This is a genomic window from Albibacterium bauzanense (assembly GCF_004339765.1).
Classification (GTDB): domain Bacteria; phylum Bacteroidota; class Bacteroidia; order Sphingobacteriales; family Sphingobacteriaceae; genus Albibacterium; species Albibacterium bauzanense.
Window position 1 is genome coordinate 461,374 of the sequence record NZ_SMGO01000003.1, and the last position, 57,671, is coordinate 519,044.

A 57,671-nucleotide genomic window follows, 5' to 3' on the forward strand; every position below is an offset into this window, starting at 1 on the left:
TGCTTTTATCAAAATACCAATATCACATTAGCATTCAGTTCCGGATTGCATTGGCGGACATTTTAAAGTACCATAACTACAATACACACAGCAATCGCCTTGTAATGGATTTAATCTTATCTTACAGTTTTCACATTCATAAAAATATTGGCAAGCATCCGTCGGCATTGTTTCTTCTTTTTTGTGTCCGCATTTGGGGCAGGTAATAGTTGATTGTAATATGACTTCCATTTTATTTCTCTTTTTTTGCGGTTACTGAATATCCTGTTTTGTTAATTGCTTTTTCAATTTCAGCTATGTTTGTTTTTGAGTTGTCAAATTCTACAATTGCGTTTCGGCTATTGTATGAAACAGTTGATTTGAATATTCCTGACAGTTTATTTACTTCGTGATCAACGTATTCTTCGCAACTTGCACAAGTCATTCCGCTAATAGTAAATTCCGCTTTTTGAATATTATATTTGTCCACCAATATGATTTGCTTTTCTATCTTTGGATAAAAAATTCTCGAATAGAACGGAAAGGCAAGCATAACGATTGCAAATGTTGTAACAATTCCTAAAAACATTTTTGACCGGATGAATTTAGGTTTTTCTTCCGTCTCACAGTTGCAGTCAATTTGCTTTTGAGGTTTTAATTTTTGATACCAAGCAAAACTAAGCATCAAAATTGTTAGACCTATAAAGTAAAGCCTGAATGGTTCAAGCCAAGAAAAGGATGAAGCAAGTACACTTGTCCCTGCTATGAGAGCCAAAACAGGTGTAATACAACACAGTGAAGCTGCAATTGCCGTCAAAAGTCCCGCTCCAACTAGTTTATTGTCGGTTTTCATATTGTTTCTAAAATTTTGTTTTCATGAAGTATTTTGAAAAATGGTTCCAGCATTTTTTCATACTCTTCAGTCAATGAGTAAAAAATGGTTTGTGCCTCTCTTTCGCTTGCAATGAGCTTTCGGTCTTTAAGTTTTCGCAAGTGTTGAGAAACTGCTGAAATTGTCATACCAAGAATGTCACTAACATCACAAACACAAAGTCGCTTTTCTTCATAAAGAAGAAATAGAATTTTCAATCTTACATTGTTTCCCGCCAATTCAAGCCCGTTCGATAAATAGTCAAATGAGCCACTGAGTTCCGACACTCGCTCTTTACAACGTTTGATTTGTTTAATGTCTGCCTGTTGTCTTATGCAAGAAGTATTATCCATAATGCAAAGATAGTTAATCTGCTTATTTAAGCAATTGCTTAAATAAAAAACATCAAAATATTTATTTATCAGAGGTATGATACTTATTTCCATATGCTATGGAATATTAGTCTGAGAACAAATCCTGCGATAAGTAGTCCAATGCCCACTAAGATAACTTCTATTGGTAACGAAACTGACATTATTATACATCCGATAAATCCGAGCACAGGGATTGCCCTTCCGTATATCTGGTCTTTACGGGGTTGCCGGAGAGCTGCAATATTGGTAATGCTGTAATAGAGCAAAATGGTAAAAGACGCTGCTCTGACAATGAATTCAAATGATCCAGTTACCGTAATTAATAAAATAATAAACCCCGTGATTATTATTCCAAGATGTGGAACCCTATACCGACTGTGAACGGTTTGAAATACAGGAGGAAGATCATTTCTTCTCCCCATTGCAAGCATCATTCTGCTGATACCCAAGATCTGACTAAGCAATACTCCCAACATGGCTGTTGACGCTCCAATCGTTATAATTGGTTTGATTGCAGGTGTAGTCAAAGCTACTGCGACTACTTGTAAAGGTGATTGACTATCTGCCATTCTTTTTGCACCAACAACACCTATGGCAATAACAGATACGGCAGCATACAGGACAATTGCCAAGAGAATGGTGATAATAATGGCTCTCGGAATTGTTTTCTTTGGTTCATATATTTCTTCTCCCAACGTTGCAATTCTTGCATAACCGGTAAAGGCAAAAAATAACAATGCCGAAGCTTCTGCAATACCCGAAACACCAAAGGGAGCGAATGGTTTAAAATTAGTCACTTCCATGGCTGTTACACCGCTAAAAATCAAATACAGCAGTGAAAGAAGTGTGAATGCCACAATTACAAGATTAAGTATTCCGACTTTTTTTATGCCGAAATAATTGACAATAGTTAGAAATATAACTGCAACTACAGAAATAATCTGAGGTGAAGCTACAGGCAAGAGTTGATGAAAATAACTTCCAAAACCAATGGCAACAAATCCTGCTGCTGATAACTTGCTTATTAAGAACATCCAACCTGCTGAAAATCCGAAGGAAGGTGTAAGCAAACGATATCCATATTCATACGTCCCGCCCGAATGAGGATATATTGCAGCCAGTTGTGCAGAGCTTAACCCGTTGAAGGCCGCAATAGTGCCTGCAATTATAAGTGCAATAATAAATGAAGGACCCGAAACTCCTGCTGCGATGCCCGTTACTACAAAAATTCCTGCGCCAATTATTGCACCCAGCCCAACTCCTACAGCATCTCTTAAGGTGAGAGCACGGACAAGTTCATTGTTTTTCTTCATTTCTTTTGAATGTGTTTATCTATTGAATAATTGCCACTACCAAAATATAATATCATAAATAGCAGCATAGTCATTGAGAAATCTGTCCGATACTCGTGCGCAAATACCCAAAATCCTTTCTCCGCAAGTGTTGGGATTTTGGTCATAACAAAAGCTACTCCCATAATAATCAGCAATGGTATTGTTGCCAGCCTGGAAAGCAGCCCTATGAGCAATAAAATACCACAGAGTATCTCTGTTATACCTACTAACGATGCCCAAAACTCGGGATGTTGAAATCCTATTTTTGTAAAACGCCCAACCCCGACAGCTTCAGGAACTATAAATTTTTGCAACCCTTCTGAAAGAAAGATTAACCCTATTATCAATCTTGGAATGATAAGAGGGAGAGGTTTTGTTTTAGTTATCATACTTTTCGTTTTGTTGTTTGATATTTTGATTGCTGTATGGTGGCGTGGAAGGAATTGTAATCACATTAAATTCGTGTTTAATTGCCTTATGGCAGTTATTACAGGTATTGGTCAGATTGATATATCCTTCTTTAAAAACTACGCTCATTTTTTTTGTTGAATGGCTGTGCGAATATTATTTAATGCGGGGTCTATCATTGACAACGACTGAATTTCCGGACAGTCAACACAATATTTTATTATATCATCCAAACTTTCTTGGATTTCGTTTATTTCAAGTCTGCCAATTTCCAATTTTGATTGATGCCCGCAAACCACAATTTATTATGATGACCTGGATATTGCTCATAAATTCTCCAAATCCCTGCTTGTAGCTATTATCCAATTTAGATTGCAGGCTGTCTATTTGGTTACGTATAAACTAATCATTACTACTATGTTGGCTACAACCGCATATTTCTAAAAAAATGGGTGCAATTATAATGTATTTCATGCCCTATAATTTTAAAAAACCGAAAAACTATATAGCAAAATTCGTACAATATTTCTAGTTCTATATGGTATATTTGAAAATACTACGGTAGCCTTTAATGTTTTCGGAATAGATGTGGTGTTAAGCCAGTATGGCGTTTAAAGTATTTTACAAGGTGGGAAGCATCATTGAAGTGTAGATTATAAGCGATTTCAGAAATGCTGTTATCAGTATATATCAGTTGTCTTTTAGCCTCACTGATTATGTGTTCTGAAATAACTTCTGCGGCAGATTGGTTGAGGGATTTCCTACACATGGCATTTAGGTTTTGCGGTGTGGTGTTCAGTTTTTCAGCATAGTACGCAACTTTATTTCTTAATTCATCTGTCTGATTGAGTAGCTCTCTGAATAATAAAACGGTATTATTAGTTTTATTCTTACTGACGGTTAAAGGTTTAGCAGTTCTAATAATCTTAACCAATAATGCTTTCAATATACCTTCTGTAACAATAAAATCATTCTCCCCGATAAGCAATCGAAATAAGGTTTCAATAGTATTATTTTCCTTTAAATGAAGACAATTTAATGCACTTACTTGCGATAAAATCCTTTTCAGTTCGACATCTAATGACTCTTCAACAAAACCTTTCTTCAAGAGCAATACATAACCTTCAGGTACAGCAGTCATATTCCAATGATGTACCTGCTCTTTGCGGACAAAAAATATTGTCGGGGCTTTTATAGAAAATCGGGTATAATCAATCGTATGCGTACCATTTCCGTGCAACAAATATATAATCTCAAAATAATTATTGTGCTTATGTGGTTCGGTTTTCAGGATTTCTTTTCTGAATGGCGAAACTTTGATAAGCTCCGTCATTTCAATTTTATTTTTTATTGCTATGAATTTTTTCAACTTATATTTTTCTTTTAAAACTGCAAAACACAAAGTTCTGAATGGTATCAAAAGGTGTTCTGTGGTCTATAGTAAAGCATCCTATTTTTTCAAAATATTCCTGAAAGTGATTTACCATTGAATTTTCAGAATACTGTTTGGTTTCAATACCACTACATTTTTTCGGACCTTGTTCTGAAAAAGTTCCAATTACCAAAATTCCAGTTGGTTTAATATACTGTTTAACTGTATTGACGTAGCTTTCAATTTCGCTGTCCTTTGTCATAAAATGAAAAGCTGCCCTGTCGTGCCAAAAGTCATATTGTTCTGTAGGTTCGAATGTAGCGGCATCTGCAACTACCCATTTTACGCTGTTTGACTTTTCGTTAAGTCGATGCTTCGCTTTATTAAGTGCTGTTTCCGAAATGTCCAAAACTGTGACGTCCTGATAACCCAAGTCGAGCAAGTGGTCAACAAGAAAACTATCTCCTCCACCAATATCAATGATTTTGGCAGTTTTTGGCACATCGAATTGCTTAATAAACGCTAATGATGTTTCAGGGGTGGGTTGATACCAGCTTACTTCTTCCAATGATTTGGTTTGGTATATTTTTTCCCAATGATTTTTTGTACCGGATAATGACATCGCTTTTAATTTTCAACTCTCTATAATATACAAATTTAACGCTAGTTTTTTTAATGCGTATAATGTTATCGTCGATATTTTGGGTACGAATTTACGGTTATACCACTCTATAACACTTGGATTTGATGAGGAAGAAACGGCTTAGAAAACTGCTAAGAATGGAATACCTAAATATATCAAAACGCTTTTGGATACGCTTGCATTGAAATTGGCCGATCTTAATTTACTCGGCAATACATTGATGAACAGCCAAACCAAGAAGCTGTACCCAAATACCTGAAAGATACTGTTTAGGGCAATCAATAAAGCCGCATATTTTCTGTTACCTTTGAATAAATCATTCTATACGATGACCATTGTTATATATCTTGTCAAACCCATCTTTCGCCAATGGTGGGTACTTTATAGCCAAAGGAATATTTGTAGTACCTACAGACAATTCATTCATCAAACTGGAAATATAAGGGTTGAAACGCCATAACCACGTTCTATGATTGCCTTATTGTGGCTACCTCACCCAACTTGACATTTTTGACATTCAAACCGAGTTTATTCATCTCATTCTGCTCCACCATAATACAGTGGTTGCAAACCATATTTTTAATGAATAGTGTCGCCACAAGTTAATTTCAATAGGTACACAAAACTACAAATATTATGCATTGACAGAGGAACAGAATGGCTTTTGTACAAAATTGTAATGTATATAAAAGTTAATTTTTATATACCTAATAAAATATCCCCAAGTTGGTTACTTGGGGGATATTTTATTTTAAACATTAAGAAGCTCATCGTCCATTTTGCTACATACTTCAATCGATAAAACCTCATAAATATAGACATATAGCATTCTTATGTCTATATCAAGAAACTAAGCAGCATCTGCCATTTCTCCGCATGCTTGGGCACACTTCCTACAAGCCTCAGCACATTCACGGCAATGTTCCATACCCATTTGAGCGTGCTTCTCGCATTCTTCTGCACAGGCTTTACAGATATCTGCGCAAACATGGCAGATATGAGAGCTGAAACTGCTTCCGAGACTCATCAAATCTGCAGCTGATTTACAAATAGAAGCACATTCCAGATCCAGCTGGATACATCTTCTCAGGTCCTGAACCTTTTCTTCCTTTAAACATTCTGCAGCACAATGGCTGCAAGCTATTGCACATGCGTAGCATGCCTCAATGCAATTCTGATACTGTTGATGTGACATAATTGTTGTTTTAATAATTAACATTTAGTTAATAGACATTACTGTTGTTATTGTTCTAAAGCCAATTTTGAAGTTTGACATTATTTATGACCTCTTGCTAAGAGCCAGTCTTGTAATTCTGAAATTTCCTTTTCCTGTTCATCTATGATCTTCACTGCCATTTGCTTCATACTTTCCTCGTGACCATCCAAAAGCACAAGCCTTGAGTTTTCAATTGCACTCTGATGATGCTGAATCATAAGTATAGCGAAATCATGATCAGTATCCCCGTTGATGACCTGCAAATCCGATTCCTTACTGCTTTTCTCCATAACGGTCATAATCATCTGATCGAACTCTGGATTATTAAGATGGGGCGAATGAGTCTGAAGGAAAGCATCCAGCTGAGTAATCTCTGCTTGTTGAGTTTCAATAATGGTTTGGGCCATTGCTTTTAACTGCTCATCTTTACCGTTCTTCAGCTCAAGGTTGGCCATGTCTATGGCTCCCAGATGATGTGTTCTCATCATCATAGCAAAATCATTATCCGGGTCTTTAGTCATCTCCATAGTCATCATTTTATCCATCATTTGATGCTTTAGGGCCATCATCTGGCTTTCGTCATGATCCTGAATTATAATAGTGCCCTTATCATCCTTTGAACAGGAACTAGTTGATATTAGAAGCGCAATGGCGGCTATAACTTTAATGATGTGTTTCATGAGTTCTGATATAAGATTTGTTAATTATTCTGCATGTCCACGACCTTCGGATATGACCTGATAGAAACTTCTCCCGCCAAGCGGATTTTTCCCATATAATGTGTCAAGGCGATTTTCAGCTCCCAATGGCTTGCTGTAAACGACCGAGCAGTAGTACAACGTTTTAATTTTCTTAACAATTCTAAACTCATATAGTTTACACTCTCTATAACTAAGCGTAATGAAAATTACGTTGCGAAATATTAAAAATGAGCCAGCCGGGTTTTAAAAATCAATGAACGTCATCATATGCAAATGCCTCAGCGCTGATCGACCGTTTCGAGCACTTCGCCTGTTTAGAAATCTCAACTAAGGGCACAAAAGCACTTCCCAAAAGATTTTCAAACCGCACAACAATTCAACATCATGAAAAGAAGACACAGCAGAAGTATTGTCGTCATAAGTTTCCTACAAATGGTTGAAATATTTACGGTTCATTAATCTTTTGCTTTCGCAGTATCCGCTGTAGTTCTAATAGCAGGTATCATAAATTATTTCAGAAACAATCAGAAAATCAAGCTGAGTAAAATACATATTGGTGACCACAAAGTTGAATTCGAAACGTTTTAAAACCGATGGTAACTTCAATTCATCTTTTGAAAGCGCCGTAAAGAAATAGAATCAATCTTATTTCTTACTAAATTCTTTTGCAACGGTATAGTCTAGCCGTTGGGTTTTAAATCAATAAAAGTTTTAAAACACCCATTTTAGACTAATAGCCTGATTTGTTCCGTGGTAAAAACAATGTATTCCATTTCATCGTTGCCCAATGAAGAGATTATACCATCATATCCTGCTTCTTTTAAGGAATGGTGACTTTCTTCGGAATTCAACGCATCATATAGGTCGTCTATCTCACCAAGAGAAATATTTTCATCAAGTTGAATTAATGCGTCTTCTTCTGAAAGCACTTCACCTGTCAAAATTTCCCAAATAAGTGGGGCTTGATTTCGCTCCGAAAAGATCCCATGTACAGTTAGGTCAATTGCTTTTTTAATAACAATATTTGCTTTGATAATCCTCTTACCAAATAGTGTGGCATATTCTTTCTTTTCGGTAAAGAAAAATCCATGGATACTATTAGGGAATCCCGTATTACTGCCTTTCTTAGTTTCATCAAAGCGGTCAAATATTGCATCTGTTCCGTGATAAACTATTTTTGAGATCTGGGGTAGTGCTCTAAGATTGCTCATGACTTTTTGTTAAGCAATCAACTTGAATGGAGTAAACCATCAAGGGCATGAGGCAACGAATGTTTATATACCCTTGATGGTTATACGGAACGAAAGTAAATTTGCGATAAAACAAAAAATGAGCAATCTGGCTCTTAAAGATCATCTGGTTTGAAACCGATCCGTTTTCTCGGTGGTTTGGATTGGTTCGGCTTTTCCAACAGTTCGTCGAGGTATTTAAAAACGATCTCCATGTTTTTATCCTGATTGTCAAGCTTGTTTTTGATTTTCTCTACTTCTAGTCTTATTTCTGTATTGTCGGCTAATACTTGGCGTATGTGGGTAAAGACCCGTATAATTTGAATGTTGACTTGGATTGCCCTGGAACTGTTGAGTACACTTGACAACATTGCAACTCCCTGTTCTGTAAAAACCATCGGAGCATACTTTATATTCCCGCCCTGTTTCAAGGTGCCATTTTGGCTCCTTGAATTTCGGGATTCTTCAGGAGTCGACTCGAACATGAAATCTTCGGGAAAACGCTCTATGTTTCGCCTTACCTGTCGTTTGAGCTGTTTGGTTTCAACTTCATAGAGTGCCGCTAAATCGGAATCAAACATCACTTTTTGATCCCTGATATAATAAATCTTGCTGATGACAATGTCATCCGGTATTTTTAATTCTGTATTTTCCATCACTTAAATATGATTAGTCTTTCAAAACTTTCAATGCAATCTGTTCGTTTTCCTCCAGCCGATTTCTCAGGTTGGCCATATCCTGACTGACCTTCTGCTCAACAACTTTGGCATAAATTTGCGTAGTGCGGATGGTGGTGTGTCCTAACATCTTGCTTACTGTTTCAATGGGAACGCCATTGGAAAGAGTAACCGAGGTGGCGAAGGTGTGTCTCGCCAAATGAAACGTTAAATGCTTCTTGATACCACATAAATCGGCCACTTCTTTTAGATAGCTGTTTAGCTTTTGGTTTGAAATTACTGGAAACATGGTACCATGTGCAATTGCACGGGGATTATCTTTGTATTTTTCGATAATGGCCTCGGCCTTTGGAAGGATAGGGACATTAACTGACGTGTCGGTTTTTTCACGCATTGTTTTGATCCAACGATTACCATCGGTCCCCAGCAGAATATTATCAGGTGTCAACTGCATCACGTCTATATAGGCGATGCCGGTGTAGCAGCTGAAAACAAAAAGGTCTTTTGCATATTGAATTCGCTGTACCGAGAATACTTTTTTCTCAATTCTAGACAGTTCATCGCTGGTTAAAAAGTCGCGCTCCACTTTTTGCATCCTTAGCTTGTAAAGTTCGAAAGGGTTCTTTTCCATCCAGCCGAGCTTCACACCTAAGCGCACCATCTTACGGAACCGTTCCAAATGCTTCATGACGCCGTTATTTGCCATTCCCTTATGGTGATCGGTCGGTTCATAGGTTCGCAAAAAGTACTCGAATTGAGTTATAAATTTGTAATCCAGTTCGGAGAGGTAGATGTCTGGCTTCTTGAATTGCTGTAGCACAAATTCATTAAGGTATTTTACGGTCGTAAAATAGTTTTTTAGTGTTCCATAGGCTAGCACTTCTTTCATATGCAGGTTATGATATTCCATCAGCGATTGCAGTGTATTTTCCTGCTCTACTTCTCCCAAATACATATTCTTGATTGCCTCGGGGGTGATTAGTTTCTTAGACATGACCATCTCCTGGTAATATCCCGACAGGACACCTCTTACCTGCTCAAGAAATCCATTTAGAATTTTGAGGTCTGTGTTCTTTGCTTTTGGAAGTCCCCTTGAAGAATTCCAATCGGACACTTTCACTTTTTTCTTGAGGGACATCTCAATTCTGGCTCCGTTTACTGCAATCCTTACATAAATCGGGGCGATTCCGTTTTTTTCTTTGTTCATCCGAAGAATGAAATGAACACCGAACGTGTTTGCTGATCTCATACACTATTTTTTAAAGTTTAACATAGACTGATATGAACTATTACGTCCAGACAGGTCACCAGAAAAGCCAAAAAAGTAATTCTTTCTGATCTATATGAGTCTAAATATTATTGATGTATATTTCTATATATCAATAAGTTAAACCCTTTCTGGTGACCCAATTTAATAAAATAAAAGAGGTCACCTGATAGTTCTCAGAAGGTATGGATTGAAACGAATTAATATGAACTGTTTAAAAGCAAAAAAGCCTCTAAATCGTATGATTTAGAGGCTTTTGGATCCAGATGAACTGGTTTCCGTCGGGGTGGCAGGATTCGAACCTACGACCTCCACATCCCAAATGTGGCGCGATACCGGGCTACGCTACACCCCGAATTCCCTAGCGGGTGTGCAAATGTAAGAAGTAAATTTGAATTAGCAAATAATTATAATATTTATTTCAAAATACTTCATAAAGTGCCTTATTCATTCAAATTCCTAATATATCAGCAAAATACCGTCCTGAAAACAATTCCCATTTCAGCCTAAAAACCAATAGAAAGCGCTCCATTTATTTCACCTTAAAATAAACTCAACTCCATACCCCTATCAATCAACCACTTCATAAAAAACAAGCACCTCGTAACTTCCAACAAAACAAACAATGTAACATCATTGTGCCAATAACATTTTCAATTTTAATCTTAATCAACAACCTTTAATCTTATTTTAGAAACAAAATATCACAACCAAAACACCTATTAAAATGAAAAAGATCACAATTGTATTATTTCTTGCTTTAAGCTTTGGCTTAACAACTTCAGTTCTCGCACAAGGAGGACGTGCTCCTGCCCCAGCTTTAATGGATTTAACTACCGCTAAAGCGTTGGTAGATGCAGCTACTACAGAAGCCAGAGCAAACAACGCAAATGTTGCTATAGCAGTTGTAGATGCCAATGGCGACCTTGTAAACTTCAATCGAATGGATGGTGCCTCAGCGCAAGCAGTTACCAGCTCTCAAGGCAAAGCCCGTGCAGCAATCTTATTCGGTTTACCAACAAAAGCAGCAGCTGATGCTGTAGCCGCCGGCACACCTTTAAGTGCAAAGCTTACACCATCAGGAGCAGGCGCTTTCCCGGTAACAGTTCAACAAGGCGGACTTCCAATCATTAAGGATGGAAAAGTAATTGGAGGGATTGGTGTTGGTGGAGCCTCACCTGCAAGCGACGAAATGTTCGCTCAAAAAGGTATAGACTCAATAAAATAAAAACATAAAAATAAAGGGAGAAATCTCATCGAAGCACTCCCTTTATTCATAATCATCAAATTGAATCAGTATCGGGTAATTAAACCAATACCGGGTAATCGGTATACCCCTTCGCATCTGCAGTATACAAACTTGTATAATCTGGTTCATTTAATTCCGCTCCCACAGCTATCCGTTTATCAAGATCCGGATTAGCTAAAAAGGATCTTCCAAAAGCAACTATATCTGCAAAACCATTATCTAATGCAGCCTCTGCGCTTGATGGTGTAAATCCATTACACTGAATAATGGTACCTTTAAAGGAAGAACGAATAGCATCCAATGTATCTTGGGGCATTTGTGCACCAAAGCCTATATGAACGTAAGCAATGCCAATCTCGTCAAGTTCGCGAGCTAAATAAGCATACGTTTCATGAGCTTCATCATAGGGTTGCAAATCGCCTAAAGTTGAATAAGGAGAAAAACGAATACCTACCTTCTCTTTTCCAATCGCAGCTACTACACTTTTTGCAATCTCTATCGCGAATTTCGCTCGCCCTTCTACACTACCTCCAAATTCGTCAGTACGTGTATTTACATTCGGATTTAAAAACTGCTCAATCAGATAACCATTTGCACCATGAAGTTCAACGCCATCGAAACCTGCTTCAATAGCATTTTTCGCTGCCTTTACATATCCTGCCATCACCTCTCTCACTCCTTCTGTCGTTAAAGCAACCGGTTCTGAATGATCTTGCATTCCCGAAGTATCTGTAAATATCTCACCAGCAGCCTTAATTGCAGATGGACCAACCAAATCAACTCCAGCCGGCAAATTATCTTTATGGCCAATACGGCCACTATGCATTAACTGTAAAAATATTTTGGTGCCATTCTTATGTACAGCTTCGGTTACTTTTTTCCAACCTTCTATTTGAGCTTGAGAAAAAACACCAGGTATACGGGCATAACCCAACCCTTCGGGTGCCGGTGCTGTCCCTTCTGTAATAATTAATCCTGCCCCACTACGTTGCGAGTAATATTCGGCCATTAATGCATTCGGTATATTATCGATTGCTCTGCTACGAGTCATAGGTGCCATCACCAAATGGTTCTTAAGGCTCAATCCGCCTTTTGTGTATGGTTTTAAAATCTTATTCATATCATTGTATTTATTAAGACAAATATCTGTCTAATCATAAGATTAAAACGATGACATATGTCAAATAATTAGTCCTATCCGACAATAAGACATCTATTTGACAGTACGGTAACTTCCAGATTTTATATCTAATTTTGATAATCTAAAATCAACCTAGTGAGGCAAATTCTTTTAATTGATGATGAAGAGAAACTTCGTACCCTTATGGCCAAAATTATAGGCTTAGAAGGATTTGAAGTAACTCAGGCGGAAGATGCAAATTCAGCTCAAAAGAAACTTACTCAAAAAGACTTCGATGTCATTATTTGCGACGTTAAATTACCAGACGCCAATGGTGTAGAGCTCATTAAAGAAATCAAAGACAAACAACCACTATCCGAAGTAATACTTCTCACTGCCTATGGCAATATTAGTGATGGTGTTCAAGCAATAAAAAATGGCGCATTCGATTATTTGGTAAAAGGCGATGATAATAATAAAATCGTTCCCTTGTTACATAAAGCAATGGATAAAGTACAACTTGCAAAACGAGTATATCAACTCGAAAAACAGGTTGGTAAGAGATATTCATTCGACAATATTATTGGTAAATCAACAGGAATTCTAAATGCTATTGAATTAGGAAAAAAGGTAGCACAAACAGATACCTCCGTTTTATTGCTCGGCGAAACAGGTACAGGGAAAGAAGTCTTTGCACAAGCTATCCATAATGCAAGTAAAAGAACCAACAAACCATTTATCGCATTAAACTGCTCGGCATTTAATAGAGAGTTATTAGAAACCGAACTATTCGGTCATATAGCCGGTGCATTCACAGGAGCTATTAAAGACAAGAAAGGATTGTTCGAAGAAGCTCATACCGGAACAATATTCTTAGACGAAATTGGCGAGATGGCAATAGAGCTACAGGCGAAATTATTAAGAGTACTGGAAGCTGGAGAATTCATTAAAGTCGGCACAAGCCTCCCAACAAAAGTAAATGTAAGGGTAATAGCTGCTACAAACCGCAACCTTGAACAAGAAATTGAAACCGGACATTTCAGAAGCGATTTATTTTATCGCTTATCTGTATTTCAAATAACACTCCCTCCTCTCCGGGAAAGAATTTCAGATATTGAACTTTTAGCAAGCAATTTCACTCAGGAGTTTGCGTTGAAAATGAACAAAAAAATCAAATCGCTTGAACCTGATTATATCAAAGCCCTCCAACAAAATCAATGGAAAGGAAATATCAGGGAACTCAAAAACATCATTGAAAGAAGTGTAATCTTAAGCGATAAAGATATTTTAGATACAGATAGCCTGCCCTACGAATTACGCAGTATCCGATCTCAAGACGATAAATCTATTTCTGCCTTCTCAATGGCAGGAGTAGAAAAGCTGCATATTCAAAAAGTATTGAATTATACCCAAGGAAATAAAGCCGAAACAGCCAGACTACTCGGTATCGGAATTGCCACACTTTATCGTAAAATCGAAGAATATAAAATCGCGTAAACACGCACTACTTCCAAACTCACCATTCCATTTTGATAAACACCATATCAAAACGATAGGCTAATATTTCTACCTCAGCCATCCAAAACAATACAACATACTATTTATCAATTAATTACAATTATCTTTTTTATTTGGAACAGCATTAGCCTAATGCTTTCAAACAAAAATATAATCTCATGACCCCATTATTCATCATTGCAATCCTGGTATTCTGCTATATGTGCTATGTATTGCTTAAACCAGAAAAATTCTAATTAAAATGAATACAGAAATATTAGGCATCATTGCCATGTTCGTTATCACACTTCTACTCGCTCTTCCTTTAGGAAAGTACATAGCGCGCGTATATAACGGTGATCAAACACTTTTGGATCCTATTTTCAACCCATTAGAGCGACTATTCTTTAAAATAAGTGGGATTAATCCTTATCAAGAATGGAGTTGGCAAAAGAATATGATTGCTTTACTGGCCATCAACTTTGTTTGGTTCCTTTTGGGCATGTTTATTTTAATGAATATGAGCTGGCTCCCTCTAAATCCTGATCATAATCCAAGCCAGAGTGCCCATTTAGCTTTTAACACCACAATATCTTTCTTAGTAAACTGCAACCTACAGCACTATTCAGGTGAATCTGGCGTAAGCTACCTAGGGCAGCTTTATCTAATGTTTTTACAGTTTGCAAGTGCGGCAACAGGAATGGCAGCCGCTGTAACATTATTCAGAGCATTACGAAAAGGCACTCATAAAACTCTAGGAAACTTCTTCAATGACTATCTAAGATCCTGCACCCGTATTTTATTACCTCTCAGTTTTATTATGAGTATCCTCTTAATGTTTAGCGGCACACCCATGACCTTAGAAGGTAAACAACAAATGATATCACTACAAGGTGACACAACACAAGTGTCTACTGGTCCGGTCGCAGCCTTTGTTGCCATTAAGCATTTAGGAACAAACGGAGGAGGATTCTTTGGTGCAAACAGCGCTCATCCTCTTGAAAACCCCACCTATTTTACCAATATGTTAGAAATGATAGCCCAAATGCTCATTCCATTCGCTATGGTATTTGCTTTTGGTTATTTCATCCAACGTAAAAAACTATCATGGGTCATTTTTGGAGTAATGACCTTTGGCTTTCTCGCCCTTGCAATTCCAAACGTAATCATGGAATCGCAAGGAAATCCCATAATTACTCAAATGGGGATAAACAACGAACTCGGCAATATGGAAGGTAAAGAAATACGAATCGGAGCTCCTGCATCCGGCTACTGGAGCATTGCAACAACAGTTATATCTACTGGCTCTGTTAACTCTATGCATGATAGTTTTATGCCACTTTCCGGCATGAACCAACTACTTGCCATGATGACCAACTCCTTTTTTGGCGGAGTAGGCGTAGGAATACTCAACTATTTTATCTTCATCATTCTGGCAGTATTTATCAGCGGATTAATGGTGGGCAGAACACCCGAATTCTTAGGGAAAAAGATTGAAGCGCGAGAAATGAAAATAGCGATGATCATTGCTTTATTGCATCCTTTTCTAATTTTAGCAGGAACCGCAATGGCAAGCTCCTTTCCTCTATATACAGCCAGCACATTAAACAATCCTGGATTTCACGGATTTAGTGAAATGCTTTATGAATATACTTCTAGTGCTGCAAACAATGGCAGTGGCTTTGAAGGTTTAGGAGATAATACCCCCTGGTGGAATATCTCGACCGGGTTTGTATTAATATTCGGCAGATTTCTACCCATCATTGGCCCTGTAGCAATTGCAGGCATATTGGGGGCAAAAAAATACATTCCAGAAAGTGTCGGAACCTTACAAACCGATACAGCCACTTTTGGCTTTATGACCTTAGCAGTTATCGTTATTTTGGCAGCCCTAGCTTTCTTTCCTGTATTAACATTAGGCCCCATCGCAGAATTTTTCTCTATCCATTAATTAAAGAGCAATCATGAAATCTCAAAATAAATCATTGTTTCAGAAAGAATTAGTTAGCGAAGCACTCAAACAATCTTTCGTCAAATTAAATCCAAAAGTCATGTTTCGAAACCCTGTAATGTTCACTGTATGGGTCGGAACTGTAATTATGTTAGCTGTATGTATATGGATACTAACAGGTGAAAAATCACAAGGCTTTCTTTCCTATAATTTCGTCGTTTTCCTTGTATTATTCTTAACCCTCTTATTTGCAAACTTTGCAGAAGCTATTGCTGAAGCCAGAGGGAAAGCTCAAGCTAATTCACTCCGAAAAACACGAGAAGAAACACCTGCAAAGAAAGCAGAATGGATTGAAGGAAAACTTGTAAACAAAAATCAAACAATTCCTTCATCCCTATTGCAAAAAGGCGATTTCTTTATCTGTGAAGCTGGCGATATTATCCCCACTGATGGAGAAATCGTAGAAGGGCTCGCTACCATCGACGAAAGTGCCATTACAGGCGAAAGTGCTCCTGTTATTCGTGAATCCGGAGGAGATAAAAGTAGCGTAACAGGGGGCACAAAAGTACTATCCGACAAAATAATAGTAAAAGTAACGACAGAACCAGGTGAAAGTTTTTTGGATAAAATGATTGCATTGGTAGAAGGTGCAAGCCGTCAAAAAACACCCAATGAAATTGCTTTAACCATTCTATTAGCCGGGTTTACGCTCATCTTTATTATTGTATGTATTACCTTAAAGCCATTTAGTGATTATGCGAATGCACCCATCACCATTGCTGCTTTTATTGCATTATTCGTCTGCTTAATTCCAACAACAATCGGAGGCTTATTATCTGCCATTGGCATAGCAGGAATGGATCGTGCATTACGTGCCAATGTAATTACCAAAAGTGGAAAAGCAGTAGAAACTGCAGGTGATATCGATGTGCTTTTGCTTGATAAAACAGGTACCATTACCATTGGTAATCGAAAAGCTACTCACTTTTTTCCTGCAATAGGAATTGATGAAAAACAATTTATCAGTCGCGCTGTATTAAGCTCGATGGCTGATAATACTCCGGAAGGAAAATCCATTATTGAACTCTCTGGCATGAATCCAAAATTATTAGAAGTACATAATTCACAGTTTATCAAATTTACGGCCGAAACAAGAAGTTCCGGTATCAATCTCGAAGATGGTAGTAAAATCCGTAAAGGTGCTGCTGATGCTATCAAGCAATTGCATGAAAAAACGGGTGGAGTCTTTCCTCAGGAAATAACCAGGCAAGTAGAAGATATTTCACGAAATGGAGGAACACCATTAGTAGTCTATGAAAGTCTTTTACAAAAATCGATCGTATTAGGTGTTATTGAGCTGCAGGATATTATTAAGCCAGGTATTCAAGAACGTTTCGAACGACTTCGAAAAATGGGCATTAAAACAGTCATGGTAACAGGCGATAATCCGCTTACTGCAAAATACATAGCAGAAAAGGCTGGAGTAGATGATTTTATTGCTGAAGCTAAGCCTGAAGACAAAATGAATTACATCAAAAAAGAGCAGGCCGCAGGCCGTTTGGTTGCCATGATGGGAGATGGCACGAACGACGCCCCTGCCCTTGCTCAAGCCGATGTAGGTGTAGCAATGAACAGTGGAACGCAAGCTGCTAAAGAGGCTGGCAACATGGTTGATCTGGATAATGACCCTACCAAACTAATCGAAATAGTTGAAATTGGTAAACAGTTGCTCATGACCAGAGGAACGCTTACTACGTTTTCAATAGCCAATGATGTAGCAAAATATTTTGCCATCATACCGGCATTGTTTATTGCTGCTATTCCTGCATTACAAGCTCTCAACATCATGCAATTGCAAAGTCCGGAAAGTGCCATCCTATCAGCTATAATCTTTAATGCAATTATTATCCCTTTACTTATCCCATTGGCTTTAAAAGGAGTTGCATACAAACCTATCGGAGCAAGCGCTCTTCTCAGAAGAAACCTTTTTATTTATGGCCTAGGCGGAATCATAATTCCTTTTATCGGCATCAAATTAATTGACATACTGGTTAGCCAGTTTATATAAAAACCATTAACACTATTTTAAATCATCAAGAAATGAAAAAGTATCTTCTCCCGGCAATAAAACTAACATTACTGTCAATCATCCTATTATCGGGTATTTATACATTAATATCGCTTGGTATTGCTCAAGCAATGCCTGATAATGGGAAAGGACAAAAAATCACGCAAAACAATAAGATCTACTATGCCAATATTGGCCAATCCTTTACTAACGACCAATACTTTTGGTCTCGTCCATCGGCAGTAGCTTACAACGCAGCTGGCAGTAGCGGTAGTAATAAAGGCCCCACGAATCCAGAATATTTACAAACCGTTCAAGCAAGGATTGATACATTCTTAGTTCATAACCCAGGTATAGAAAAGTCGCAAATACCAGTAGATTTAGTTACCGCAAGTGGTAGCGGACTAGATCCTGATATCTCAATTGAGGCAGCTACAGTACAAATAAAACGCATTTCAAAGATCAGAAACATCCCTGAAAAAGAAATTAAGCAACTTATTGATAGAAATATAGAAAAACCACTCTTAGGATTATTCGGACCTGATAAGATCAACGTATTAAAATTAAATTTAGCTTTAGATATTCTAGACCAATCGCTATGATTTTAAAAAACCTATCTTAATGAGCGAGAGAGAAAACAATGTTCAGCAATTCCTCGATCTGATTAAAAAATCAAGGCGAGGAAAATTCAAGATCTATATCGGAATGAGCGCCGGTGTGGGTAAAACTTACCGAATGCTGCAAGAAGCAAAGGCATTGCTGAATAATGGGATCGATGTTAAAATAGGCTACATAGAAACACACAATAGAAAAGAAACTGCTGCACTATTAGAGGGCTTACCAGTCATTCCGCGACGCTCACTTTTTTACAAGGGTAAGGAGCTTCAAGAATTAGATATTCAAGCTGTAATTAACTTACGTCCGGAAGTGGTCATAATAGACGAACTTGCTCATACTAATATTGAGGGCAGTAAAAATGAAAAACGCTGGCAAGATGTTCTTGAAATTTTAGATGCTGGCATTAACGTTATCAGTGCTGTAAATATACAGCACATCGAAAGCTTAAATAATGAAATAAAGAACATTACCGGAGTAGAAGTAGCAGAACGCATACCTGATAAAGTTCTAAGTTTGGCTGATGAGGTTGTGAATATTGATCTTACCGTCGCTGAATTAATTGCTCGTTTAAGAGAAGGGAAAATCTATTCAGAAGATAAGATTCAAACTGCCTTAGCTAATTTTTTCAAAGGTGAACACATCTTACAATTACGTGAATTAGCACTTAAAGAAGTAGCCGATCAGGTGGTACGACAAGTTGAAACAATAACTCAAAAATCGCCCGGTATTAAACGAGAAAAATTTTTAGCTTGTATCGATAGCAATGAAACCAAAGCGAGAAACGTTATTCGTAAAACAGCCCGACTTGCAGGTTATTACAGTGGCGAATGGTTTGTTTTATATGTACAAACTCCAAAAGAGGGAGTAAATAAAATAGCATTAGATAAGCAACGTATGTTAATTAACAATTTTAAATTAGCTACTGAATTGGGAGGAACAGTTATACGTGTTCAAAATAAAAATGTAGCAACAGCAATTATTGAACAAGCTAAGAAAATGAAGATTACTACGGTTTGCATCGGAAAACCTCGTATAAGCTTAATGGGTGTAATTTTCTCTACCAATTTGTTTAACGGGTTGCTCAGACGCCTTTCTATGGTAGATATTGATTTAGTGATATTAACTTAATTTCGATGAAAACGAAACTAAAATTGATTCTTGGAGTTGGTTTACTCTTTTTGCTCATTATCTTATTAACAGCAGTAAGTACCTGGTATATCAATGCATTAAAAAGAGACACCAATAATATCCTCCTTGCTAACTACAATACACTAGAGTATTCAAGGAACATGATGTTGGCACTTGATGAAATGCCAAATAATCCTGAAGCAATTATCCAGTTCGAAACCAATCTTCATAAGCAAAGGAATAATGAAACCGAACCTCTAGAAAAAGAAACTACCGACAAAGTAGCTGAACATTTTATACAGGCAAAACAAAACCCAAATGATAGTACAATAAAACCTCAGATCAGGAAAGATATTTCCGAATTAATGAGGTTAAATATGATAGCTATACAAACCAAAAGCAGCATTGCTGCTCAAACTGCCCAAACCGCCATTATATGGATCGCATTTACCGGAACTTTCTGCTTTTTAGTTGCCTTTGTATTATTAATAAACCTGCCTGGCAGCATCGCTAACCCAATAAAAGAACTGACAGCAAGTATCAAGCAAATTGCTGCCCAAAAATACAGCCAACGCGTACATTTCGAAAGCCACAGTGAATTTGGAGAATTAGCAAGATCGTTTAATACCATGGCAGAAAAGCTGGAAGAGTATGCTGGCAGTAAGATTGCCGAATTATTAATGGAAAAGAAAAGGATTGATACGCTGATAAACAATATGCACGATCCTGTGATAGGCTTAGACGAAAACGGAAAGGTATTATTTACCAATAATGAAATGTTAAAAACCATTGGGTTAAAAAAGGAAGATATCATTGGAGAAAGTGTCCAGCAGATTTCTAAAACCAATGATCTAATGCGTATCTTAACTCAAGATCTAGTTAAGACAGAATACAGCGAACAGAAGAAAGAGCCCTTAAAGATCTATGTCGACAACAAAGAAAGTTATTTCGAAAAAGAGATCATTGGTATCAGCGTAACTCCAACCGGAGAAACTGAAAAAAAGCAAATAGGCTCTGTCATCATTTTAAAAAATGTAACTCCCTTTAAAGAATTAGATTTCGCCAAAACCAATTTCATAGCTACCGTTTCTCACGAACTAAAAACCCCGATTTCTTCTATACAGATGAGTACCCAACTATTAAAACATCTGGGTACCGGAGAGCTCAATAAAGAGCAATCACAACTTATTGAAAGTATCAATGAAGATAGCAGCAGATTACTAAAAATTACTGGCGAACTATTAAATATGACCCAGGTAGAAACTGGAAACATTCAATTGAATATTCAACCAAGCAGTGCTTATTCAATTTTGCAGTACGCTATTGACACAACAAAAACACAGGCTGATCAAAAACATATCAACTTATCAATTGATACAGATGCAAATATTCCTAACCTAAACATTGATTCGGAGAAAACAGCTTGGGTTTTAACCAATTTCATTACTAACGCAATTAGATACTCACCCGAATACAGTGAAATCATTCTATCTTTAAAAAAGAAAGAAAACAGAGTATATTACTCTGTTAAAGACTTTGGAAAAGGTATTGATGAAAAGTACAAAGAGAAAGTATTTAACCGCTATTTCCAGGTTCCCGGCAGCTCAAAAGCAGGAAGCGGATTAGGTCTGGCCATCAGTAAAGATTTCATTGAGGCACAAGGAGGAAACATTGGAGTTGAAACCGAGCAAGGATTAGGAAGCATCTTCTTTTTCTCTTTTCCCTTCATATCAAATAACATCATAACCTCTTCTTAAATTAGGACTGATTTACATACCTTGCTTTACCCATATAAATACATTGCTTTACATACTCGGGTAGTGCATGGGTTATCCCTTCGTTGAGTCTGCGCTTTTTAGCGTAAAACAACGCATATAAAATGCACCATATACTCATTAATTTTAGATAGATATAAAACAAGTCTCATCCTGATTTTATCCAATAATTTATTAGCTTTAATCCCTCAATCCTTAATCCATGAAATCAGATTATTCACAAAAAGCAACGAACGAAGAGATTAGAACAAGATTCGATAACGATGTTGAACGTTTTTCGAACCTTGAAACCGGACAACAGACTACCATTGATGCTCCTCTTACTATGGAGCTTTGCACAGAGGCAGCCAAATACATTAACCCGAATGCAACCGAATTGCTTGATATTGGTTGTGGTGCAGGGAATTACAGCTTAAAAATGCTAAGCAAAATTCCTGATCTGAATTGTACGCTGAATGATTTAAGCTTGCCGATGTTGGAAAAAGCAAAAGAAAGGGTATCTGCACAAACCAATGGCAAGGTAAACATTATACAAGATGATATGCGAAATCTTAATCTGCCAAACAATCATTTCGATATTGTATTGGCTGCTGCTACTTTGCATCATTTACGCACGGATGCAGATTGGGAACTCGTTTTTACTAAGATATACAATGCCTTAAAACCAGGCGGCAGTATCTGGATTTCAGATCTGATTACGCATGATTCCAAGCTAATTAATCGGCTTTTTCAAGATAAGTACAGGGCCTACCTTGAAACGCTGGGCGGCCCTGAATATGGGCAAAAAGTATTTGATTACATTGAATATGAAGACACTCCGCGTTCTTTAAACTATCAGCTTGCTTTATTAAAGAAAGTAGGATTTAAAGAAACCGAGATCTTACATAAAAACTCATATTTCGCAGCTTTCGGAGGAATTAAATAGTCTTATTTCTCATCTCCCATTTCATCAATTGCTAAGGCAGAATGTGCTACTGCAGCTCCTGCCCGCATTTCGGCAGCTATCCAGATAGCTTCCATAATTTCTTGTTGGGTAGCTCCTTTCCTTAAAGCTTGTTTTGTATGGCTGCGAATGCAATATGGGCATTGAGTTACATGCGCCACAGCAATTGCAATTAGCTGTTTTGTTTTTTCAGGAAGTGCTCCTTCTTGAAAAACTGTTTTGCTAAAATTACGCCAAGCATCCATAGATGCAGGAGCTAGTTCAGCTCTTTTTTCATTTGCTTTTAAAGATGGTGTTGGAAATAGTTCATTTTGACTCATGATGTTGTGATTTATATTTGCTTTGTGTTTTTCGATACAGACAATTTAATCATTATCATTTAAACCAATGTCAGAAAAAAAGATTCGTATATTGTTTTGACAAAACAAAGAGAATTACACTCTTAGCATGAAACAGCTACTCACTTATTTTCTATTATTATTTACTCTCCCTGCTTTTGCCCAGTTAAAAGTAAGTGCAGATCATCATTATTTACAGACAAATGATGGCAAGCCATTCTTCTGGCTTGGTGATACTGCCTGGGAATTATTTCACAGATTAAATCGCCAAGATGCAGATCTATATCTTGAGGACAGGGCCAATAAAGGCTTTACCATCATTCAAGCAGTTGTATTAGCTGAACTTGATGGTTTAAATACGCCAAATGCATACGGCGAAAAACCGTTAATCAATAATGACCCTACTCAACCAAATGAGGAGTACTTTAAACATGTGGATTACATTGTAAAAAAGGCTGAAAAACTGGGATTAATCGTTGGAATGTTGCCTTCTTGGGGCGATAAGTGGAATAAAGCCTGGGGAGTAGGTCCGGAAATCTTTACTCCTGAAAACGCCCGCATTTTTGGTGAATATTTAGGAAAACGCTATAAAAATAATTCTATCGTATGGATCATGGGTGGCGATAGAGATATTGTAGATCAGGAAGATCGAGATATTATTACAGCAATGGTTGAAGGTTTGAAGAAGGGTGATGAAGGAAAGCATCTATTTACCTTTCATCCGGCTGGCGGAAAAAGTTCTTCAAATTTCTTCAAGGATGCTCAATGGATCGACTTTCATATGTCTCAAACCGGTCATTCAAAAGAGTCAAAGAACTATCTGTTTAATATAAAGAACAGAACTTTAACTCCTGTGCGTCCGCATCTTGATGGTGAACCAAGATACGAAGATCATCCCAATCAGTTTAATCCCGTAAAATTTGGATGGATGGACGATTTCGATGCACGTCAAACAGCATATTGGAGTATGCTTTCAGGTGCTTTCGGACATACCTATGGCAATCATAATATCTGGCAGTTTTATACAGAAGACCGAGCTCCAGTTTCTTGGGCTAGAACCAATTGGAAAGTTGCGTTAAACCAACTAGGAGCTATTCAGGTTGGCTTTATGAGAAGGGTATTTGAGAAACGTAACTGGCAAAGATTAGTACCCGATCAAAGTATACTTCCTAAAGATAACATCGAGAACGAGGAGTATCAAATGGCTTCAATTTCTCAGGATGGAGACTTTCTTTTCGCTTATCTACCTTATGGAAATAAAGTTAAAATCAATACTGAGAAATTAACAGGAAAGCAGTTAAAAGGCTGGCTTTTCAATCCGCACGATGGCTATACGATCTCTTTAGGCAACTTTGAAAATACAGGCAGTAAAGAAATTGAACCACCTTCTATGGGGAGAGGAAGCGACTGGCTTGTTATCATTGATGATGCTGCAAAGAATTACCCAAATCCACAAATAATCAACTTATTATCGAAAATACATTAGCTTATTTTTTAATCCTTTTTTGTAGATTAGTTGTAATTAAAACCTAACTTATGAAAACGATAAAAATTTGTTACTGGATATTTACCATATTGCTGATTGCATTAATGCTGATGTCGGCTATTACAAGTTTCATGAAAAACCCTGACGGTGTAGCTTTAATGGAACATCTGGGCTACCCTTATCATTTGCTTAGCTTTTTAGGAGTCGCAAAAATATTAGGAATTATCGCCATCCTGATTCCTGGCTTCCCAAGGTTAAAAGAATGGGCGTATGCAGGTTTTACATTCGACTTAATAGGCGCTATCTATTCAGGTTTAGCTGCCGGCGATCCTCTTGGCCAATGGGCCTTTGTACTTATCGGACTTGTATTTTTATTCGGTTCTTATATTTTCTACCATAAGAAAATTAAATACGATAAAAGGTTTACACAACCTTAATCGTATTTCAAAGCCGGATAATTTAATAATCTTCGCCATAAGGCAAGCTGTCCAATGATGCTTGCTTCACGATATATGGTGAAGGATATCAGCTCATAGTAGGTCATTTTCATAAAACCCATATCCATTTCACTATTAAGCTTTTTATTATCGATCATAACAAGGGCTTCTCTGGCAATTGGACTGATCATTCTCCAATCTTTTAAATATTCAGCAAGAGTTGGATATTTTGCATCGTCCTGAATTCCCTTATTGTCTTTAAATAGCTCTTCGCCGGTTTGTTTTAATCCAGGATTGGTTTCCGATGTCATCATAAATCGCTGTTGAACCAATGACCCGACAAGCCATGCAATGTGATTTGCTTTGGTATTTAAACGCTTATAAGCATCCTCTTCAGATATTCCATCAATGGCTCGTTCAAAAAAGGTAGTCTGCATATCAAACAATGTCAGAAATCCTTCTACTCTACTGCTAGCTGTCTTCGTTTCCATAATTTTTATGATCTAATTTACACCCTTTAGAGCAACATACTCTTACTTAGGTTTGTTTAGTAAATTTACATCAATGAATAATTAAAGCAGCTGTATATTGCGACAATCTAAAGGGGGAATAACGCCAGTTGAGTGATAAGTATTTGGCTATATGATTCTGTAAACCATATGATGGTATAAACCACCCATAAAAGGTTTCTCTTCTACGATTTCGAAACCCATATTCTGATAAAGCTTTAGAGCCCGGTCATTGTTAACATCAACCAGCAAACCAACCTTTTTATGCCCAAGCTTTTTGGCCCAGTCAATACCGGCAACTATTAACAATTTACCTATTCCCTTTCCTTGTGCAGCTGGATCTACACTAATGGTATCGAGGTAAAATTCACCGGATTCAGTCTCCGGTTCCGGATTGAAATTTACCAAGCCAAAATGTTCTGCTAAATGATCGAAGAATGGCTTTCTATAGGTTTCTAGCTTTGCACCATCATAAGCACCTATATTTCCGACAACTCCTTCTTCGTTTTCGTAAACAAGGGTATTCTCAAAACTATATTGATTATCAGTCAACTGAAAAAAGTGCTCAAAAAGAGGGATCACTGGCTCAAGCTGATCGGAGTTACAAAACTTCATAGCCAGATCTCCCATAGCCTGAACAATTAACGTTGCTACTTTTTTACTATCAGATGGTAAGGCAGGACGAATCATAGTTAATAAAAAACGATGTAAAACTTGGGCAAATTAATGATTCAGTTTAATAGTTACCTGATCTTCAATAATATTTAAAGAAAAGAATTCGTTAATTTTATTGGGATTACAAGTAAATAGAAAATTACCATCGGATACTAGCTTAAAACAGCAGACAATTTATTAAAATTGAAACTTACAAATGGAACAAAGAATAAGTGTATTATCTATCGGAGCAGATGACATAACAGCAATGAGAAATTTCTATGAAGATATTCTAGGATGGAAACCTATAGCTCAAAATAAAGATATTGCTTTTTATAAAATGAACGGGTTCTTATTTAGCATTGCTAAACGAAGAGAATTAGCAGATTTTATAGGTGTTAATCCTGACGGAATTGGTTTTCGTGCAGTTACTTTTGGTTATAATGTCTCTACTGAAAATGAAGTAAGAGAACTTTACAAAAAGCTTAAAGCTAAAGGAGTTAAAGTGTTGAGTGAACCTACTGCACCACCTTTCGGTGGATTGTTCTTTTACTTCGAAGATATAGAAGGAAACATCCTTGAAATTGCCTACAATACATTTGTTCTTCTCGATGAAGAAAATAATGCTGTTGACCATAAACCAATTGACCATCTATAAGTTCAAAATTGAAGCAGATGAAACAACAAGACGGACTACATACGACCAACTATTTTGACACTCTTATTGAAGTTTCAGACGACTGCAAAGTAACGGCAGGGCAAATTCCGGCTTTAAAGAATGACAAGAAAACAATTGCATCAAGACAATTTGAATTGATTTCTAAAAATCCTTATAAATTCACTTCTGATGATGTTCTTTTTCAAGTTTATGCAGATAAGAATGATTTAACAGACAAGAAATATAAAACCGCAAGAGAGCAATTTTTCTCCAAAGGGCAACCTTGTTTCCGAGCTTCACCTCTAACAAAACAATTCGGCTGGGGACTTCATTCTGACTCAAATGGAAAAATTGCACTTTATGGGAGGGAAACAGAAGAATATCAACACTTAGCTGAAGATCCGAAAACAAAGAAAGTAAAAGCAATGCGAGAAAATAATATTTTCAGTATACAGCAGTAATTTTACTGTATTGCCTCAGCAACTTCTGTATTTGCTGTAAGAACATGTTGCATGCTTGTAAAACCTAGCTTTATAAGACCGGATTGTATTTCTGGTGCGCTCATAAATAAATTCCACAGCAAACCGCTCCGATGATTTTCGATCATTACAGGAATGGTACCTTGATCAATCGCTAAATAACGCTTTGGAAACCAATTTTCAGTTTCACTAAAAGCATCGTAAAAACCATACTTGCCCCAAAGCTTATCTCCAAAATCATAATATAGGTGACGAATAACCTCCATGCTATATTCTGGAGTATAGGGAATGGAAGATATTGCAGCCGTAGGAGTGATAACACCCAGATCATTTGTAGGACTGTGGGCCGAATATCCATCAACAGAATAGCTGGCTGTCAGCCCCCATGTATCTGCACCATATCCTTTAAAATTCTTAGGATTTTTAATACTATACTCTCTATCAATCAAAGCATGATTTCTATTTAAAGCCCAATAGTCAGCATACTGATCTTTCAATCCTCTCGGATCAAGAGCTAAATAAGAATATTGCGACCAAAAAAGCGGCCCTACGCTTCCCTCATGTCCATTATGTGCGAGTATTACTTTATATCCATACTGTTCTGCGCTTGATTTTATAGCTCCATTTCTTGCCCACCCTTCATGATATACAGCAGCAGGCACTCCATGTGTTGGCGACGAAGCTGCCAATATATAAGTGATTAAACATTCATCATATCCTCTAATAGGAAAATTCATGATCCACCCATAATTAGGGCTCCAATGCCAATAAAGAACATTCTGTTCTCCGTTACGATAAAAATTCCAATCAATTCCTTTCCAAAGCTCATCCGCTTTTTTAGCTAAACTCTGTTCTTCAATATTACCTTCATTAAAATATTGCCTAACGCATATTAAAGCTTGAGCCATAAATGCCGTTTCTACCAAATCACCTCCATTATCTCTTTCACCAAATGGCTTTACTTTTCCAGTCGGACCATACAACCAATGTGGCCATGCACCATGAAAACGATCGGCTTTCGCTAAATAATCTACAATTCTATTTAAGCGATTATAACCTTCAGAACGTGTAATAAATCCTCGCTCTATTCCTACCAAAATAGTCATTATACCAAAACCGCTTCCCCCAGTAGTAATTACATCCTGATCATTCTGTGGATATACACCATCTATATGAATGCGTTCGCGGGCAAGGCCTGATATATCTTCTGCACCTTCCCAGAAGTATTGAAATGTTTGTTTTTGAACAAGGGTAAGTAAAGAATCATCACTGAGCTTGGTTTCTTCGGCAGGAGGTTGAGAATCATCCAATTTCGGAGAACTGCAACCTATAAAACTAATCAAGCCGACTATAAATAAAACTCTTACAAAGTTTATATTCACTACCAATGTCTTTAAATTCATCATACTATAAAGATATTCCTATTTTACCACTAGCCTTATTCTTTGTTGGTAAACAATGCTTTTACTTCATCATCGCTAAGAGCCTTGGTATATACCCTAAATTGATCAAGCATACCTGTATAATGAAGCATCCAATCTTGAGAATCTCCCTGGATTCCGATATGTTGCTGATATGCACCAATAACAAATTGAGATGCATCTTTAAAACTCAATTTACCCAAAGGTTCGCCATCCTTTTTCCGATCGGTAACCGCTGCAGGCAAATCCATCTTTTCTCCATCCATGTATCCGGCAAATTTTGAAGTATTTTCATCGTAGCTGAAAGCTAAATGATGCCATTTGCCATACATATCAGGAAGCCGATTGAGACCATTATTACCATTGAACTCAACCCAGTTACCTGCAAAATTAAACTTAAAAAGCATTGAATTATCTGCAGGATTATCATTGCCTTCAATAATAACGAATAGATTTCCCCAGAAATCACTTGTATTCGGCATCATAAATAAGGATTGGCCTCCGCCTGTATGCTTTTCTGTATTCATCCAGAATGCAACAGTGAAGCTAGTCATTTCTGCTAATTTACCAGCATTTGCATATTGTATCTGGCCAGTAGTTGAACCTTTATAAGCCTTCCCTTTAATACCCTCAACATAGCTAATTCCTTTTGCATTACCTTTTGCATCATGAATACTATCAATCGGACTATCTTCAAAGGAAAGGAATAATTGAAGCGGACCATTGAGTCGTGCTGTATCATCAGGTATGATATTCATTGGTGGCCTATCCATTTTCTGACAAGCACTAAAACTTGCGGCAATCAGGACGATGAAGAGCCCTCCCATTATTGCTTTTGAAAGTATATTTTTCATTTTTATCAGTTTAGATGTCCTAATTAATAATCTGGATTTTGTATCAATACACCTCCGGATTTATCTATTTCTGGTTGAGGTATGGGTAGAAAACGATTCTTATGCTGATATCCTGCACTGGCAAGTACATCATCTGCAATTCCCCATCGAACTAAATCAAAGAAACGTTCATTCTCCATGCCCAATTCCACTTGTCTTTCATGTCGGATAGCCTGGCGAAGTGCTGTTTGATCTGTCGTTGTTACTTCTGGCAATACAGAAGCATTGCTTCCCCGGGCTCTTGCACGCACCATCTCTAAATACTCTAAAGATTTTTCAATATTAGCTGTTCCTCCTAATTCATTTGCGGCTTCGGCTGCCATAAGAACAACATCTCCATATCTGATTACACGCATATTAAACCATTCGCCTTGTGTACTGCCGGTTGATCTTCTTATGTCAGGATCGGTATAAACTTTTTTACTCCAATACGGCCGTGGGAGACCTGCAGGAACAAACTCTCCGTAAGGAGAATTAGTCTGCCCTGTATACAAAAGCGTCTCATCCTTTCTCGGATCGCCGGCTTCAAAAGCATCTGCCATTTTTTGATTGGGCACATTCCATCCCCAGCCTAAATTCCAATCTCCCGATCCTCTTACCCCTTGCCGGCTGGCATAGGTAATACCAACTGTTTTATTACTCTGCGAATAAAAGGCTTGAATTTCAAAAACAGACTCCTTACCATTTTCCTGAGATTCTCTGAAGATCTGATTATAAGGAGTACTTAAATCATAAATTCCAGACATCATAACTGCTTCTGAAGAAGCTAGCGCCCGGGACCACATACTACGAGCTAAAAATGTTTTAGCCTGCAATGCTAAAGCAGCCCCTTTAGTAACTCTACCTACAAATTGACTACTCCAGCTTGGCGGTAAAATAGCTACAGCTTCTGCCAGATCTTCATCAATTAATTGATAAATATCAGCAATTGGAGATTTGGCCACTATTGCCTGTGAAGGGTCAGTAATTCTGAAATCAATTTTTGGAACCTCTCCGAAAGAACGCACTAAATTAAAATACGCGAAAGCCCGAAAGAACTTAGCTTCACCTACATTAATTAACGTAGTAGGGGTTTTCTCTGCGATAGAGTCGGCAGCTGAAATAACATTATTAGATAAATTTATAAGATTATATTGTCCTGTCCAATAAGAGTTTATCAACCAGAAATCTTTTACATATTGAAATTTATCGAAAATATTCGCAGCATCTTCTCCATCACCGGGCGCACTACCTTTATCCGCATCGTCTGCGCGCATATTATGAACAGCAATATAAGGCAAACCACTAATCCCCTCATTTCGAATTCCTCCGCCGTATATTGCAAACACTTGTCCTTCAAGAGATCCCGGGTCTAAATCCTCTTCTGTTAATTGACCAAGAGGCTTCCGATCCAGAAAATCTTTTTTACATCCCGAGGCGACTACAATCACCATAATTAGTAAAACAGCTAGCTTACTATATATATTGTTTAATTTTTTCATAACCGTGTTCTTTAACAATTAGAAATTTAAATTCACACCGAATGTATAAATAGCCGGCACAGGGTATGTGCCATCATCCACTCCAAAAGAAGTAGCGCTTCCACCTATTTCTGGCGTATAGCCCGTGCTATTTCGAAGGGTGAACACATTTTGCGCATTAACAAAAATTCGCAGAGATTTTAACTTCAACCGATCTAATATTTCTTGATCAAAGTTGTATCCTAACTGTAAGTTTCTAAGTCGGAAAAAGCTTCCATCCTCAATATAATAAGTAGATGCTAAACGATTATTTGCTCTTCCAGAATCCATAATGGGCTCCCAATTAGAAGTTCCTACACCGTGCCACCTATCAAGCCTGTCTTCTAAGAAGTTAAATTGAGCAAAAGCATTCCGATTCCAATTCCTAAAAATCTCATTGCCATATACTCCCATAAAATCGGTTCCTATGTCAAAGTTTTTATAAGTGAAATTGAGGGAAATACCATAGGTAAGGTCAGGAGTTGGATTACCAATGATAGTCCGATCGGCATCATTAATCTCACCATTTCCATCCATATCGCGGAATTTAATATCACCTAATTTGGCTCCAGCAAGTACAGGCGACACTCTCAACTCTTCATTTGTTTGGTAAATACCGTCTGAGATATAACCATAAAAATAACCAATCGGGTAGCCGACACTCGTTCTGGAAACACCATCAACAATATCAAAACCTTCGTCTAAAAGCTTGTTTACCTTATTATCCATGGTAGTAAGGTTACCGCCTATGGTTAAAGACATATCATCGTTAAAAGACTGCGTCCATGAAGTCGCTAATTCAATCCCTTTATTGCTTACTTCTCCCGGATTTGAAAGACCTGCCTTCACACCTAGCGAAGCAGGAACAGTTACAATAATTCCTTTCGTATCTTTATGATAATACACTGCTTCAAAAGATAATCGGTTATCAAAAGCACCTAGTTCAAAACCTCCTTCCCATGCATACACGCGTTCCCATCTCAAATCACGATAAGGAACATAAGATGGCTCGTATGCCGGAATAATATTATCTCCAAAAACAGCAGAATTACCTGCAACTAATAATGGATATAACGGATATTGGTTTCCCCCGGTATTTTGATTTCCAAGTACACCCCAGGATCCCTTTAGCTTTAATCTGTTAATTGAAGACTGATCTTTCATGAAGTCTTCTTCAGATAACAACCAAGCTGCTCCTACTGCGCCAAAGTTTTGCCATTCATTACCATATTTGAAAAAGCCGGAAGTTCCATCACGACGGAATGAACCGTTTAACAAATATTTGCCTTTATAATTATAAAGCACACGTGCTAAAAAAGAAAGTGTTGAACGTTCCCAAGCTGTTCCATCTCCTATTTGGGTATCTGTAGAGCCAATGCCTACATACCATTTATCGGGGTCATTTGGTATCGGATCTCCATTACCTTGTGTTCTGCTGGCATTGGTTGATTCATAGGAGTTATAATAACTTGTCCACCCTGCTGTTGCTGTTAAATTATGATCGCCAAAGCTGTTTTTATAAGTCAACAACCAATCTGATTGAATTTTAGTAAAGATATTTTGGTTCTGGGAAACGGACGTAATTCTATTCAATGGGTCAATCTTACTATCACCGGCAATCTCTGGATTGTAAACATTTACTAAAGGAGAATAGGACCTTCCTTGATTAAACCCATAATCAGCTAAGAAATTAACTTTGAAATCGAAATGTTCCAGAAAACCAATTTCTCCAAATACGCTGGCAACAGCACGATATTCACGATTAATCGCTGTATTTCTCCGATCAATGATATCAACTAATGGGTTCCACACTTGAGCCCGTTGAAAATCTGGAAGGGTATGATATAATCCATATTCATCATTATATACCGGAGCAATCGGTGCGGCACGTACAGCCCCAGAAACACTTCTTTCCTGAGGTAATTGTGCTCTGTAACCATTGAAATTTACACCGAATTTTAAATTATCAGTGACTTGGAGTTCATCGTTAAGAGATAAAGTGATCTTATTAAGTTTTTCATAGTGAATAATACCTTCTTCCTGAGTATATCCTAAACCCATATAAAACTTATTATTTTCTGAAGCACCACTTACACTTAGATTGTTGTAGTTTAAGATACCACGTTGGAATATCTCATCTTGCCAATCGGTATTCGCTGTCCAATTTGTATAATCGTAAGCAGCGATTCCTTCGTTGGCTCGCTGTTCATCATACAATAATTTAAACCCGGCAGCATCGGTTAATTTCATACGATCAGATACATCCTTGAATCCTACAGTTGAATTAAAGTTAAAATTCAACTGACCGGCCTTTGCTTGTTTGGTAGTAATAATAATAACTCCGTTTGCACCTCTAACCCCGAAAATGGCCAAAGACGATGGATCTTTTAATACTTCCATCGTTTCTATATCGGCAGGGTTGATAAAATTGATGTTATCATTTAAGATTCCATCAACTACATACAATGGCTTTACGCTATTAATTGAATTGGTTCCTCTAATTCGAATATCTGGCTCTGAACCCGGCCGTCCTGAATTAACAATTTGCACACCAGCTACTTTTCCTTGTATGGAAGAAACAGGATTTGCAGATGGCTTATCAGCAACATCGCTTCCCTGAACGGTTGTAATTGAGCCTGTTAAATCTCGACGAGCCGCACTACCATAACCAATTACAACAACCTGCTCTAACTCTTGAGTAGAGGTTACTAATTGCACATCGATTTGTGATTGATTGTTTACAGGTATTTCTTGAGTGCCATAACTGATAAAACTAAACACCAAGGTCGCCGCGGGATCTACCTGAATTGAATAATTCCCGTCAATATCTGTTTGTGTGCCGTTAGTAGTTCCTTTAACTTGAACTGTAACGCCTGGCACAGTTTCTCCTGTCTCGGCGTCTCGAACAACGCCTTTCACGGTAATCGCTTCTTGAGCCCATAGATTAGTTGCGAAAAGAAATAAAAATACCGACAGACAATAGGTAATAATTTTCATACGCTTACAAATTAATTTTAACGAATAGGTATAACAAGTCCTATATAAAAATCTCGACAAAACAAGCGTAAAAGCAAACACAGGTACCTTTACTCTCATTTAACCGAAAGAATACATGTAATAGTAGCAACCATTAAAACAGAGTAATGTTTTAATTAGTAAGCATTTGAACAAAAAAAATAGATTAGCTAAAAGATTTTTTCTTAAACAGAAATTATTTTAAGTAGGGAGTACTTAAGAGTTCGTAATCATTTATATTTAAGTCGACATCAACTACGAGCATTCTTTACAAAGGCCAACAAGCACACAGTTCAGATTTTCAACTTTGTAGCTTTCAGGAACTGAGTATTCAACAATTGATGGAAGACACTCAATAGTTTCGCATTTTGTACAGCGAAAATGAAAATGATTTCCAGGAATAATCACATCATCACATTTTACGCAAACAGCAAAATACTGCTTTCCATCGTCAGCAACTATCTTATGGACTATCTCATCTTCACAAAAACGGTTTAATATTCTATAAACAGTAGCTCGATCAGCATCAACAGTCATTTGCTTTATAATAGCATCTTGACTCATTGCCCTTCTTTTACTTGCCAATACAGCCAAAACAGCTTCTTGTGTTGCAGTATTTCTTCGTTTCATATCACTCCAAAGTTAAGCAAAAGATACTATTGCGACAAATTTGCATTAATCTATTGCGACAGTGTTGCATTAATGAAATCTTTGCTTACATTTGTTGAAACATTATGCAGAAAAAGTAATTATTATCTGCATTTACAAAATATAAAAGTATGACAAGCACTAAAGACTTTGAAGTAATAATAATAGGCGGAAGTTATGCAGGGCTATCAGCTGCAATGGCCTTAGGGCGTTCATTGCGTAATGTTTTAATAATTGACAGTGAACTTCCTTGTAATAGGCAGACACCTTATTCTCATAACTTCTTAACACAGGACGGCAAAACACCTAAAGAAATTTCAACGCTCGCCAGGCAACAAGTTGAAAATTACAAAACCGTAAAGTTTTACAAAGGGCTTGCTACTATGGGAACAAAAACAGTAAATGGTTTTGAAATCACAACAGATACTAACGAAAAATTTACAGCAAAGAAATTGATTCTTGCAACTGGTATAAAAGACATTATGCCAGAAATAAAAGGATTTGAAGAATGCTGGGGTATTTCTATTATTCATTGTCCATACTGCCACGGTTACGAATATCGAAAGCAAAACACTGGAATACTGGCAAATGGAGCAAAAGCATTTCACCTTGTTTCATTGGTCAATAATTTAACAGACAATATAACGATTTTGACAAATGGTAAAGCTGATTTTAGTTCAGAACAAATGGAGAAATTAAACAAGCATAGCATAAAAATTATAGAAACAAACATTTCTAAATTTGAACATAAAAACGGACATATACAGAATGTAGTTTTTAGCGATAAAACTAAAAAACCTTTTGATGCCGCTTATGGTGTAATTCCATTTTTGCAACATTCAGATATACCAGTTTCCCTCGGTTGCGAACTTAACGAACACGGACATATCAAAGTTGATGCTTTTCAAAAGACCACTATTCAAGGTATTTATGCATGTGGAGACAATTCAAATATGATGCGTTCAGTTGCTAATGCGGTATATAGTGGTAATATAACCGGGGCAGTGATAAACGGGGAATTAACAAACGAACAATTTTAATTCAATACTATGACAGAGTTCTGGGAAGAAGCCTTTAGTTGTAGAGTTTAGATAAGATATTAAAGAAATTATTACTTCCACTCGTTTATTGGGATTTTCTGCAATTATTTGTATTGGAAGACATAAAAACTTGAAATAAAATATAGCTTTGAAGAAAAGGCGAGGAAAGCTATTGATTTGTGTTGCGTTCATGTAACATGTACAACAATATTAGAAACTTGTTGACATTAATCTTTAAACCAATATAATGATATCTAATATTTAGAATTTAACTGAATATGATTAGAATACCATTATAAAACTATCCCAACAAGACTACCTCAAGGTTCACCAGTATCACCTGTTTTAAGTAATTTAATTTGTAGGTCTTTGGATACAGAGTTCGCAAGGCTATGCGAAGAGTTTAAGTGTCATTATACTAGATATGCCGGTGATATAACAATTTCGACTAGAATTAAGACTTTTCTAGTGTTTTTGGAAGTAGGAATAGAGCTACAGTTGATCATTTGCATATTATCGATATGTTGGTGTTCCACAAAAAGATATTCATTTTATAATTGTCTGGTCTGAAAAGGCAAATGATTTTTGTGAATTCTTCATTCATAATTACGAAGAAAAAACGAGTGATAGATTATTCCTTAAATAAGTATAAGCCTTTTTAGTAAAGACACTCCCCATTAATCAAACAGAAGAATCAATTTCCCTACTTATTGTTAGAATATCTTCTTCCTTATGTGCGCTGCTAATGACTACTCGATTAAGAAGTGGGTCAGTTGAAAGAGGATAGGAAAAGCTCGATATTATAATATTCTTCTTTTTCAATAAATCAAATAAACCGGTATCTGGAAAATAAAAGCCGGGGAAATTATTTACGGAGATATTATGCTTTCTAGTGTGTTTTCGGAATAAAGCAATATTATGCTGCAGTACGGCATACTTTTCCCTATAAATGTCCTCCGCATGAATAAATGTATACATAGCTGCAGGAGCTGGTGGCGACGCACCAAGATAAATACTTGTGTTCTTCAATTGCTCAATAGCCCGATTATCCGCTAGAATCACTCCAGCGTCAATTCCTAAGCCTTTCGCCATCGAGGCCACTATAATACTTCGAAAACAATCACGCTTAGGAACATTCGCCACCACTGCACTTCCCTCTAGTCGTAAAATTCCAATCCCATGTGAGTCATCTAAAAGAAAAGTAATGTTCTTACCTTCGTGAACTTCTTCAAAAAATGAAAAATCATAGATTTCAGGCACCAAACTATCAATCGTATTACTCACTACCACAAAGTCATTATTCAGACTATCGTTAATATATCGAATAATAAAGTTTAACCAATCAGTAAAAGAAAGTGGAGAGTTAGGTCTACTATCTAACCACAAGGCCGGATGACAATCAGGTGCATAAAGTAGTTCTCCTTGAGTGGAGAAATATTTAATAGCCATTTGTGCAGCAAGAAATCCACTTGACATAATTAAAGCACTCTCAGCTTGAAATCGTTTGGCTGCTATTTCTTCAGCTTTGTCGTATACATTCAGCTGAACGTTATTACTTCGAGAAGTACCATTATTGACCCCATAACGAATCAATCCTTCTGTATATAAATTAATGAAATCTGAATTATTGTTTAAACCTAAATAAGCGGTCCCACCAAAAAACAAATAACTATCATCCTCAACTTCAATTTTACGATCGCTAGCAACCTCTAAACTCCGAAATGAAAAACTCTTATCCATACTATTTGCTTCAGTGAAACTAATTTAGCAATTGCGTATAATATTTGTTGGTTTTTATTCATTAATTAAGTACTTAAGGCGCTTTTTAAATATAAACTCTGCCGAAACTCTGCCAAATTACCTATAAATTAGATTATATGAAACCTACGAAAGTGCCTTTAAACGAAAAAGAGCGACTCTTTAGAATCGCTCTTTTATCTGCGGAGAGAGAGGGATTCGAACCCTCGGTACCGTTTCCAGTACGACAGTTTAGCAAACTGTTCCTTTCGGCCACTCAGGCATCTCTCCTTATTTTGGAATGCAAATATAGCAATTCAATCTACTCCACAAAAATAATTTGAACATTCACTAGAGTTAATTTTAAGAACTAAATTATCTCTGATTTTTTCTCTTTCGTAATATCATAATCAACCCTAACATGATAGATACTCATTAGCATGGTTTTAAATATCCCACGGATAATTTCAATCTCTTGCAAAGTGATATTACTATTCTTTAATTGATTCTGAGAAAGCTTATAATCTATAATTTTATCAACCAATCCGCTTATACTTTCAGCATTAGGCTCTTTAAGACTTCGGGAAGCCGCCTCAACTGAATCAGCAAGCATAAGCACGGCAGTTTCTTTCGAGAATGGAATTGGACCCGGATATCTAAACAAATCCTCATCTACAAACTTCTCAGGGAAGGTTTTAATATAAGACTGGTAAAAATAATCTACACGAGTGGTTCCATGATGTGATTTGATAAAATCAATAATCTCTTCAGGCAAACCTGCTTTCCGGGCCATCTCCATACCTTTAGGAACATGCGCAATAATAATCTGCGCACTTTGCTCAAAAGTAAGTCCATCATGCGGATTATACCCCTTCGTTTGATTCTCTATAAAGTACTGAGGATTCATTGTCTTACCAATATCATGATATAATGCACCAGCCCGAATTAACAAAGTGTTCCCTCCTATTTTATACATCGCCGCTTCTGCCAGGTTCGCTACCTGTAAAGAGTGCTGAAATGTGCCCGGCGCTTTGTATGACATTTCACGCAATAACCGGGAATTCGTATTCGTTAGCTCCATCAACGTTACATCAGATGTAATTCCGAAGAAGCGTTCAAAAGCATAAATTAATGGGTATGCAAGTAAAGTAAGAAGAACACTGACAGCAAAAGGAACAAAGTCTAACCAGCGAACATCATCCAAAGATCCGTTCCGTATTAATACCATCCCCAAATAGGCAACAAAATAGGTGCTTAAAATAAATATAGCCGAAAGCAAGAATTGTTCACGCTTTACCAATGTTTTTATACTGTAAATAGCCACCATTCCAGCGGTTAATTGTAAAAACACAAATTCAAAACTATTAGGTACAAAATAGGCAGCAACCAATACCATCAATAAATGAATATTGAGGGCCATTCGTGTATCAAACAACACTCTAATAATAATCGGAACAATACAGAAAGGTATAAAATAAAGACTCGGGAGCCTGATATTAACCGACCACGATAATAAAACCAACATCGAAGTTACCACAAACAAGATCAGCGTTAACAAACGATTATCATCAAATATATCCTTCCTGAATAAATACAAGAATGTCATTAGAAGGATAATAATAAGTCCGACAATCAATACCTGGCCTAATACCACTACTGTTATATCGCCACCAATACGCGCCTCCTCCTCATACGCCACTCGCAAAGATTCTATCTTTTGATAAGCCTCATTATTGATTGTAGAACCTTCAGAAATAATGAGCTCCCCTTTCTGAACCATCCCCCTCGTTGTAGAAATATTTGCTAAAGCATCAGCTTCCAGCTTATTGGTAAGCTGCTCATTGAAAAGATAATTGTTCTGTATATAATCAGGAATGAGCTTCTTTAACCACTCTTTCTCTACAATCCTATCGTTTGCATTTATTGCTTCATCAATATACTGCAAGGCTTTCTCTTGGGTAAAAACATCGGCCGTATTTTTCTGTGAAGAAACATTATCGGTAAGTAAGGTAAAATTATAATTATCACCCTCAATCTGGAATTTCTTTGTTGGCGACATAACTCCATCCGAATAGATCTTTTGGAGAATTACCGTGGCAAATTTATTATAAACAGGCTCCTGATCAGGATCAAAAGTGGTATTTCGCCATTTAGTTTCCAAATCTGCCTGCATACGGGCTACTTGGTTTTCAGCGACTTGTGATTGAAAGTTATAAATCGGATTTATTGATTGCAAAACATCATCCCGATCCTTATTAATCTCCTCCTGTGTTTTTAGAATAGCGAAGTTATAAGGCGACACAAGATCCTCATGCATCCAAACTTTTCCTTTCTCAAACTCAAAGCGAAACCTTGGATGTTTAGGTAAGAAAAATGCAATCACACCAATGCATAAAATCATCAATCCGTATTTGAAAAATTGCGGATACTGACTAAATAAATTGATTCGATATGTTGATGCAGAACGATTCACGGGCGATTGTTTAATTCAAAATTAAGATTTCTAAAGACAATACACCCTATTCATCATTTAATATTTTTCTTAAAAGATGAAATAAGAAATAAGGTCAATGCAGATAATGGGAAGGAAATTATAGCTGGATTTTCCAATTGATGTATCGCATCTATAGGGTTTAAACCATAAAGAGCCCACATAGATGGAGATGTTAAAATAATAGCCAACGATGAAACAATACCCATTACAATCGACCAAGAAATCCCTTTGGCAGTTGTTTTTTTCCAGAATAGAAGAAACAATATCGCGGGTAAATTAGCTGATGCTGCTATGGCAAAAGCCCAACCAACAAGGAAAGAAACGTTCATACCTTTAAAGGAAACCCCTAAAGCTATAGCAAATAAACCAACAACAATAGCGGCAATCTTCCCGGCTTTTACTTTATTTACATCGCTTAAATTTTTATTAAAATAACCATCTAAAAGATCATGAGCAATTGCTCCTGAAGATGCAACAAGCAATCCGGCAACGGTTCCTAAAACAGTTGCAAATGCAATGGCCGAGATAACTGAAAAAAGTACTACTCCAAAAGCTCTTGCCAAAAGCGGAGCTGCCATATTGCTTGATTCAACATCCATAACACCATTCGTTGCTGCACCTAAACCCATAAATAATGTCAGTATATAGAAAGTGCCAATTGCTGCAATTGCAAGAATAGTCGATTTCCGAGCATCTCTTGGAGAATGCACAGTATAATACCGTATCAAAATATGCGGCAAAGCAGCAGTGCCTAAAAACAGAGCCAGCATTAATGAAACAAAATCCATTTTACTCCATAAACTTGCACCTTTACCAATCTTATATTTTAAGCCTGGTAAAAGAAAATCTTTACCCTCAATTTCATTTTGATAAAATAAAGATACATTTCCATTATTATCCAGGAACTTCACATTTGTAAATCGGACAACTGTACTCTCTTTAATAATATTCAAATATTCAAAGGGTCCTACAGGACCTGTTTTATCAACCTCTTTGCCATTAACAATTATCTTACTTAAGTGGCCAACCTGATAAAAATTACCGTTTTCTTTTGGCTCTCCGTTATAAAGCTGAGTTCCATTTTCATCTTCTGTAATCGATAGTACTTCTTTTAATACATAGCGATTATCCGATTGTACAAGATCAAACCACCTGGATACACCATCTTTTTCAAGATTCACAAACTCTTTTCCCTGTACCTCAGTTTGTGTTATTACATTCCAATCCTCTACCCTTTCTACCTTACCGTCTTTTATCTCCGGCGAGAGCTCTAAAAATTCATGATAAGCTTGATTTTTATGATCCGGATTTAAGGTAAAACCATTTTTTAGAATATATATGGTTAAAATAGTTGATAGTACTATCAATAGCCCGCCTTTTAAGAACTGAACATAGGTCGTAGATGTCATTCCTGCTGTGGCAACAATAACGATAACAATAATACCTACCAAAAATACACCTACCCAATGAGGTAAGCCCAATAATGGAGTCACCAAATCACCTGCTCCAACCATTTGAGGGATCAGGTAAAATATAGAAACAATTAACGTACTGATAGATGCAGTCAAGGTAACCAGCCTTGATTGAAAGGTTGAGTTTAGAGCATCAGAAAATGTATACTTTCCTAATTTCTTAAAAGGTTCGGCTACTAAAAAGAGAGCAACCATCCACCCGGCTAAAAAACCAATAGCATATAAAAAGCCATCAAAACCAGAAACGGCAATCATTCCGCAGATTCCTAAAAAAGAGGCTGCAGACAAATAATCACCGGCAAATGCCACCCCATTGATTGACCAATGAATTTGTCCACCTGCGGCATAATACGATGAGGCAGATTTAGTCTTCCTTCCAAAATAAAACGAAAGGCCTAATACCAAACCTACAAATACAATAAAAAAGAACAATGCAGTATAAGAGATCCCATAAATCATAATTCAACCTCCTTCCCTTCCATTTCCTTTTCCATTTGATCTTCATAGCGCGAGCAGAAAAAATTATAAAGAATCCCCAATAGTACAGCAAAAACGATCAAACCAATACCATAAAGGGTCGCTAAATTCAAACCTCCAAGGGTTTCAATAGCTAATAATTCATAATTAATTACCCCTATAGCCACGAAGCCTCCATAGAGGATGAAGTAAATAAAGAAAAAAATAATTCCTAAGCGTGCTTTTTTCTTTGAAGCATAATCAGGTTTGTGAGAAATAGAAGGTTTGTGAATCATAAAATTGGTTAAAAACTGGTTAAAAGAAAGCAGAAGACTGAACGTTTTATATTTAAAACCTCGTAAATTCCTCAGATTGCAAAACCAAATTGACAAAAAATTCGATATTTACAAAATTCCAAAGAAATTTAAATACTACAGAAAGCCGAAAACCTCCAATGGCAATATTTTGTTATACATTTGTTATAAATAGCAACTAACGAATTGTAACAAACATCATTACCTCCACAAAAGCAAAAAAATACAATATGTCAATCCAGGAAGTATTTATTGTATCGGCCGTAAGAACTCCCATTGGCAGCTTTGGTGGAAAACTATCTGCTCTATCTGCTACAGAATTAGCTGGTAAGGCAATCACTGAAGCTGTTAAGCGTGCAAACATTAATCCCGGCCAAGTCGAAGAAATTTATTTAGGAAACGTACTATCTGCAAATTTAGGACAAGCTCCCGCCACACAAGCAGCAAAGTTTGCTGGCTTAGCAGATATTCCTGCAACTACCGTAAATAAAGTTTGTGCTTCAGGTATGAAAGCCATTATGTTAGCTGCACAAAGCATTTCTTTAGGGCAAAACGACATAGTAGTAGCCGCCGGCACAGAAAGCATGAGCAATGTTCCATATTATTTAGATAAGGCAAGAACAGGCTATCGCTTAGGAAACAGTGAACTAATAGATGGATTAGTAAAAGACGGTCTATGGGATGTCTATAACGACTATCATATGGGTTCCGCAGCCGAACTTTGTGCAAGCGAATGTAATATATCTCGCGAAGATCAGGATGCTTATGCAATTGAGTCTTACAAAAGAGCTCAACGTGCTTGTAAAGATGGAAAGTTTAAAAAAGAGATCGTTCCCATTGAAATTGTTGGACGTAAAGGAGAAATCACCATTATTGACGAAGACGAAGAAATATACAATGTTAACTTTGAGAAAATTCCTGCATTAAAACCAGTTTTTCAAAAAGAAGGTACAGTAACAGCTGCTAATGCATCAACCTTAAATGATGGCGCAGCAGCCCTGATATTAATGAGTAAGAAAAAGCTGGAAGAACTTGGTTTAAAGCCCATTGCGCGAATATTAAGCTATGCAGATGCACAACAAGCTCCGGAATGGTTTACAACAGCACCTTCCAAAGCAATACCAAAAGCATTGAAGCTAGCGAACATTGAAAGCAAGGATGTAGATTATTATGAAATCAACGAAGCTTTCTCGGTAGTTTCTTTAACTAACAACAAATTATTAAATTTGTCGGATGAAAGGGTCAATGTTAATGGGGGTGCAGTTGCGATGGGACATCCCTTAGGCGCTTCAGGTGCAAGAATAGTCGTTACACTATTGAATGTGCTTGAACAGAATAAAGGCCGAATAGGAGTCGCAGGGATCTGTAATGGTGGCGGTGGTGCCAGCTCAATTGTAATTGAGAATCTATAAAATATAAATCCGTACTTATCTTATTAAATGAATAAATTTATTTTTATTTTCTTCTTATTAGGGAATTATGCGCTTGCTCAAACACCCAAACCGATAACTTTAGAGGATTCTAAAAAGATAACTCTGGAAGATATCTATAAAAACAACACCTTCAAAACCAATGTCGTAGCTGGCTTCCGTTCAATGAATGACGGTAAAAGTTATGTATCCATTGAAACCAATCCCATTACCAAAGAACGTTTTGTAGCACGAAGAAACTACAGCGATGGAAAGATTTCTGAAGAATTATTCTCAGAAAAAGACTTAACCTATAATAATATCAAACTCCCGATCGGAACAGATTTCAGTCCGGACGAAAAAAAGGTGCTAATAGCCTACCAAAGCGAAAAGATATACCGCTATTCTACCAAAGCTTTCTATTATGTTTTAGACCTTCAAACCAAGAAGATAAGTCCTGTTTCCAACAATAAAGAGAAGCAGCTTTATGCAACCTTCTCTCCTGATGGATCAAAAGTTGGCTTTGTAAGAGGCAATGATCTATTCTATACTGACCTTGCTTCAGGAGAAGAAGTTCAGATAACCCATGATGGCAAACACAATGAGATCATTAATGGTGGAACAGACTGGGTTTATCAGGAAGAGTTTTCTTTTACCAGTGCGTTCTTCTGGAGCCCTGACAGTAAGCAAATCGCTTTCTATCGTTTTGATGAAACTGAAGTAAAAGAGTTTTCCATGACCATGTTCACAGGTCTCTATCCTTCAGAATACAAATTTAAATATCCTAAAGCCGGAGAAAAGAACTCTACGATAAGCATTCATGTTTACAACCTGGCAAATAAAAATACTTCAACAGTAGATATCGGCTCTGAAAAAGATCAATATATTCCCCGTATAAAGTGGACACAAGATCCCAACATACTTTGTGTTCTGCGAATGAACAGGCATCAAAATCAACTTGAATATCTGCTTTGGAACGAAAAGAAGCAATCCACAAATATCATACTAACAGAAACCGACAAATATTACATCGATATCAATGATGATTTAACTTTTCTAAAAGACAATAAGCACTTCTTATTAACCAGTGAACAAGATGGATACAATCATATCTATTTATATAATATCGATGGAAAACTAATACAACAGATCACGAAGGGGAATTGGGAGGTTACAAAACTATATGGAATCAATGAAGAGACTGGTACCTTATATTTCCAATCTACTGAAAGCTCTCCTTTACAACGCGACATTTATTCCATTAACCTTTCAGGAAATAAAAAGAAAAAGATCAGCATATCTGAAGGCACGAACGCCGCAACGTTCAGTGCAGATTTCAGCTATTATGTTTTAAATTATTCAAGTGTAAACACTCCTCCTTATATAACTTTAAACAGCAACAAGGGCATTATACGCGTATTGGAAGATAACCATACAAGCAAAGAAGTCAGCAAAGAATATGGAATATCACCTCGTGATTTTTTTAGCTTCACTACCTCAGAGGGAGCTGATTTAAACGGTTATATGATTAAACCCACAAACTTTAACAAGGATACCAAATATCCTGTTTTAATGTTTGTTTATGGCGGGCCAGGAAGCCAAAACGTTGTTAATTCATGGACGCATAATTACTGGTTCGACTACCTGGCCCAAAAAGGCTACTTAATAGTATGTGTAGATAATCGGGGTACAGGTTTCCGGGGTGCTGAATTTAAAAAAATGACCTACCTTGAATTAGGTAAATATGAAACCATCGACCAGATAGAAGCTGCAAAATGGCTAGGCGAACAAAGCTATGTAGATAAAGACCGAATCGGAATATGGGGATGGAGCTATGGAGGTTACATGGCTTCTCTTGCAATAACAAAAGGAGCTGATGTATTCAAAACTGCCATCGCAGTTGCACCTGTAACAAATTGGCGTTTTTATGATAGCATTTATACAGAGCGGTATATGCGTACACCTCAGGAAAATTCAAGCGGTTATGATAATAACTCGCCAATAAGCTTTGCAAATAAATTAAAAGGCAACTTTCTGCTTATTCATGGAACTGCAGACGATAACGTTCATTTTCAAAATAGTATCATGCTCTCAGAGGCTTTAATAAATGCAAACAAACCTTTTGATCAAGCATATTATCCTAATAAAAACCACAGTATAAACGGTGGAAATACAAGTTTACACCTCTATACAAAGATGTCTGAATTTATATTTAACAAGCTCTAATTGTTCGCATAAATTGAACTTTCTAAAGCTACTTTCAGATAATTGTTGCATTTTTGACATTAAAATTAGTAATTACCCTATAAGCAGATATTAAAATACACTAATTCTCTTTATATGAAATCATCCGAACAAGACGAAGTTCTATCAAAGCATCTTATTAAGAACGAGGTAGATACACACACTACTCTTGGGCATCCAGTAGGTCTGTTTGTCTTATTCTTTACTGAAATGTGGGAGCGCTTTAGTTACTATGGAATGCGTGCATTATTAACACTCTTCTTAGTAAGTGAAATCTCAAAAAACGGCTGGGCATGGACACGTGAAGAAGCAGCGCAACTGTATGCCGTCTACACTTTCTTAGTATATATAACACCCTTGCTCGGAGGGATAATAGCTGATAAAATAACCGGCTATCGAAAGGCAGTTCTATGGGGCGCCTTAATCATGACACTGGGACATGCCTCAATGGCACTTGAAGGTATTGGATCCAGCTTCTTTTATTTAGGATTGATTCTTCTTATTATGGGTAACGGTATGTTTAAACCAAATATATCATCCATTGTAGGTCAGCTATATCCAGATAATAGCGCCAAAAAAGATTCAGCATTCACTATATTTTATATGGGTATTAACGCTGGTGCTTTCTTAGGAATTATGCTTTGTGGATACATCGGTGAAAAAATAGGCTGGCATTGGGGTTTCGGATTAGCAGGTATATTCATGTTCTTCGGTATGCTTCAATTCCATTATGGACAGCATATATTTGGGAAACTAGGAGAAACTGTTAAAAAAACGAAAGAGCGAAAAGAAGCTCTTGAACTTGCAAATAAACCAGAAGAGGAAGAAGAAGAACTACCAAAAAACATTATTAGAGACCGATTAATCGTGATCGGTATCTTAACCTTCTTTAGTATCTTTTTCTGGATGGCTTTCGAACAAGCAGGAAGCTCCATGACCTTCTTCGCAAACGATTATACGCAGCGTATTTTAGTCGGGAGCCAGGCAGTAGCCTTTAAATGGGTCGATGCCGGACTAACAATTTTCCCTTTAATATTATTAACATGGGTACTTGGCTTATTGGCTAAACAGATTATCAAAAAATATCCTTTAACCATTTACTTTACCGCGCTAAGCTTTCTAATCATATGGGGAATTGCAATATGGAAAGTTCTCAGAGAATTTAATGCCCTGGAAACAGAAGTAACCGCATCGTGGTTCCAGATATTAAACTCCTTTTTTATTATAACACTAGCTACCCTATTTGCAAAAATGTGGGAGAAGGTATTCAATCCAAGCGGACCAGCTAAATTTGCAATCGGATTAGTTTTATTAGGTATCGGTTTTGGTGTATTAGCTTACGGCAGCCGCGATATTCCACAAGGAGCTCTTACTGCTCAAGTAAGTATGATCTGGCTTATACTCGCCTACCTTTTCCATACAATGGGTGAATTATGCTTATCTCCAGTCGGATTATCTTATGTAAGTAAACTATCTCCAAAACACTTAGTAGGATTAATCTTCGGATTCTGGTTCCTTTCAAGTGCAGTAGCAAACTTACTTGGTGGACTATCTGCCAGTTATATCGATAAGATATCAGCTGCCTATTCAATCTCAGTATTCTTTATGATCTTCACTCTGATACCGATTATTGCAGGAGTAATTTTACTGGCACTATCTCCTTGGTTAAAGAGAATGATGCATGGAATTCATTAAAAAAAGAATAGTTAATTGATGGCCGACAGTCTGGTTATAATCCCTACTTACAATGAAAAGGAAAATATTGAGAAGATCATCCGAAAGGTCTTCTCACTAACCTACCCTTTTGATATTCTTATTGTAGATGACGGCTCGCCTGATGGAACTGCACAAATAGTCAAATCGCTTCAACAAGAATATCCTGAAAGTCTGCACCTGGAAGAACGTAAAGGGAAATTAGGATTGGGTACTGCTTATATTCATGGATTCAATTGGGCACTGAAAAACCACTATGAATTCATTTTTGAAATGGATGCAGACTTCTCTCATAATCCGGAAGATCTGATTCATCTCTTAGATGCTTGTAAGAATGGAGCCGATATGGTTATTGGTTCTCGCTACATCAAAGGTGTTAATGTAGTTAACTGGCCAATGAACAGAGTGTTAATGTCTTATTTTGCATCAGGATATGTACGCTTAATTACCGGGATCAAAATTCAGGACGCTACAGCAGGTTTTATTTGCTATCGCAGAAAGGTATTAGAAACCATTCCGCTCGATAAAATAAAATTCGTAGGCTATGCCTTTCAAATCGAAATGAAATTTACAGCCATTCAATACGGTTTTAAGGTTGTCGAAATACCGATCATATTTACAGATCGTACAGCAGGCGTATCTAAAATGAGCACCCGAATATTCCGTGAAGCTTTTTTCGGTGTCATTCAAATGAAACTGAATAGTTTCTTCAGAAACTATAAGACTTCTTAACCAGAACTTCTTAAACCTAAAAATCCTATCTTTGTTCATATTTACCTTAAAGGAATGAACGAGCATTTAGACCCCAATCAAGATCGACTAACAGAACCTGAGCGAGATATCGAAAGAGTATTGAGACCTCAGCTTTTTGAAGACTTTACCGGACAATTTAAGATTCTCGAAAACCTGAAGGTATTTGTAAAGGCTGCTAAATTACGTGGAGAATCACTTGACCATGTTCTGCTGCATGGCCCTCCGGGCTTAGGAAAAACTACCCTTTCTCATATTATTGCGAATGAAATGGGAACCGGAATTAAAATAACCTCAGGTCCGGTTCTGGATAAAGCAGGTGATTTAGCTGGTTTATTAACCAACCTGAACGAAGGTGATATCCTTTTTATTGATGAAATACACAGGCTCAGCCCCATTGTTGAAGAGTACTTATACTCCGCGATGGAGGATTTCAAAATTGATATCATGCTGGAAACAGGGCCGAATGCGCGTTCTGTACAGATCACATTAAATCCCTTTACATTAATTGGCGCTACTACCCGATCAGGATTATTAACCGCACCCCTGCGCGCACGCTTTGGAATAAACTCCCGATTACAGTATTACGATGCTAAACTATTAACAGATATCGTTCTACGTTCTGCCCAGATCTTAAATACAGAAATAAACGATGAAGGCGCATACGAAATAGCCAGAAGAAGTCGCGGTACACCCAGAATAGCCAATGCACTGCTTCGAAGAACCAGAGATTTCGCTCAAATTAAAGGAACTGGCATAATAGACACAAAGATTGCTAAATATGCTCTGGATGCTTTAAATGTCGACGAATATGGTTTGGATGAAATGGACAACCGCATCTTAACAACCATAATCGATAAGTTTAAAGGCGGCCCGGTTGGTTTAAAAACCATTGCAACAGCAGTGGGAGAAGATGAAGGAACCATTGAAGAAGTATATGAGCCATTTCTAATTCAGGAAGGCTTTCTAATGAGAACCAGCCGGGGCAGAGAATGTACAGAACTTGCTTTTAAACACCTGGGGAAAACAAACTTCAAAGGGAATACCTTGTTCTAAACAAAGCAGCAGCCATCATAAAAACAACTACTCAACAATAAATTTCAAACATGAATATAGAAGTCAGACAGCTTAACATAAACGATTATCATGATTTAAAAAACTCAATGATTGAAGCTTATCATGGTTCTGCTGGCGGTATCTGGACAAAGACAAATATCAGTGATTTAATCAATATCTTTCCTGAAGGCCAGCTTTGTGTTGAAGTCGATGGAAAGGTTGTTGCCTGTGCTCTAGCCATTATCACAAACTCAAAAGACGTATATTCTGGTCATACCTACAAGGAGATTATTGATAATGGGAAATTCACGACCCATAGCCCCGAAGGAAATATTTTATATGGAATTGAGGTATTTGTTCATCCAGAATATCGTTCACTTCGTTTAGGAAGAAGATTATACGATGCCCGAAAAGAAATGTGCGAAGAGATGAACCTGAAAAGCATTGTCGCTGGCGGCCGTATACCAAAATATCATGAACATTCTGACACACTATCTCCAAGACAATACATTCAGAAAGTTAAACAAAAAGAGATTTACGATCCTACTTTAACTTTCCAGCTTTCAAACGACTTCCACGTTAGGAAAATCCTTAAAAACTACCTTCCCGGCGATGAAGAATCAAGAGAGTATGCAACCTTGCTGGAGTGGAATAACATCTATTACGATGCAGATACAAAAGCCGGATCTCAATCTAAACAAACCATTAGGCTAGGTCTTGTTCAATGGCAAATGCGTGCTTTCAATGATATTGAAGCTTTTTACGATCAAGTTGAATTCTTTGTAGATGCTGTAAGTGGCTACAATGCCGATTTTGCAGTGTTCCCGGAGTTTTTCAACACTCCTTTAATGGGGCCTTTCAATCATTTGCCAGAAAGAGAAGCCATGCAAAAACTGGCAGAATTGACAGATGGAATCAGAGAACGAATTCAACAGCTTGCAGTTTCTTATAATGTGAACATTATCTCAGGGTCCATGCCTTTAACCGATAATGATAAACTGTATAACGTTTCTTATTTATGCCATAGAAACGGAAGTTATGACGAGTATCGGAAAGTGCACATTACACCAAACGAAGTTAAATATTACGGAATGTATGGTGGTGATAAGGTTAAAGTATTTGATACCGATTGTGGTAAAGTAGGTATATTGATCTGCTACGACGTTGAATTTCCAGAGCTAAGCAGAATCTTAGCTGACCAGGGAATGCAGATTTTGTTCGTACCCTTTTTAACAGATACTCAAAACGGTTATACACGTGTAAGAAGCTGTGCACAGGCAAGAGCTATTGAAAATGAGTGCTATGTTGCCATTGCAGGCTCGGTTGGTAACCTTCCTAAGGTAAATAACATGGATATCCAATATGCTCAATCAGCTGTATTCACTCCTTCCGATTTTGCTTTCCCTACCAATGGTGTAAAAGCTGAAGCAACGCCCAATACAGAAATGTTAATTCTTGCCGATGTTGATCTGTTCTTATTAAAGGAAATACATGAATATGGAACTGTAAAAACCATGAAAGACAGAAGAAAGGACCTATATCAGGTAAATTTATTGAAGTAGTCTCAGATCCTTCTTTTCAATTCAAGCAGCTTAACCAAAATCTGGTCGTCTCTCAGTATCTGGAAGAGCAGATCGGTTGTCGTTTCTTCTTGCAAAAGGTTATTAATATCATCTAAGGTATATCCCTCTACATCCTTAAAGTTAATGGATAGAATTTCATCACCGGCTAAAAAGCCCTCTTTCTCAGCCGGCGTATCTTTATCTATCTGGCTAATGAAAAACCGTTTATGATTCTCTTCATCAGTCAGAATATATACCTCCATTCCCGACATATCATATTCATAAGGCTTTCTGAACTCCCTGTTCTTCTTCAAATACATTTCCTGTCTTGAATAATCAAACAATACATGAAACCTTTTCAGCAGCTCTCCACCAATAGATCCACTCCTTTCTGTCATTATCGACCGTACGCTAATATCTTCATACATGGGAAAAGCAACTACAACCTTTTTCACAGAAAACTCTCCTAATTGAATTTCAGGTAAACGCCCTACTAAACCATATATAGAACCACTAAGGCCTTTACCCAAATTTCCCTCAATAGTTTTTGCAGGATGTATTCGTTTCTGATCATCCGTTAAATCCAATGAAAAAGCATGACCGGCTCCTGAATCTATCAGCAGCAGCAACGAATCTTTCGATCCATCCTCACTGCTCACCAACACGTTTACATAAGGCTTCTCATCAATTAACTGGATCGGAATCTGATCACCTCTTTTCCGTATCTTCTCTTCCGGATTATACAAGGTCATCTTACTGCTCAGATAGTTTAATTTCACCATAAAGCTATTGAACACATCAGAGCCAATGATGCCATGAATTGGTATACCTACATATGCCGACAAATGAAAGGGGTCTTCCTTTAATAAAATACCAGATAATTTATCGCCTGAAGCATCTCCGACATCAATTGAAAGGTTTGTCATTACAAAAGCTTCAAGCTCAGGACCAATTCCGCGCCCCCGGATTCTGGAGAGAAACAAACTAACTGTATCTAATGGACTAACTATCGAAGAGTCAGTAATGATTATCGGCTTAACCCCACTGTCTAAAATAAAATTAAAAGGGCCCCTGTCGTTGACGAACACAGGAATAACAATTAAATTATGAACGAGCTTAAAACGCATCACATCTTTACGATGCCCATTATTAAAGCTTAATTTCTGACTAAATGCTGGTAATATCAGACCAAACGATCCAATTAAAATAATAAGTCGAATTAAAAAATATCTTTTCATAGAAGAAAACGAGAATATTTAAATCGAATGATATTCACCATCAAACATAAATTTATGAAATATTAACTGATAGTCAATGTTTTATTAGAACTGCATGAGTAACAATGAAGTGATAAAAACTTACATAATTCATATCAAATCCTTACCTTTGCGCCCATGATTACAGTTTCTAATTTATCCCTTCGTTTTGGGAAACGCGTACTTTTTGAAGATGTTAACCTTAAATTCACACAAGGCAATTGCTATGGAATTATAGGGGCTAATGGTGCAGGAAAATCCACTTTTTTAAAAATCTTATCAGGAGAGGTTGATCCCTCTACCGGATCGGTAAGCTTTACTCCGGGAGAGCGGATGGCCGTATTAACCCAGAATCACTATCAGTTTGATGATTTTCCGGTAATAGAAACCGTCATGATGGGACATCAGGATCTTTATAAGATCATGAAGGAGAAAGATGCCATATATGCTAAAGAAGATTTTACGGATGCAGATGGTGAACGCGCCGGTGAATTAGAAAACCTTTTCGCAGAAATGGACGGATGGAATGCAGAGAGCGATGCTGCAACCCTTCTAAGCAACTTAGGAATTACAGAAGACTTGCACTTTAAATTACTAAAAGAGATTGACGGTAATCAAAAAGTTAGAGTTTTATTAGCACAAGCCTTATTTGGAAAGCCTGATATCTTGTTACTGGATGAGCCTACAAACGATTTGGATATAGATACCATTGCCTGGTTAGAAGATTTTCTTGCTGGCTACGAAGCTATTGTATTGGTGGTTTCTCACGATCGTCACTTCCTGGATACAGTTTGTACACATGTTGTCGATATCGACTTCGCTAAAATGTCTATCTACTCAGGAAACTACTCATTCTGGTATGAATCAAGTCAGTTAGCTCTGAAACAACGTACCGATCAGAATAAAAAGATGGAAGATAAAGTGAAGGAACTTCAAGACTTTATCCGCCGCTTTAGTGCGAATGCTTCCAAATCGAAACAGGCTACAAGTCGTAAAAAAGCACTTGATAAGATCAATTTAGATGACATTAAACCATCGAATAGAAAATACCCGGCCATCATGTTTAATAACATGGAACGTGAAGCTGGAGATCAGATCTTAACCATCGAGAATCTTGGAAAAACAGTTGATGGTACCGTTCTATTTAAAGGCCTGAACCTCATGGTTAATAAAGGCGACAAAATAGCAGTATTATCAAGAAATTCTCTTGCTACTACCGCCTTCTATGAAATATTAGCTGGCAGAGATGCAGATTATACTGGATCATTCAAATGGGGTATCACGATTAAAATAGCTGATATGCCAATGGATAACAGTAAATTCTTTGAAGGCAAAAACGATAATTTAATCGACTGGCTGAGAGACTTCTCAGATACCGATCAAGATGACCAGTTCATCCGTAGTTTCTTAGGCAGAATGCTTTTCTCCGGAGAAGAAGTACTAAAAAAATGCTCTGTTCTTTCAGGAGGTGAAAAAATGAGATGCATGTTCTCCAGAATGATGCTTCAACAAGCAAATCTGTTATTGCTTGATGAGCCTACGAATCACCTTGACCTGGAATCTATCACTGCATTAAACAACGGATTGAATGATTTCAAAGGAACTACGCTCTTCACCTCTCGTGACCACGAGTTAACGCAAACCGTTGCTAACAGGATCATCGAAATAACACCTAATGGATACATCGATAAGTTAATGACTTACGATGAATATATTCGTGATGAAGGCGTTAAACAATTACAAGAAGAACTTTACAAAGACTAGACTAATTCAGTCAATATATAAAGCCTACAGATAGAGAATAGCTCTTTAATCTGTAGGCTTTTTTATTATAAGCAAACTGCATTATTATTTTAACCAAACAGTGGTTAAACAGTGGTCAAACAGTGGTTGAACAGTGGTCAGACAGTCCTATTACCACTGTACAACCACTATTCAATCACTGTACATTCTCTGTTAAATGAGTATTTAACTACTAGCAGGTCAAAAGTAAAGAATAAGGAAATGGAATTATAAGTCAAAAAGAAAAGGCCAGCTATATAAATAGCTGGCCTTTTCTTGCAAAATATATTAAGTACTATAGTTGTTTGTCAAGCTTTTCTGCTAGAACCGATTTTGGAACTGCACCGATTTGTTTGTCAACAATTTCTCCGTTTTTGAAATATAATAATGCAGGAATATTACGAATTCCAAACTTCATCGATACTTCAGGGTTGTTGTCCACATCTACTTTACCGATTACTGCTTTTCCTTGATATTCATTCGATAGCTCTTCTACAACAGGGCCCACCATACGGCAAGGGCCACACCATTCAGCCCAAAAATCCACTAATACTGGCTTGTCTGCTTTCAATACAACTTCCTCGAAGTTGCTGTCTGTGATTTCAATAGTCATACTTTTTTATTTACGTGGTGATATTTCTTATAACCAATATACAAATATACTCCTTCAAATACCTTACCAAAGTATATATCTGCAATTCTGACATTAGTTCAACGTAAAGTCGTTGACATTCATCTTCTTCAATCCTTCAAGAAATTCATTATCCGGGTTGATTCGAATGTTCTTCGAAGGCATATTTAGCTTAATTCGATCTTCATGGTCTTTAATTTCAAACTTTAATTCGCAGTTCTTCAATCCTTCGCTCTCTGCATTCCTTTCTACTAATTCTTTTAATCCCAATAAAAATCCCGACGATATTTCATTGAGTGCAAGTTTAATTATAACACGTTTTGCTAATTTATCGCGTAGTTCATCCAATAATTGAATTTGCAATAGCTTTAGTTCCCAATTACCTGTTTGTCCGAAACGCTCTCTTACGGTTGTTCGCAATTGCAGGAAATAGCCCTCATGTAGAAACTCTCTGAACTTAACATAATCTTCACCAAACACAGCAATCTCATAGGAATCGGTATAGTCTTCAAAAACGAAGATACCAAAGGGTTTGCCATTACGGGTAGTGCGATGCTGTACCGCAGAAACTAAACCTCCAATTAAGATCTCTCTATTTTTTATTCTATTAAAGCCTTCTATTACCTCTTCATCAGCACCTTCTCCCTTAATTTTGTCGATTAAATGCAGATGTTCTACTTTATCCGTACAGAAATAGTCCATTTCAACCTTGTAATTATCCAATGGATGACCTGTTAAGTAAATACCTATTACATCTTTCTCATACTTCAGTTTAACAATTAAATCCCAATCCGGACATTCAGATAAAGTTGGTTCCGGAATATCCGCATCGGTAGTTCCTCCAAAGAGAGACATCGCCGAGTTATTTTCATTGTGCTGAAAATCATTGGTGTATTTCACTAAGCGATCGATACCTGTTTGTGTGCTACCCGGAGGAATAAAAAAGAACTGTGCACGATGTAGGTTAAAACAATCGAAAGCCCCGCTATACACTAAATTCTCATATACCTTTTTACTAACTGTTCGGGAGTTTACTCTTCGCGCAAAGTCGTAAATACTGGTATAAGGTCCATTCTCCTTCCTCTCTTCAATAATGCTTTCTATTGCTTTATCTCCTACCCCCTTAATACCAGAAAGACCAAAGCGAATCTCCTTTTTCTTGTTCACGTTGAAACGTAAATCAGACTCGTTTACATCCGGTCCTAAAACCATAACTCCAATCTTGCGACATTCTTCCATAAAGAATGAGATTTTCTCAATATTGTTCTGGTTATTAAGTACAGCTGCCATATACTCAGACGCGTAATGAGCTTTTAAATAAGCCGTTTGATAAGCTACAAGAGCATAACAGGTAGAATGTGACTTATTAAAAGCATAGGAAGCAAATGCTTCCCAGTCAGTCCATACCTTTTCTAAAACCTTGGCATCATGACCTTTCTTTTTAGCATTTTCAATAAACTGTGGTTTCAGTTTATCCAACATATAACGATCTTTTTTACCCATTGCCTTTCTCAAGACATCGGCATCACCTTTAGAGAAGTCTGCTAATTTCTGTGATAAAAGCATCACCTGCTCTTGATAGACCGTAATTCCGTAGGTATCTGACAGATATTCTTCCATATCAGCCAAATCATAGCTTACCTCTTCTCTGCCATGCTTTCTCTTGATGTAGCTAGGAATATAATCCATTGGGCCCGGACGATACAGGGCATTCATGGCAATCAGATCTTCAAACTTATCAGGTTTTAGTTCCCTGAGGTATTTCTGCATTCCATCACTTTCAAACTGGAAAGTTCCGTTTGTATCTCCACGTTGATAAAGCTCGAAAGTATCCAGATCATCCAATGGAATATCATCAATATCAATATCTTTGTTGTAGTTCTGCTTAATTAAAGAGAGTGCATTTTTAATAATGGTCAGGGTTTTTAATCCCAGGAAGTCCATCTTGATTACACCGGCATCTTCAATTACGCGACCATCATATTGCGTTATAAATAAGTTAGATTCTTTAGAGGTTGAAACCGGAATAATGTTCGTTAAATCTTCAGGTGCAATAATGATTCCGGCTGCATGGATTCCTACATTTCGAACAGATCCTTCTAAAATAAGTGCCTCCTTTAAAACCTTCCCAGGCATACTACTCGTATTTGCATGAAATGCCTGAAGCTTTTGAATGTTTTCGAAATCCTGGCCGTAGTTCTGTTTAATTTCCTGAGGAGATAATGAGATAACCTTATTTAAGTTTGTTCCTGGCCTGTCAGGTACAAGTTTTGCAAGAGCATTTGATTCACTTAAAGGAAAATCAAGCACCCTGGCCACATCTTTTATACTGCTTTTGGCAGCCATTGAACCATAGGTAATAATCTGTGCTACCTGGTTCTTGCCATATTTGTCGACCACATAATCAATCACCTTCTGCCTGCCTTCATCATCAAAATCTGTATCAATATCGGGCATGGACTTACGATCCGGATTTAAGAAACGCTCAAAAAGAAGGTTATACTTAATGGGATCAATATTGGTAATACCAATACAATAGGCCACTACAGAACCAGCAGCAGACCCTCTACCCGGACCAATAAAAACTCCTAAATCTCTTCCTGCTTTAATAAAGTCTGCAACGATTAAGAAATAACCGGCAAAGCCCATTGTCTTGATCGTGAAAAGCTCAAAGTCTATTCGCTCCTGAACCTCCGGAACAATATCCTTATAACGATCTTTCGCCCCTAAAAGAGTTAAATGCCTTAAATATTCCCATTGATTTTCTTTGTCCGATTCAGGGCCCTTATGAATTTTATATTCATCAGGGATAGGAAAATTGGGAAGCATAATATCCCTTTTCAGTTGAAGGGTTTCAACCTTATCTACAATCTCATTTGTATTATCTAATGCTTCGGGTATATCGTGAAACAGACTTGCCATTTCTGCCTGAGTCTTGAAGAAGAATTGATCGTTCGGGAAACCAAAACGATATCCCTTACCACCTTCCTCATCTGTAGCAATGGGCGTGCTTTGTAAGTCTCCGGTATTAACACAAAGTAAAATATCGTGCGCATTTGAATCTTCCTGATCTACATAATGCGAATCATTGGAGCAAATCACTTTCACCTGGTATTTTTTGGCAAACTTTAAAAGTACAGCATTTACCTTTTCCTGATCAGGGATATTATGACGTTGAAGTTCGATGTAGTAATCTTCTCCAAATAAGTCTAACCACCATTTGAATTCTTCCTCTGCCTCTTCTTCAGATTTGTTCAAGATATATTGGGGAACTGTGGCTCCAAGACAGCAGGTGGTG

Annotated in this window: 50 protein-coding genes and 2 tRNA genes (1 of these 52 running past the window's edge); 21 read left to right on the plus strand and 31 right to left on the minus strand. The window is 37.2% G+C overall.

Annotated elements, in window-relative coordinates; genetic code table 11:
• Positions 1 to 27: 27 nt before the first annotated feature.
• From C8N28_RS13945 to C8N28_RS13340, 14 genes are all read right to left on the minus strand, one after another.
• Entirely contained in the window at positions 28 to 231 is a 204-nt protein-coding gene (locus tag C8N28_RS13945; protein WP_132225684.1) for a GDCCVxC domain-containing (seleno)protein, read from the minus strand.
• Position 232: 1 nt separating this feature from the next.
• Positions 233 to 832, minus strand: a complete 600-nt coding sequence (gene merTP / locus C8N28_RS13275; protein WP_132225686.1) for a mercuric transport protein MerTP — start codon at positions 830 to 832, stop codon at positions 233 to 235.
• The gene (locus tag C8N28_RS13280; RefSeq protein WP_132225688.1) at positions 829 to 1,203 is read right to left on the minus strand and encodes an ArsR/SmtB family transcription factor; all 375 of its coding nucleotides are present in this window, start codon (positions 1,201 to 1,203) and stop codon (positions 829 to 831) included. The genes merTP and C8N28_RS13280 overlap by 4 nt, the downstream gene beginning before the upstream one ends.
• An 83-nt stretch (positions 1,204 to 1,286) precedes the next feature.
• Entirely contained in the window at positions 1,287 to 2,537 is a 1,251-nt protein-coding gene (locus tag C8N28_RS13285) for an APC family permease (protein WP_132225690.1), read from the minus strand.
• A complete protein-coding gene (locus tag C8N28_RS13290) occupies positions 2,534 to 2,947 on the minus strand; it encodes a DoxX family protein (RefSeq protein WP_132225692.1) in 414 nt (137 codons plus the stop codon). The genes C8N28_RS13285 and C8N28_RS13290 overlap by 4 nt, the downstream gene beginning before the upstream one ends.
• Before the next feature lie 587 nt (positions 2,948 to 3,534).
• Positions 3,535 to 4,335, minus strand: a complete 801-nt coding sequence (locus C8N28_RS13295) for an AraC family transcriptional regulator (protein WP_132225694.1) — start codon at positions 4,333 to 4,335, stop codon at positions 3,535 to 3,537.
• Position 4,336: 1 nt separating this feature from the next.
• Entirely contained in the window at positions 4,337 to 4,960 is a 624-nt protein-coding gene (locus C8N28_RS13300) for a class I SAM-dependent methyltransferase (RefSeq protein WP_132225696.1), read from the minus strand.
• 141 nt (positions 4,961 to 5,101) lie between these two features.
• Entirely contained in the window at positions 5,102 to 5,263 is a 162-nt protein-coding gene (locus C8N28_RS14000; protein WP_246012833.1) for a hypothetical protein, read from the minus strand.
• 568 nt (positions 5,264 to 5,831) lie between these two features.
• Entirely contained in the window at positions 5,832 to 6,176 is a 345-nt protein-coding gene (locus C8N28_RS13315) for a four-helix bundle copper-binding protein (RefSeq protein WP_132225698.1), read from the minus strand.
• Between the two features lie 80 nt (positions 6,177 to 6,256).
• Entirely contained in the window at positions 6,257 to 6,877 is a 621-nt protein-coding gene (locus tag C8N28_RS13320) for a DUF305 domain-containing protein (RefSeq protein ID WP_132225700.1), read from the minus strand.
• A 746-nt stretch (positions 6,878 to 7,623) separates the two neighbouring features.
• Positions 7,624 to 8,109, minus strand: coding sequence for an ADP-ribosyltransferase-containing protein (locus C8N28_RS13325; protein ID WP_132225702.1), 486 nt, complete (start codon positions 8,107 to 8,109; stop codon positions 7,624 to 7,626).
• Between the two features lie 134 nt (positions 8,110 to 8,243).
• Positions 8,244 to 8,783 (minus strand): ORF6N domain-containing protein, encoded by a 540-nt coding sequence (locus C8N28_RS13330; RefSeq protein ID WP_132225704.1) that lies wholly within the window; start codon positions 8,781 to 8,783, stop codon positions 8,244 to 8,246.
• Positions 8,784 to 8,796: 13 nt separating this feature from the next.
• Positions 8,797 to 10,053 carry a site-specific integrase gene (locus tag C8N28_RS13335; RefSeq protein ID WP_132225706.1) on the minus strand — a complete coding sequence of 419 codons (1,257 nt, stop codon included), beginning with the start codon at positions 10,051 to 10,053 and terminating at the stop codon, positions 8,797 to 8,799.
• A 299-nt stretch (positions 10,054 to 10,352) separates the two neighbouring features.
• Positions 10,353 to 10,426, minus strand: a tRNA-Pro gene (locus tag C8N28_RS13340).
• A gap of 372 nt (positions 10,427 to 10,798) precedes the next feature.
• Here C8N28_RS13340 and C8N28_RS13345 point away from each other — a divergent pair.
• Positions 10,799 to 11,299 carry a GlcG/HbpS family heme-binding protein gene (locus C8N28_RS13345; RefSeq protein ID WP_132225708.1) on the plus strand — a complete coding sequence of 167 codons (501 nt, stop codon included), beginning with the start codon at positions 10,799 to 10,801 and terminating at the stop codon, positions 11,297 to 11,299.
• 79 nt (positions 11,300 to 11,378) lie between these two features.
• Here C8N28_RS13345 and C8N28_RS13350 read toward each other — a convergent pair whose 3' ends face one another.
• Complete coding sequence (locus C8N28_RS13350) at positions 11,379 to 12,440, minus strand: alkene reductase (protein WP_132225710.1); 1,062 nt, start codon at positions 12,438 to 12,440, stop codon at positions 11,379 to 11,381.
• Between the two features lie 156 nt (positions 12,441 to 12,596).
• Here C8N28_RS13350 and C8N28_RS13355 point away from each other — a divergent pair, with 156 nt between their 5' ends.
• The 7 genes from C8N28_RS13355 to C8N28_RS13390 all read left to right on the plus strand — a co-directional run bounded on the left by C8N28_RS13355 (position 12,597) and on the right by C8N28_RS13390 (position 22,402).
• Positions 12,597 to 13,937 (plus strand): sigma-54-dependent transcriptional regulator, encoded by a 1,341-nt coding sequence (locus C8N28_RS13355; protein ID WP_132225712.1) that lies wholly within the window; start codon positions 12,597 to 12,599, stop codon positions 13,935 to 13,937.
• A gap of 262 nt (positions 13,938 to 14,199) precedes the next feature.
• Entirely contained in the window at positions 14,200 to 15,888 is a 1,689-nt protein-coding gene (gene kdpA, locus C8N28_RS13365; RefSeq protein ID WP_132225714.1) for a potassium-transporting ATPase subunit KdpA, read from the plus strand.
• A gap of 13 nt (positions 15,889 to 15,901) precedes the next feature.
• The gene (gene kdpB, locus C8N28_RS13370) at positions 15,902 to 17,956 is read left to right on the plus strand and encodes a potassium-transporting ATPase subunit KdpB (protein WP_132225716.1); all 2,055 of its coding nucleotides are present in this window, start codon (positions 15,902 to 15,904) and stop codon (positions 17,954 to 17,956) included.
• Between the two features lie 32 nt (positions 17,957 to 17,988).
• On the plus strand, positions 17,989 to 18,558 hold the full coding sequence (locus C8N28_RS13375) for a K(+)-transporting ATPase subunit C (protein ID WP_132225718.1): 570 nt from the start codon (positions 17,989 to 17,991) through the stop codon (positions 18,556 to 18,558).
• A 19-nt stretch (positions 18,559 to 18,577) separates the two neighbouring features.
• Positions 18,578 to 19,702, plus strand: coding sequence for a sensor protein KdpD (locus tag C8N28_RS13380; RefSeq protein ID WP_132225720.1), 1,125 nt, complete (start codon positions 18,578 to 18,580; stop codon positions 19,700 to 19,702).
• A gap of 5 nt (positions 19,703 to 19,707) precedes the next feature.
• Entirely contained in the window at positions 19,708 to 21,459 is a 1,752-nt protein-coding gene (locus tag C8N28_RS13385; protein WP_132225722.1) for a sensor histidine kinase, read from the plus strand.
• A gap of 220 nt (positions 21,460 to 21,679) precedes the next feature.
• The gene (locus C8N28_RS13390; protein ID WP_132225724.1) at positions 21,680 to 22,402 is read left to right on the plus strand and encodes a class I SAM-dependent methyltransferase; all 723 of its coding nucleotides are present in this window, start codon (positions 21,680 to 21,682) and stop codon (positions 22,400 to 22,402) included.
• A 2-nt stretch (positions 22,403 to 22,404) separates the two neighbouring features.
• On the opposite strand, the gene C8N28_RS13395 is transcribed toward C8N28_RS13390, so the two are convergent.
• Positions 22,405 to 22,740 (minus strand): carboxymuconolactone decarboxylase family protein, encoded by a 336-nt coding sequence (locus C8N28_RS13395; protein WP_132225726.1) that lies wholly within the window; start codon positions 22,738 to 22,740, stop codon positions 22,405 to 22,407.
• A 127-nt stretch (positions 22,741 to 22,867) separates the two neighbouring features.
• Between C8N28_RS13395 and C8N28_RS13400 the strand changes: the two genes are divergently transcribed.
• Entirely contained in the window at positions 22,868 to 24,244 is a 1,377-nt protein-coding gene (locus C8N28_RS13400; protein WP_132225728.1) for a glycoside hydrolase family 140 protein, read from the plus strand.
• A gap of 50 nt (positions 24,245 to 24,294) precedes the next feature.
• On the plus strand, positions 24,295 to 24,681 hold the full coding sequence (locus C8N28_RS13405) for a DoxX family protein (protein WP_132225730.1): 387 nt from the start codon (positions 24,295 to 24,297) through the stop codon (positions 24,679 to 24,681).
• On the opposite strand, the gene C8N28_RS13410 is transcribed toward C8N28_RS13405, so the two are convergent.
• Positions 24,678 to 25,172: a DinB family protein gene (locus tag C8N28_RS13410; protein ID WP_132225732.1), complete on the minus strand. Its 495-nt coding sequence runs from the start codon at positions 25,170 to 25,172 to the stop codon at positions 24,678 to 24,680. The genes C8N28_RS13405 and C8N28_RS13410 overlap by 4 nt on opposite strands.
• A 147-nt stretch (positions 25,173 to 25,319) precedes the next feature.
• On the minus strand, positions 25,320 to 25,880 hold the full coding sequence (locus C8N28_RS13415; protein ID WP_132225734.1) for a GNAT family N-acetyltransferase: 561 nt from the start codon (positions 25,878 to 25,880) through the stop codon (positions 25,320 to 25,322).
• 181 nt (positions 25,881 to 26,061) lie between these two features.
• Between C8N28_RS13415 and C8N28_RS13420 the strand changes: the two genes are divergently transcribed.
• Together C8N28_RS13420 and C8N28_RS13425 are read left to right on the plus strand one after the other, a co-directional pair.
• Complete coding sequence (locus C8N28_RS13420; RefSeq protein ID WP_132225736.1) at positions 26,062 to 26,502, plus strand: VOC family protein; 441 nt, start codon at positions 26,062 to 26,064, stop codon at positions 26,500 to 26,502.
• A 17-nt stretch (positions 26,503 to 26,519) separates the two neighbouring features.
• Entirely contained in the window at positions 26,520 to 26,963 is a 444-nt protein-coding gene (locus tag C8N28_RS13425; RefSeq protein ID WP_132225738.1) for a DUF6157 family protein, read from the plus strand.
• A 2-nt stretch (positions 26,964 to 26,965) separates the two neighbouring features.
• On the opposite strand, the gene C8N28_RS13430 is transcribed toward C8N28_RS13425, so the two are convergent.
• The 5 genes from C8N28_RS13430 to C8N28_RS13450 all read right to left on the minus strand — a co-directional run bounded on the left by C8N28_RS13430 (position 26,966) and on the right by C8N28_RS13450 (position 34,439).
• Positions 26,966 to 28,387 (minus strand): glucoamylase family protein, encoded by a 1,422-nt coding sequence (locus C8N28_RS13430; RefSeq protein WP_246012834.1) that lies wholly within the window; start codon positions 28,385 to 28,387, stop codon positions 26,966 to 26,968.
• Positions 28,388 to 28,419: 32 nt separating this feature from the next.
• The gene (locus C8N28_RS13435) at positions 28,420 to 29,256 is read right to left on the minus strand and encodes a LamG domain-containing protein (protein WP_132225740.1); all 837 of its coding nucleotides are present in this window, start codon (positions 29,254 to 29,256) and stop codon (positions 28,420 to 28,422) included.
• Between the two features lie 23 nt (positions 29,257 to 29,279).
• Complete coding sequence (locus C8N28_RS13440; protein ID WP_132225742.1) at positions 29,280 to 30,776, minus strand: RagB/SusD family nutrient uptake outer membrane protein; 1,497 nt, start codon at positions 30,774 to 30,776, stop codon at positions 29,280 to 29,282.
• An 18-nt stretch (positions 30,777 to 30,794) separates the two neighbouring features.
• Positions 30,795 to 33,791 carry a SusC/RagA family TonB-linked outer membrane protein gene (locus C8N28_RS13445; RefSeq protein WP_132225744.1) on the minus strand — a complete coding sequence of 999 codons (2,997 nt, stop codon included), beginning with the start codon at positions 33,789 to 33,791 and terminating at the stop codon, positions 30,795 to 30,797.
• 273 nt (positions 33,792 to 34,064) lie between these two features.
• On the minus strand, positions 34,065 to 34,439 hold the full coding sequence (locus tag C8N28_RS13450; protein ID WP_132225746.1) for a Fur family transcriptional regulator: 375 nt from the start codon (positions 34,437 to 34,439) through the stop codon (positions 34,065 to 34,067).
• Positions 34,440 to 34,588: 149 nt separating this feature from the next.
• Here C8N28_RS13450 and C8N28_RS13455 point away from each other — a divergent pair, with 149 nt between their 5' ends.
• Complete coding sequence (locus C8N28_RS13455) at positions 34,589 to 35,497, plus strand: NAD(P)/FAD-dependent oxidoreductase (protein ID WP_132225748.1); 909 nt, start codon at positions 34,589 to 34,591, stop codon at positions 35,495 to 35,497.
• A gap of 303 nt (positions 35,498 to 35,800) precedes the next feature.
• A complete protein-coding gene (locus C8N28_RS13990; protein ID WP_132225850.1) occupies positions 35,801 to 36,067 on the plus strand; it encodes a reverse transcriptase domain-containing protein in 267 nt (88 codons plus the stop codon).
• A 111-nt stretch (positions 36,068 to 36,178) separates the two neighbouring features.
• Here C8N28_RS13990 and C8N28_RS13465 read toward each other — a convergent pair whose 3' ends face one another.
• The 5 genes from C8N28_RS13465 to C8N28_RS13485 form a co-directional block, all read right to left on the minus strand.
• A complete protein-coding gene (locus C8N28_RS13465) occupies positions 36,179 to 37,237 on the minus strand; it encodes an aminotransferase class I/II-fold pyridoxal phosphate-dependent enzyme (RefSeq protein ID WP_132225750.1) in 1,059 nt (352 codons plus the stop codon).
• Between the two features lie 201 nt (positions 37,238 to 37,438).
• A tRNA-Ser gene (locus C8N28_RS13470) sits at positions 37,439 to 37,525 on the minus strand.
• A 79-nt stretch (positions 37,526 to 37,604) separates the two neighbouring features.
• On the minus strand, positions 37,605 to 39,635 hold the full coding sequence (locus C8N28_RS13475) for an HD family phosphohydrolase (protein ID WP_132225752.1): 2,031 nt from the start codon (positions 39,633 to 39,635) through the stop codon (positions 37,605 to 37,607).
• Positions 39,636 to 39,760: 125 nt separating this feature from the next.
• Positions 39,761 to 41,659 carry a sodium/solute symporter gene (locus tag C8N28_RS13480; RefSeq protein ID WP_132225754.1) on the minus strand — a complete coding sequence of 633 codons (1,899 nt, stop codon included), beginning with the start codon at positions 41,657 to 41,659 and terminating at the stop codon, positions 39,761 to 39,763.
• Positions 41,656 to 41,952 (minus strand): DUF485 domain-containing protein, encoded by a 297-nt coding sequence (locus tag C8N28_RS13485; protein WP_132225756.1) that lies wholly within the window; start codon positions 41,950 to 41,952, stop codon positions 41,656 to 41,658. The genes C8N28_RS13480 and C8N28_RS13485 overlap by 4 nt, the downstream gene beginning before the upstream one ends.
• 254 nt (positions 41,953 to 42,206) lie before the next feature.
• On the opposite strand from C8N28_RS13485, the gene C8N28_RS13490 reads away from it, so the two are divergent.
• From C8N28_RS13490 to C8N28_RS13515, 6 genes are all read left to right on the plus strand, one after another.
• The gene (locus C8N28_RS13490) at positions 42,207 to 43,382 is read left to right on the plus strand and encodes an acetyl-CoA C-acyltransferase (protein ID WP_132225852.1); all 1,176 of its coding nucleotides are present in this window, start codon (positions 42,207 to 42,209) and stop codon (positions 43,380 to 43,382) included.
• A 27-nt stretch (positions 43,383 to 43,409) separates the two neighbouring features.
• Positions 43,410 to 45,605, plus strand: coding sequence for a S9 family peptidase (locus C8N28_RS13495; protein ID WP_132225758.1), 2,196 nt, complete (start codon positions 43,410 to 43,412; stop codon positions 45,603 to 45,605).
• Between the two features lie 114 nt (positions 45,606 to 45,719).
• On the plus strand, positions 45,720 to 47,318 hold the full coding sequence (locus tag C8N28_RS13500; RefSeq protein ID WP_132225760.1) for a peptide MFS transporter: 1,599 nt from the start codon (positions 45,720 to 45,722) through the stop codon (positions 47,316 to 47,318).
• A gap of 18 nt (positions 47,319 to 47,336) precedes the next feature.
• Positions 47,337 to 48,068 carry a polyprenol monophosphomannose synthase gene (locus C8N28_RS13505; RefSeq protein WP_132225762.1) on the plus strand — a complete coding sequence of 244 codons (732 nt, stop codon included), beginning with the start codon at positions 47,337 to 47,339 and terminating at the stop codon, positions 48,066 to 48,068.
• A gap of 54 nt (positions 48,069 to 48,122) precedes the next feature.
• Positions 48,123 to 49,142 (plus strand): Holliday junction branch migration DNA helicase RuvB, encoded by a 1,020-nt coding sequence (ruvB, locus tag C8N28_RS13510; RefSeq protein ID WP_132225764.1) that lies wholly within the window; start codon positions 48,123 to 48,125, stop codon positions 49,140 to 49,142.
• Between the two features lie 50 nt (positions 49,143 to 49,192).
• Positions 49,193 to 50,704 carry a carbon-nitrogen hydrolase family protein gene (locus C8N28_RS13515; protein ID WP_132225766.1) on the plus strand — a complete coding sequence of 504 codons (1,512 nt, stop codon included), beginning with the start codon at positions 49,193 to 49,195 and terminating at the stop codon, positions 50,702 to 50,704.
• A gap of 2 nt (positions 50,705 to 50,706) precedes the next feature.
• Here C8N28_RS13515 and C8N28_RS13520 read toward each other — a convergent pair whose 3' ends face one another.
• Complete coding sequence (locus C8N28_RS13520; RefSeq protein ID WP_132225768.1) at positions 50,707 to 51,942, minus strand: PDZ domain-containing protein; 1,236 nt, start codon at positions 51,940 to 51,942, stop codon at positions 50,707 to 50,709.
• Between the two features lie 156 nt (positions 51,943 to 52,098).
• On the opposite strand from C8N28_RS13520, the gene C8N28_RS13525 reads away from it, so the two are divergent.
• Complete coding sequence (locus tag C8N28_RS13525) at positions 52,099 to 53,724, plus strand: ABC-F family ATP-binding cassette domain-containing protein (RefSeq protein ID WP_132225770.1); 1,626 nt, start codon at positions 52,099 to 52,101, stop codon at positions 53,722 to 53,724.
• A 313-nt stretch (positions 53,725 to 54,037) separates the two neighbouring features.
• Here C8N28_RS13525 and trxA read toward each other — a convergent pair whose 3' ends face one another.
• Both trxA and dnaE read right to left on the minus strand, forming a co-directional pair.
• Complete coding sequence (gene trxA / locus C8N28_RS13530; protein ID WP_132225772.1) at positions 54,038 to 54,355, minus strand: thioredoxin; 318 nt, start codon at positions 54,353 to 54,355, stop codon at positions 54,038 to 54,040.
• A gap of 93 nt (positions 54,356 to 54,448) precedes the next feature.
• Positions 54,449 to 57,671: the 3' portion of a DNA polymerase III subunit alpha gene (gene dnaE / locus C8N28_RS13535; RefSeq protein ID WP_246012835.1), read on the minus strand. It continues 431 nt past the right edge of the window; the window shows 3,223 of its 3,654 coding nt (coding positions 432-3,654); the start codon falls outside the window, past its right edge — the gene reads right to left on this strand; it ends in the stop codon at positions 54,449 to 54,451.

Excerpts from the sequence above, each read along its gene's own strand:
- C8N28_RS13945 (WP_132225684.1), bottom strand. The coding sequence starts at position 231 with ATGGAAGTCATATTACAATCAACTATTACCTGCCCCAAATGCGGACAC.
- merTP (WP_132225686.1), bottom strand. The coding sequence starts at position 832 with ATGAAAACCGACAATAAACTAGTTGGAGCGGGACTTTTGACGGCAATT.
- C8N28_RS13280 (WP_132225688.1), bottom strand. The coding sequence starts at position 1,203 with ATGGATAATACTTCTTGCATAAGACAACAGGCAGACATTAAACAAATC.
- C8N28_RS13285 (WP_132225690.1), bottom strand. The coding sequence starts at position 2,537 with ATGAAGAAAAACAATGAACTTGTCCGTGCTCTCACCTTAAGAGATGCT.
- C8N28_RS13290 (WP_132225692.1), bottom strand. The coding sequence starts at position 2,947 with ATGATAACTAAAACAAAACCTCTCCCTCTTATCATTCCAAGATTGATA.
- C8N28_RS13300 (WP_132225696.1), bottom strand. The coding sequence starts at position 4,960 with ATGTCATTATCCGGTACAAAAAATCATTGGGAAAAAATATACCAAACC.
- C8N28_RS13315 (WP_132225698.1), bottom strand. The coding sequence starts at position 6,176 with ATGTCACATCAACAGTATCAGAATTGCATTGAGGCATGCTACGCATGT.
- C8N28_RS13320 (WP_132225700.1), bottom strand. The coding sequence starts at position 6,877 with ATGAAACACATCATTAAAGTTATAGCCGCCATTGCGCTTCTAATATCA.
- C8N28_RS13325 (WP_132225702.1), bottom strand. The coding sequence starts at position 8,109 with ATGAGCAATCTTAGAGCACTACCCCAGATCTCAAAAATAGTTTATCAC.
- C8N28_RS13330 (WP_132225704.1), bottom strand. The coding sequence starts at position 8,783 with ATGGAAAATACAGAATTAAAAATACCGGATGACATTGTCATCAGCAAG.
- C8N28_RS13335 (WP_132225706.1), bottom strand. The coding sequence starts at position 10,053 with ATGAGATCAGCAAACACGTTCGGTGTTCATTTCATTCTTCGGATGAAC.
- C8N28_RS13345 (WP_132225708.1), top strand. The coding sequence starts at position 10,799 with ATGAAAAAGATCACAATTGTATTATTTCTTGCTTTAAGCTTTGGCTTA.
- C8N28_RS13350 (WP_132225710.1), bottom strand. The coding sequence starts at position 12,440 with ATGAATAAGATTTTAAAACCATACACAAAAGGCGGATTGAGCCTTAAG.
- kdpA (WP_132225714.1), top strand. The coding sequence starts at position 14,200 with ATGAATACAGAAATATTAGGCATCATTGCCATGTTCGTTATCACACTT.
- kdpB (WP_132225716.1), top strand. The coding sequence starts at position 15,902 with ATGAAATCTCAAAATAAATCATTGTTTCAGAAAGAATTAGTTAGCGAA.
- C8N28_RS13375 (WP_132225718.1), top strand. The coding sequence starts at position 17,989 with ATGAAAAAGTATCTTCTCCCGGCAATAAAACTAACATTACTGTCAATC.
- C8N28_RS13380 (WP_132225720.1), top strand. The coding sequence starts at position 18,578 with ATGAGCGAGAGAGAAAACAATGTTCAGCAATTCCTCGATCTGATTAAA.
- C8N28_RS13385 (WP_132225722.1), top strand. The coding sequence starts at position 19,708 with ATGAAAACGAAACTAAAATTGATTCTTGGAGTTGGTTTACTCTTTTTG.
- C8N28_RS13390 (WP_132225724.1), top strand. The coding sequence starts at position 21,680 with ATGAAATCAGATTATTCACAAAAAGCAACGAACGAAGAGATTAGAACA.
- C8N28_RS13395 (WP_132225726.1), bottom strand. The coding sequence starts at position 22,740 with ATGAGTCAAAATGAACTATTTCCAACACCATCTTTAAAAGCAAATGAA.
- C8N28_RS13400 (WP_132225728.1), top strand. The coding sequence starts at position 22,868 with ATGAAACAGCTACTCACTTATTTTCTATTATTATTTACTCTCCCTGCT.
- C8N28_RS13405 (WP_132225730.1), top strand. The coding sequence starts at position 24,295 with ATGAAAACGATAAAAATTTGTTACTGGATATTTACCATATTGCTGATT.
- C8N28_RS13410 (WP_132225732.1), bottom strand. The coding sequence starts at position 25,172 with ATGGAAACGAAGACAGCTAGCAGTAGAGTAGAAGGATTTCTGACATTG.
- C8N28_RS13415 (WP_132225734.1), bottom strand. The coding sequence starts at position 25,880 with ATGATTCGTCCTGCCTTACCATCTGATAGTAAAAAAGTAGCAACGTTA.
- C8N28_RS13420 (WP_132225736.1), top strand. The coding sequence starts at position 26,062 with ATGGAACAAAGAATAAGTGTATTATCTATCGGAGCAGATGACATAACA.
- C8N28_RS13425 (WP_132225738.1), top strand. The coding sequence starts at position 26,520 with ATGAAACAACAAGACGGACTACATACGACCAACTATTTTGACACTCTT.
- C8N28_RS13430 (WP_246012834.1), bottom strand. The coding sequence starts at position 28,387 with ATGATGAATTTAAAGACATTGGTAGTGAATATAAACTTTGTAAGAGTT.
- C8N28_RS13435 (WP_132225740.1), bottom strand. The coding sequence starts at position 29,256 with ATGAAAAATATACTTTCAAAAGCAATAATGGGAGGGCTCTTCATCGTC.
- C8N28_RS13440 (WP_132225742.1), bottom strand. The coding sequence starts at position 30,776 with ATGAAAAAATTAAACAATATATATAGTAAGCTAGCTGTTTTACTAATT.
- C8N28_RS13445 (WP_132225744.1), bottom strand. The coding sequence starts at position 33,791 with ATGAAAATTATTACCTATTGTCTGTCGGTATTTTTATTTCTTTTCGCA.
- C8N28_RS13450 (WP_132225746.1), bottom strand. The coding sequence starts at position 34,439 with ATGAAACGAAGAAATACTGCAACACAAGAAGCTGTTTTGGCTGTATTG.
- C8N28_RS13455 (WP_132225748.1), top strand. The coding sequence starts at position 34,589 with ATGACAAGCACTAAAGACTTTGAAGTAATAATAATAGGCGGAAGTTAT.
- C8N28_RS13465 (WP_132225750.1), bottom strand. The coding sequence starts at position 37,237 with ATGGATAAGAGTTTTTCATTTCGGAGTTTAGAGGTTGCTAGCGATCGT.
- C8N28_RS13475 (WP_132225752.1), bottom strand. The coding sequence starts at position 39,635 with ATGATTTTATGCATTGGTGTGATTGCATTTTTCTTACCTAAACATCCA.
- C8N28_RS13480 (WP_132225754.1), bottom strand. The coding sequence starts at position 41,659 with ATGATTTATGGGATCTCTTATACTGCATTGTTCTTTTTTATTGTATTT.
- C8N28_RS13485 (WP_132225756.1), bottom strand. The coding sequence starts at position 41,952 with ATGATTCACAAACCTTCTATTTCTCACAAACCTGATTATGCTTCAAAG.
- C8N28_RS13495 (WP_132225758.1), top strand. The coding sequence starts at position 43,410 with ATGAATAAATTTATTTTTATTTTCTTCTTATTAGGGAATTATGCGCTT.
- C8N28_RS13500 (WP_132225760.1), top strand. The coding sequence starts at position 45,720 with ATGAAATCATCCGAACAAGACGAAGTTCTATCAAAGCATCTTATTAAG.
- C8N28_RS13505 (WP_132225762.1), top strand. The coding sequence starts at position 47,337 with ATGGCCGACAGTCTGGTTATAATCCCTACTTACAATGAAAAGGAAAAT.
- ruvB (WP_132225764.1), top strand. The coding sequence starts at position 48,123 with ATGAACGAGCATTTAGACCCCAATCAAGATCGACTAACAGAACCTGAG.
- C8N28_RS13515 (WP_132225766.1), top strand. The coding sequence starts at position 49,193 with ATGAATATAGAAGTCAGACAGCTTAACATAAACGATTATCATGATTTA.
- C8N28_RS13520 (WP_132225768.1), bottom strand. The coding sequence starts at position 51,942 with ATGAAAAGATATTTTTTAATTCGACTTATTATTTTAATTGGATCGTTT.
- C8N28_RS13525 (WP_132225770.1), top strand. The coding sequence starts at position 52,099 with ATGATTACAGTTTCTAATTTATCCCTTCGTTTTGGGAAACGCGTACTT.
- trxA (WP_132225772.1), bottom strand. The coding sequence starts at position 54,355 with ATGACTATTGAAATCACAGACAGCAACTTCGAGGAAGTTGTATTGAAA.